This is a genomic window from Alishewanella longhuensis (genome assembly GCF_014653435.1).
Lineage (GTDB): Bacteria > Pseudomonadota > Gammaproteobacteria > Enterobacterales > Alteromonadaceae > Alishewanella > Alishewanella longhuensis.
Window position 1 is genome coordinate 70,402 of the sequence record NZ_BNAO01000004.1, and the last position, 57,671, is coordinate 128,072.

Annotated in this window: 50 protein-coding genes and 1 tRNA gene (1 of these 51 running past the window's edge); 29 read left to right on the forward strand and 22 right to left on the reverse strand. The window is 45.2% G+C overall.

The window, feature by feature from the left end; translation table 11 throughout:
- Positions 1-191: 191 nt before the first annotated feature.
- From IE163_RS09390 to IE163_RS09420, 7 genes are all read right to left on the reverse strand, one after another.
- Positions 192-1,574 (reverse strand): diguanylate cyclase domain-containing protein, encoded by a 1,383-nt coding sequence (locus IE163_RS09390; protein ID WP_189432541.1) that lies wholly within the window; start codon positions 1,572-1,574, stop codon positions 192-194.
- A gap of 59 nt (positions 1,575-1,633) precedes the next feature.
- Positions 1,634-2,842: a methyl-accepting chemotaxis protein gene (locus IE163_RS09395; RefSeq protein WP_189432543.1), complete on the reverse strand. Its 1,209-nt coding sequence runs from the start codon at positions 2,840-2,842 to the stop codon at positions 1,634-1,636.
- A 204-nt stretch (positions 2,843-3,046) separates the two neighbouring features.
- Positions 3,047-4,081: a porin gene (locus tag IE163_RS09400; RefSeq protein ID WP_189432544.1), complete on the reverse strand. Its 1,035-nt coding sequence runs from the start codon at positions 4,079-4,081 to the stop codon at positions 3,047-3,049.
- Positions 4,082-4,191: 110 nt separating this feature from the next.
- A complete protein-coding gene (locus IE163_RS09405) occupies positions 4,192-4,617 on the reverse strand; it encodes a DUF6691 family protein (RefSeq protein WP_189432546.1) in 426 nt (141 codons plus the stop codon).
- Between the two features lie 9 nt (positions 4,618-4,626).
- Positions 4,627-5,031: a YeeE/YedE family protein gene (locus tag IE163_RS09410; protein WP_189432549.1), complete on the reverse strand. Its 405-nt coding sequence runs from the start codon at positions 5,029-5,031 to the stop codon at positions 4,627-4,629.
- Between the two features lie 8 nt (positions 5,032-5,039).
- Positions 5,040-5,441: a rhodanese-like domain-containing protein gene (locus IE163_RS09415; protein ID WP_189432551.1), complete on the reverse strand. Its 402-nt coding sequence runs from the start codon at positions 5,439-5,441 to the stop codon at positions 5,040-5,042.
- A gap of 19 nt (positions 5,442-5,460) precedes the next feature.
- Positions 5,461-6,210: a sulfite exporter TauE/SafE family protein gene (locus tag IE163_RS09420; protein ID WP_189432553.1), complete on the reverse strand. Its 750-nt coding sequence runs from the start codon at positions 6,208-6,210 to the stop codon at positions 5,461-5,463.
- A 111-nt stretch (positions 6,211-6,321) separates the two neighbouring features.
- Here IE163_RS09420 and IE163_RS09425 point away from each other — a divergent pair, with 111 nt between their 5' ends.
- On the forward strand, positions 6,322-7,197 hold the full coding sequence (locus IE163_RS09425) for an MBL fold metallo-hydrolase (RefSeq protein ID WP_189432555.1): 876 nt from the start codon (positions 6,322-6,324) through the stop codon (positions 7,195-7,197).
- A 98-nt stretch (positions 7,198-7,295) separates the two neighbouring features.
- Here IE163_RS09425 and IE163_RS09430 read toward each other — a convergent pair whose 3' ends face one another.
- From IE163_RS09430 to tsaA, 3 genes are read right to left on the reverse strand one after another with little or no spacing between them, the layout of a single operon-like run.
- Positions 7,296-9,020, reverse strand: a complete 1,725-nt coding sequence (locus IE163_RS09430) for a proline--tRNA ligase (protein WP_189432557.1) — start codon at positions 9,018-9,020, stop codon at positions 7,296-7,298.
- A 53-nt stretch (positions 9,021-9,073) separates the two neighbouring features.
- Positions 9,074-10,132 carry a Kelch repeat-containing protein gene (locus IE163_RS09435; RefSeq protein WP_189432559.1) on the reverse strand — a complete coding sequence of 353 codons (1,059 nt, stop codon included), beginning with the start codon at positions 10,130-10,132 and terminating at the stop codon, positions 9,074-9,076.
- Positions 10,104-10,811: a tRNA (N6-threonylcarbamoyladenosine(37)-N6)-methyltransferase TrmO gene (tsaA, locus tag IE163_RS09440; RefSeq protein WP_189432560.1), complete on the reverse strand. Its 708-nt coding sequence runs from the start codon at positions 10,809-10,811 to the stop codon at positions 10,104-10,106. The genes IE163_RS09435 and tsaA overlap by 29 nt, the downstream gene beginning before the upstream one ends.
- 208 nt (positions 10,812-11,019) lie before the next feature.
- On the opposite strand from tsaA, the gene purU reads away from it, so the two are divergent.
- A complete protein-coding gene (purU, locus tag IE163_RS09445) occupies positions 11,020-11,853 on the forward strand; it encodes a formyltetrahydrofolate deformylase (protein ID WP_189432562.1) in 834 nt (277 codons plus the stop codon).
- Between the two features lie 87 nt (positions 11,854-11,940).
- Here purU and can read toward each other — a convergent pair whose 3' ends face one another.
- Positions 11,941-12,597, reverse strand: coding sequence for a carbonate dehydratase (gene can / locus IE163_RS09450; RefSeq protein WP_189432564.1), 657 nt, complete (start codon positions 12,595-12,597; stop codon positions 11,941-11,943).
- Positions 12,598-12,915: 318 nt separating this feature from the next.
- Between can and IE163_RS09455 the strand changes: the two genes are divergently transcribed.
- Complete coding sequence (locus IE163_RS09455; RefSeq protein ID WP_189432566.1) at positions 12,916-13,443, forward strand: H-NS family histone-like protein; 528 nt, start codon at positions 12,916-12,918, stop codon at positions 13,441-13,443.
- A 46-nt stretch (positions 13,444-13,489) separates the two neighbouring features.
- Here IE163_RS09455 and IE163_RS09460 read toward each other — a convergent pair whose 3' ends face one another.
- A complete protein-coding gene (locus tag IE163_RS09460; protein WP_189432568.1) occupies positions 13,490-14,242 on the reverse strand; it encodes a YciK family oxidoreductase in 753 nt (250 codons plus the stop codon).
- A 223-nt stretch (positions 14,243-14,465) separates the two neighbouring features.
- On the opposite strand from IE163_RS09460, the gene IE163_RS09465 reads away from it, so the two are divergent.
- Together IE163_RS09465 and sohB are read left to right on the forward strand one after the other, a co-directional pair.
- Positions 14,466-16,844, forward strand: a complete 2,379-nt coding sequence (locus IE163_RS09465; RefSeq protein ID WP_189432570.1) for a VolA/Pla-1 family phospholipase — start codon at positions 14,466-14,468, stop codon at positions 16,842-16,844.
- A 115-nt stretch (positions 16,845-16,959) separates the two neighbouring features.
- A complete protein-coding gene (gene sohB / locus IE163_RS09470; RefSeq protein ID WP_189432572.1) occupies positions 16,960-17,952 on the forward strand; it encodes a protease SohB in 993 nt (330 codons plus the stop codon).
- 92 nt (positions 17,953-18,044) lie between these two features.
- On the opposite strand, the gene IE163_RS09475 is transcribed toward sohB, so the two are convergent.
- Positions 18,045-19,391, reverse strand: coding sequence for a dicarboxylate/amino acid:cation symporter (locus IE163_RS09475; RefSeq protein ID WP_189432574.1), 1,347 nt, complete (start codon positions 19,389-19,391; stop codon positions 18,045-18,047).
- Between the two features lie 167 nt (positions 19,392-19,558).
- Here IE163_RS09475 and IE163_RS09485 point away from each other — a divergent pair, with 167 nt between their 5' ends.
- Complete coding sequence (locus IE163_RS09485; protein ID WP_229833509.1) at positions 19,559-24,832, forward strand: Ig domain-containing protein; 5,274 nt, start codon at positions 19,559-19,561, stop codon at positions 24,830-24,832.
- A 106-nt stretch (positions 24,833-24,938) separates the two neighbouring features.
- Here the strand turns inward: IE163_RS09485 and astB are convergent, their stop codons facing one another.
- Entirely contained in the window at positions 24,939-26,279 is a 1,341-nt protein-coding gene (astB, locus tag IE163_RS09490; protein ID WP_189432580.1) for an N-succinylarginine dihydrolase, read from the reverse strand.
- A 221-nt stretch (positions 26,280-26,500) separates the two neighbouring features.
- Here astB and topA point away from each other — a divergent pair, with 221 nt between their 5' ends.
- Positions 26,501-29,086, forward strand: coding sequence for a type I DNA topoisomerase (topA, locus tag IE163_RS09495; RefSeq protein WP_189432582.1), 2,586 nt, complete (start codon positions 26,501-26,503; stop codon positions 29,084-29,086).
- Between the two features lie 68 nt (positions 29,087-29,154).
- Here the strand turns inward: topA and IE163_RS09500 are convergent, their stop codons facing one another.
- Positions 29,155-29,919 (reverse strand): hypothetical protein, encoded by a 765-nt coding sequence (locus tag IE163_RS09500; protein WP_189432584.1) that lies wholly within the window; start codon positions 29,917-29,919, stop codon positions 29,155-29,157.
- Between the two features lie 267 nt (positions 29,920-30,186).
- Between IE163_RS09500 and cysB the strand changes: the two genes are divergently transcribed.
- Positions 30,187-31,164, forward strand: a complete 978-nt coding sequence (cysB, locus tag IE163_RS09505) for an HTH-type transcriptional regulator CysB (RefSeq protein ID WP_189432586.1) — start codon at positions 30,187-30,189, stop codon at positions 31,162-31,164.
- Here cysB and mutH read toward each other — a convergent pair.
- On the reverse strand, positions 31,150-31,827 hold the full coding sequence (gene mutH, locus IE163_RS09510; protein WP_189432588.1) for a DNA mismatch repair endonuclease MutH: 678 nt from the start codon (positions 31,825-31,827) through the stop codon (positions 31,150-31,152). The genes cysB and mutH overlap by 15 nt on opposite strands.
- Before the next feature lie 380 nt (positions 31,828-32,207).
- Between mutH and rppH the strand changes: the two genes are divergently transcribed.
- From rppH to IE163_RS09545, 7 genes are all read left to right on the forward strand, one after another.
- Positions 32,208-32,717 (forward strand): RNA pyrophosphohydrolase, encoded by a 510-nt coding sequence (gene rppH / locus IE163_RS09515; RefSeq protein ID WP_189432995.1) that lies wholly within the window; start codon positions 32,208-32,210, stop codon positions 32,715-32,717.
- 88 nt (positions 32,718-32,805) lie between these two features.
- On the forward strand, positions 32,806-35,064 hold the full coding sequence (ptsP, locus tag IE163_RS09520) for a phosphoenolpyruvate--protein phosphotransferase (protein ID WP_189432590.1): 2,259 nt from the start codon (positions 32,806-32,808) through the stop codon (positions 35,062-35,064).
- Positions 35,065-35,186: 122 nt separating this feature from the next.
- Positions 35,187-35,993: a prolipoprotein diacylglyceryl transferase gene (gene lgt, locus IE163_RS09525; protein WP_189432592.1), complete on the forward strand. Its 807-nt coding sequence runs from the start codon at positions 35,187-35,189 to the stop codon at positions 35,991-35,993.
- On the forward strand, positions 35,993-36,841 hold the full coding sequence (locus IE163_RS09530; RefSeq protein ID WP_189432594.1) for a thymidylate synthase: 849 nt from the start codon (positions 35,993-35,995) through the stop codon (positions 36,839-36,841). Before lgt ends, IE163_RS09530 begins: the two co-directional genes overlap by 1 nt.
- 126 nt (positions 36,842-36,967) lie before the next feature.
- Positions 36,968-37,594 carry a FlgO family outer membrane protein gene (locus tag IE163_RS09535; RefSeq protein ID WP_189432596.1) on the forward strand — a complete coding sequence of 209 codons (627 nt, stop codon included), beginning with the start codon at positions 36,968-36,970 and terminating at the stop codon, positions 37,592-37,594.
- A complete protein-coding gene (locus IE163_RS09540; RefSeq protein WP_189432598.1) occupies positions 37,591-38,253 on the forward strand; it encodes a FlgO family outer membrane protein in 663 nt (220 codons plus the stop codon). The genes IE163_RS09535 and IE163_RS09540 overlap by 4 nt, the downstream gene beginning before the upstream one ends.
- Before the next feature lie 78 nt (positions 38,254-38,331).
- Complete coding sequence (locus IE163_RS09545; protein ID WP_189432600.1) at positions 38,332-39,027, forward strand: FlgO family outer membrane protein; 696 nt, start codon at positions 38,332-38,334, stop codon at positions 39,025-39,027.
- Between the two features lie 78 nt (positions 39,028-39,105).
- Here IE163_RS09545 and IE163_RS09550 read toward each other — a convergent pair whose 3' ends face one another.
- The 3 genes from IE163_RS09550 to IE163_RS09560 form a co-directional block, all read right to left on the reverse strand.
- Positions 39,106-40,980: a hypothetical protein gene (locus IE163_RS09550; protein WP_189432602.1), complete on the reverse strand. Its 1,875-nt coding sequence runs from the start codon at positions 40,978-40,980 to the stop codon at positions 39,106-39,108.
- Between the two features lie 249 nt (positions 40,981-41,229).
- Positions 41,230-41,304: transfer RNA gene (locus IE163_RS09555), tRNA-Arg, on the reverse strand.
- A 101-nt stretch (positions 41,305-41,405) separates the two neighbouring features.
- Positions 41,406-42,560: a flagellar assembly protein T N-terminal domain-containing protein gene (locus IE163_RS09560; protein WP_189432604.1), complete on the reverse strand. Its 1,155-nt coding sequence runs from the start codon at positions 42,558-42,560 to the stop codon at positions 41,406-41,408.
- A gap of 202 nt (positions 42,561-42,762) precedes the next feature.
- On the opposite strand from IE163_RS09560, the gene IE163_RS09565 reads away from it, so the two are divergent.
- Positions 42,763-43,221 (forward strand): LPP20 family lipoprotein, encoded by a 459-nt coding sequence (locus IE163_RS09565; protein WP_189432606.1) that lies wholly within the window; start codon positions 42,763-42,765, stop codon positions 43,219-43,221.
- 10 nt (positions 43,222-43,231) lie between these two features.
- Here the strand turns inward: IE163_RS09565 and flgN are convergent, their stop codons facing one another.
- The 3 genes from flgN to flgA all read right to left on the reverse strand — a co-directional run bounded on the left by flgN (position 43,232) and on the right by flgA (position 44,771).
- Positions 43,232-43,666, reverse strand: coding sequence for a flagellar export chaperone FlgN (flgN, locus tag IE163_RS09570; RefSeq protein ID WP_189432608.1), 435 nt, complete (start codon positions 43,664-43,666; stop codon positions 43,232-43,234).
- Positions 43,663-43,983: a flagellar biosynthesis anti-sigma factor FlgM gene (gene flgM, locus IE163_RS09575; protein ID WP_189432611.1), complete on the reverse strand. Its 321-nt coding sequence runs from the start codon at positions 43,981-43,983 to the stop codon at positions 43,663-43,665. The genes flgN and flgM overlap by 4 nt, the downstream gene beginning before the upstream one ends.
- A 77-nt stretch (positions 43,984-44,060) precedes the next feature.
- Positions 44,061-44,771 (reverse strand): flagellar basal body P-ring formation chaperone FlgA, encoded by a 711-nt coding sequence (flgA, locus tag IE163_RS09580; RefSeq protein WP_189432613.1) that lies wholly within the window; start codon positions 44,769-44,771, stop codon positions 44,061-44,063.
- A 126-nt stretch (positions 44,772-44,897) separates the two neighbouring features.
- Between flgA and IE163_RS09585 the strand changes: the two genes are divergently transcribed.
- The 13 genes from IE163_RS09585 to flgL all read left to right on the forward strand — a co-directional run.
- On the forward strand, positions 44,898-45,827 hold the full coding sequence (locus IE163_RS09585; protein WP_189432615.1) for a chemotaxis protein CheV: 930 nt from the start codon (positions 44,898-44,900) through the stop codon (positions 45,825-45,827).
- A 16-nt stretch (positions 45,828-45,843) separates the two neighbouring features.
- Positions 45,844-46,677, forward strand: a complete 834-nt coding sequence (locus tag IE163_RS09590) for a CheR family methyltransferase (protein WP_189432617.1) — start codon at positions 45,844-45,846, stop codon at positions 46,675-46,677.
- A 64-nt stretch (positions 46,678-46,741) separates the two neighbouring features.
- A complete protein-coding gene (gene flgB / locus IE163_RS09595; RefSeq protein ID WP_189432619.1) occupies positions 46,742-47,143 on the forward strand; it encodes a flagellar basal body rod protein FlgB in 402 nt (133 codons plus the stop codon).
- 2 nt (positions 47,144-47,145) lie between these two features.
- Positions 47,146-47,568, forward strand: a complete 423-nt coding sequence (gene flgC / locus IE163_RS09600) for a flagellar basal body rod protein FlgC (RefSeq protein WP_189432622.1) — start codon at positions 47,146-47,148, stop codon at positions 47,566-47,568.
- Positions 47,569-47,575: 7 nt separating this feature from the next.
- On the forward strand, positions 47,576-48,304 hold the full coding sequence (locus tag IE163_RS09605) for a flagellar hook assembly protein FlgD (protein ID WP_229833510.1): 729 nt from the start codon (positions 47,576-47,578) through the stop codon (positions 48,302-48,304).
- A 16-nt stretch (positions 48,305-48,320) separates the two neighbouring features.
- On the forward strand, positions 48,321-49,724 hold the full coding sequence (gene flgE, locus IE163_RS09610) for a flagellar hook protein FlgE (protein WP_189432624.1): 1,404 nt from the start codon (positions 48,321-48,323) through the stop codon (positions 49,722-49,724).
- A gap of 156 nt (positions 49,725-49,880) precedes the next feature.
- Positions 49,881-50,627, forward strand: coding sequence for a flagellar basal body rod protein FlgF (locus tag IE163_RS09615; protein WP_189432626.1), 747 nt, complete (start codon positions 49,881-49,883; stop codon positions 50,625-50,627).
- 99 nt (positions 50,628-50,726) lie between these two features.
- Complete coding sequence (gene flgG, locus IE163_RS09620; RefSeq protein WP_189432628.1) at positions 50,727-51,515, forward strand: flagellar basal-body rod protein FlgG; 789 nt, start codon at positions 50,727-50,729, stop codon at positions 51,513-51,515.
- 14 nt (positions 51,516-51,529) lie between these two features.
- Positions 51,530-52,213, forward strand: a complete 684-nt coding sequence (flgH, locus tag IE163_RS09625; protein WP_189432630.1) for a flagellar basal body L-ring protein FlgH — start codon at positions 51,530-51,532, stop codon at positions 52,211-52,213.
- 9 nt (positions 52,214-52,222) lie between these two features.
- Complete coding sequence (locus tag IE163_RS09630; RefSeq protein WP_189432632.1) at positions 52,223-53,317, forward strand: flagellar basal body P-ring protein FlgI; 1,095 nt, start codon at positions 52,223-52,225, stop codon at positions 53,315-53,317.
- A 1-nt stretch (position 53,318) separates the two neighbouring features.
- A complete protein-coding gene (gene flgJ, locus IE163_RS09635; RefSeq protein WP_189432634.1) occupies positions 53,319-54,464 on the forward strand; it encodes a flagellar assembly peptidoglycan hydrolase FlgJ in 1,146 nt (381 codons plus the stop codon).
- Positions 54,465-54,490: 26 nt separating this feature from the next.
- Positions 54,491-56,536, forward strand: a complete 2,046-nt coding sequence (flgK, locus tag IE163_RS09640) for a flagellar hook-associated protein FlgK (protein ID WP_189432636.1) — start codon at positions 54,491-54,493, stop codon at positions 56,534-56,536.
- 4 nt (positions 56,537-56,540) lie between these two features.
- Positions 56,541-57,671, forward strand: partial view of a flagellar hook-associated protein FlgL gene (flgL, locus tag IE163_RS09645; protein ID WP_189432638.1) — the 5' portion only. Its footprint extends 93 nt past the window's final position; the window shows 1,131 of its 1,224 coding nt (coding positions 1-1,131); the start codon lies at positions 56,541-56,543; its stop codon lies off the right edge, out of view.

The following is a 57,671-nucleotide window of genomic DNA, read 5'->3' on the forward strand; positions in this document are numbered from 1 at the left end:
TAAGCCAGCCTAGTGCTGGTTTTTTGCTTTTTAGTCTAGGCAGTAGTTCAGTCGGTTACTTTCTGTTAAGAGCTTAGCCGGCCTGTCACGCCGGGGGTCGCGGGTTCGAGTCCCGTCCGCTCCGTCACTTTAAGCCAGCCTAGTACTGGTTTTTTGTTTTTTAGCTTAGGCAGTAGTTCAGTCGGTTTAATTTAACTCTGAGTATGATCTTTAGTTTTTGCCATTTTATGTTGTTCTTTTTGTTTGTACATGGCCAAGTCAGCATGGTGTAATAGTGACTCAAGGTCCTGGGCATCCTCAGGGTAGCTGGCAAAGCCTATACTAAGTGCTATTTTCAAATTAATTCCTTTCGTTTGGAAATCAGTTTCCTGAAATTTGCCTTTTAGTTTATTCAGAATACTTTCAATATCTCGCTCTCGGGTTACTCTGGGGAGTACAATTAGAAACTCGTCACCTGACAGGCGGCAAACGGTATCGTAGCTGCGTAATGGCTCTCGCAGTCGTTTGGCAACTTCTTGCAGCAAACTGTCGCCGACGGCATGGCCATAACTATCGTTAACCTGCTTAAAATTATCTACATCTAAGTTTAGAATACTAAACTTAGAGCCTGATTTCACAAGCTTTTCCAATAGCTGCATAGTAAAGCGGCGATTTGGCAGCAGGGTTAACGGATCTTGTAAAGCATTTAGTTGAGCGAGCTGGAATCCATAAAATAAGCTAACAAACACCAATAACAACAAACTGCCAATGGTATAGCCAATTAAGCGCACGATAATGGTAAACCATTGGTTTTCCGGTAATATACTGCCCGGAGCTTCTGCTAATGCTAAAACCCAACTGCCGCTGAGTAAACGAATGGTTTCGGTGGCAAAAGCCTGTTCAAAAATCTCCTGTTCACCATAAAATACGTCGCCTTGATCACCAGCGCCATTCTTACCCCTAATCGCAAGTTTACCTTGACTAGCCAGAGCTGTAACACCGGCTAGAGTAAACAGCTTATCGATGTCAACCACAACGCTACAGGTCCCCCAATACTGAGTGTTGAGTGGGGGGTTAGTAAAAACCGGCATTCGGGCAATTACGGCATTACCACCTTGTATCAGAGCAAGGGGGCCAGCGATAAATATTTCCTGGCGTTGCCGTGCCAGCTCTACCGTTAGAAATTGTTCAGGTAGCGTTCGGTAATCAAGACCGATAACGGCTTCATTTCCAGCTAAAGGGTAGACGAAATTCACGATATTATTTGGCGCTATGGCAATATTACGAATACTGCTGGCTTTTAGAAAGAGGGTTTCTGCCAGTTTCTCCCATTCTTGGGGGCCTGATTGTGGGTTAACCGTAATAATGGTTGCTAAGCTATCAGCTAAAAAAATGTTGGCATTTAGCTCAGACTCCAGATTAGCTCGTACTAATGATAATTGCTGGCTAAGCTGTTGTTGCCTGTGAAGTTTAATACTATTTTGAAAATTGTGATTAAGATACTCCACCAGCACTGTTGTGCTGGTGATGATAAGGAGTACGGCTACTGACAGTAGCAACTTATTTTTAGTGTTGAGCAATCGAAAATATTTCATTATTAGCTCAATAAATTTGATTCGGGTCTAGCCCAGCAATAAATAATCTATCAATAAGATTATAACATCGCTTTTTTGGCAAAGCGTCCCAGCTGCTTTTGAGTGGCAGCCGTGCCTTCTAGTAGATTACGTGCCGCGTCATCAATAGCCGTCATTTGCTGATAGGCTTGATTAGTCATCTGCTCAATAGCGGATAAGTGCGTTTGCGTTTGTCGATACTTTTGCTCTAGGTTAGACACGCTGCTATTAATATTTTGCATGCCGCCACGCGCGGTCAGCAGCTCTTGCTGCAACTGCGAGAACTCACCATTAGTTTGACTAACCTGAGTACGGGCGTCTTGCGCTTGCAAGTTTAAACTATCAGACTCTTGTTTGGTTTCTTTAACCAAGCGCTCCATATCATTTAAGAAACCGGATATTTGTTTTGTTGCCTCGTTGACTTTCGCGGCTAGGGTACGCACCTCATCTGCTACTACCGCAAAACCGCGGCCAGCATCACCTGCTCTGGCAGCCTCAATCGCAGCATTTAATGCCAGTAGGTTAGTTTGATCAGAGAAACCTTCAACCATCACTAAAATCTGTCTAACATTTTCTGAGTTCTTTTGTAGGCCATTAATGGTTGCACCGAACGAATCAAGTAGGCTGGCAATCGCGGCCAATTGTTTGTTAAGTCGCTGCATCTGCTCACTGGCCACTTTGGCTTTATCTACTGCGACATGGGTTACATTACCCATCTGATCGCTACTTTGAACGATCTGCGCCAGATACTCGATAACTTCGTCACTGTCGCGGCGAATTTGTTTATTGCGCTGTTCAGTGTCTTGTAAATTTAAGCGCGTGCTTTTTACGGCACCCGAGACTTGTTCATTAATTTCATGGGTATTACTGGCCTGCTGATGAACCTTACCTAGCACATCACTTAGCTGGGCAACAAAGTGGTTAAATTCTTCCGATAGAGTCCGGAACTCATCAAAAGTAAAAGCCGGCAAACGTTGGCTTAAATCTGCACCTGATCTGTTACTTTCATGCAAGGTTCCAACCAGGGCTTGTACTGGGCGGACAATCAGATGGCTTAAGTAAAATCCGGTAAATAAAAATGCGGCAGAGCCGGTAATTAACAGCAGCCACCAGAGTGTAGTAGGCCCCTCTGCCGGATATGCCATATAGAGGGCAGCCGCAAAAAATAGACCGATAAAAAGCATATTGCCAGCGATTTTTCGGTTTAGGGTATAGAAAAAGCTTTGTTCAACAAAGCGATAAAGGGCCATAAATCTCTCCATTACGACTAAGACCTCTTATTCAGTTAGCAGCAGTTATCTGTTTATGCAGATGTTAGTAACGAGCCGCGTTCAGACTGAGTATAGAATAGTTTACTAATGAGTAGACAATACCCCAGTTTACCACTGCTGCCAATATGTTAGAGAGAGTAATAACTGAAGTTCTTCTGGATGTATGACCAGAAGAACCCTAGATCAGAACTTATAAATAGTTCCGAATGAGATAGCCATAGGATCTGCTCCTGGACTAATGCTTAAGCGTTTACCATGGCCACCAGCTGAAACATTAAAATTGGCCTGTTCAGCATTATCTGTTACTGCAAACGCAAGATAGCAATTAAAGGATTGACTAAAAGAGCGGTCTATACCCAAAGCTAGCATAGTGGCATTGCTTTGCGCGTTATCAGCTTTGCCAGCCTGGTAATATTGCGCTGCTAAATTGTATTGACCGAATTTATAGCCAACACCTAAACCCCAGGCGTCCCGGTCACCACCATTAAAATTCGAGCTTTGCTGGTAGAATGCAGCAAGTTGCCATTGCTCATTCAGCTTGTAGCGGGTGCCAAGACGCATGCCGCTTCGCGCCGCTACCGCTTGTCCTTGGGCATCATCTAATTGATTTTGCCGCTCATAAGCTAGCATCACGGTTAAACCACTTGCTTGGTAAGTAACAGAACTACTGACCGCGTCATTTTCATTTTCTGTGGTGCTGCCGGTGGCGTCGTTGCTGGAATAATGTAAGTCAAAAGTAAGATTATTTAAAACGGGGCTTTGATAGTGGATACCATTACGAAAACGCTTATCTAAATTAACGCCGCCACCGGCAACAATGTTGCGGGCATCACCTACTTTGTCACCAAAAAAATCGGTGCGTGAACGCACTTTTTTCATAGGAGTATCAAAAAAGCCAACACGGGCAGTACCAAAACTGCCTTGTAAACCAACAAAGGTATCACGGGCATCAAAATAATCGCTATTAGTATCACCTTCTTCAATGCGAACTAAGGCTTCGATTTGGCCAATAACGTTCAAACCTTGCTGTACTTCATGAGTGGCTTTAACGCCTATTCGACTTGAATTACTCGACACATTAAAGGCGTTATTAGCATCATTATCAAGCTGATCTAAAGATACATGGATCTGGCCGTAAAAGGCGATGTCGGCCGCTTTGGCATAACTCACCGGCGATATAACGAATAAGACGCAGGCAGCAGCATAAGACAATTTCATAATAGCCTCTCTAATATGACATTTTTATTTCATTTTTATTTATGCACATATTATGGCACTAAAAAAATACTGCGTAGCCTGAGCAGGCGTTTTTATTTATCAGTGGCTAATCAAGGCTTATTGCGTTGTGGCAGTTTTACTGACTTAGCGATAAACCAGCCGATAATCATGGTGGCAATAAAACCCAGGGTGCCACTACTAAGAGAGCTAATAGCACTTATGGCCGGGCCAGGACAATAACCTACCATACCCCAGCCAATACCGAATAACGCTGCACCTACAAGTAGCGGTCTGTCTATTTGCTGATGAGTGGGGAGATAGAAAGTTTTTTCAAATAAAGGGGCAGGTTTTTTCATAACGAAATAAAAGCCAATAGAATAAACGGCCAAAGCGCTGGCCATCACCAACGCCAGACTAGGATCCCAATTTCCTGTAATATCCAAAAAGCTGAGTACTTTTTGGGGATCGATCATTTTTGATATTGCCATACCTAATGACATCAATAAGCCAGCAACAAATGCGATAAGTAATTTCATAATCACCCCTTAATTAAACAAACTGGCCACCAGCACACCCGCTAACATAAAAGCTAGCGTGGCAATAATAGAGCGAGCGGAAAAACGGCCGATACCGCAAATACCATGACCTGAGGTGCAACCTGAGCCCCAGGCTGTGCCTAAGCCAACTAATAAGCCGGCAATCAAAGTATGCAAGTTTAATGATGGCGTGCTGTAACTAAAATCAGCAATCAAGGCGCCTGCTAGTAAGGGGCCGGCAATAATGCCAAGCACAAAGGCCAGCCGCCAGCCTTTATCGCCAGCTTGAAACAGCAGGGCACTGCTAATACCAGAAATACCGGCAATACGGCCAATACCCGCCATCAATAACAGGGTACCAAGGCCAATTAAACCACCACCAATTAAGGCTGAGATAGGGGTAAAGTTTTCCATATAAACCTCTATTGTTGAATCGTTAAACCAGCCTCTAGCCAGGCTTGCATGCCGCCCGCCACAGAGTAAACCTGGCTAAAGCCCATACGTTGCAAAGATTCCGCTGCCAGGGCTGAGCGTGCACCAGAGCGACAAATCAAATATAGCGGTTTAGCAGCAAGCGCTGCTAAAGCGACTTCGGGGGTGCAGCCGCTAGCAGCTACCAAAGGGTGATTGGCAAGCTGCATCTCTAAGACGCCTCTAGGATAGTTGACTGCATTCTTGATATGGTTTTGGCTAAATTCTGCCGGTTCTCTTACATCGATTAAGAGCGGCTCTGCAGTTTCTTGCAAATAGCCAGCCAATTGCTCAACGCTTACTTCCTGAATAGCTGCTTTGGCGTCTGCCACTAATTGTTGTGCTGTTTTCATTGTCTATTTCACCTTAGATTTAAAGAACCGACTGCGTAATAACAACTATTGACATGATAGCCAGAAAGATGGCAAAACCACGTTGTAACTGTTGCTTGGGCAGTTTTTGGCCCAGCCAGTTACCGGCAAAGGTACCTAATAGGCCGGCAACAATCATGATGGCAATCACTTGCCAGTTAAAGCTTAAGCCTGCAGCACTAAAGCTGATAAAGTATTTAGTAAAACCGGCAAAAGATTTCAGTGCAATAATGCTTAAGCTGGTGGCAATAGCGATATTCATGGGAAGTCCACCCATTAGCACCAGGGCAGGTACAATCAAAAAGCCGCCACCCACCCCGACAAAGCCGGTGATCGCACCTACTACTAAACCATCGGCAATCACCTTGGTATGATTAAAAGGGTATTGATTAGCGGTATTGGTTTGCCGGTTGCGCCACATCATAACGGCAGCCACCAACATCAGCAGCGCAAAACAAAGTAACTGCCAACGGCTGTCCACCAGCGTACCTAGCCAGGCACCGCCGTAGGTTCCTATCATGCCTGGAATACCAAACCATAAGACATGTCGCCAGCTAATACGTTTTTGCCAGGCGTTTTGCACAGAACCAAGTAAGCTAATACCTGCCACGATCAACAATGATGAGGCGATAGCTATCTCTGCTGGCATCTTTAGTAAATAAAGCAGTACCGGTACGGTAAGAATAGAACCGCCAGAGCCAAATAATCCCAAGCTTAAGCCAATAATGAGGGCACCTAACAAAGCTAACATTGTTGCTCCAATATTCTTTTATGGAATAAGCTTATAACTTGTTTGCATTCTAGGCGCCTTTTCGCTAAGCTGCAACTAAAATTTAGTATTCACTAATTTTAGGTGCTAAGCATGACGCGACCATCATTACATATTGAAATGTTTTTTGACCAAGACAGTGCCACCTTTAGCTATGTTGTGGCGGATTTAGAGAGCAAACAGGCAGCTATTATCGATCCGGTACTAAATTATGATGCCGCGGCGGGGCTGGTCAGCACCGAAGACGCCGATAAACTGTTGAGTTATTTGCAGGTTAACGGTTGGCAACTGCAGTGGATTTTGGAAACCCATGCCCATGCCGATCATTTGTCTGCGGCGCATTATTTAAAACAAAAAACCGGAGCAAGCATTGCTATCGGTGAAGGGATCCGCAAAGTACAGCAAACTTTTAAGGTGGTCTTCAATATTGCCGATACCGAGTTACAAGCTAAAGGTGATTACTTTGATAAACTATTTGCCGATAATGAGCAATTTACTATTGGCTCGCTGCAGGCTACGGTGGTCAATACGCCTGGCCATACCAATGACAGTGTCAGTTATTTAATTGCTGGGCATTTGTTTGTGGGTGATTCGCTGTTTATGCCAGATGCAGGCACTGCCCGTTGCGACTTCCCGGGGGGCGATGCACATATTCTGTTTCGCTCAATTCAGCGTATTTATCAATTGCCGGAAGATACCGTGATTTATATGTGTCACGATTACCAACCAAACGGGCGTGAGCTAAAATACAAAACCACGGTGCTGGAGCAAAAAAACAGCAATATTCATGTGAAAGCCGATACGGCAGAAGCGGATTTTGTCGCTAAACGGGAAGCTCGTGATAAAACCTTAGCGGTCCCCCGGTTGATTTACCCCTCGGTCCAAGTGAATATTCGTGGCGGGCAATTACCGAAAGCGGAGGATAACGGTCAACGTTATATTAAAATCCCGCTTAAGGGCTATTCGTAAAAGGTTTGCTGTTAGCAAAAAACGCCGTTAGCAAAAACAACAAAGGCAGCTGGAGCTGCCTTTGTTGGGATAAACCGAAGTTTATTTAGTTTAGCGTGTTATTTAGCTAGGAAGCTTTGCAGTGTTGCTATTACGTTATCAAGGTTGAGCAACTGCTTTTCACCGGTACGGCGGTTCTTATATTCCACTTCCCGGTTATCCAGATTACGTTCACCAATCACAATGCTATGCGGAATACCAATCAGCTCCATATCGGCAAACATCACGCCTGGGCGTTCTTTGCGATCATCAAACAACACTTCGATACCTGCTGCTGTAAGCTCTGCATATAACTGTTCTGTCGCTTCGGCAATCCTTACAGATTTGTGCATATTCATGGGGATTAGCACGACCTGAAAGGGGGCTATCGCATCCGGCCAAATAATCCCAAATTCATCGTGATTTTGTTCAATAGCTGCCGCCACGATGCGCGATACGCCAACGCCGTAACAGCCCATGGTCATAATCTGATGTTTGCCTTCTTCATTCAGCACACCGGCTTTTAAGGCTTGTGAATACTTGTCACCTAACTGGAAAATATGACCCACTTCAATACCGCGTTTAATCACCAGCTTGCCAAAGCCGCAAGGGCTAGCATCACCTTCGACGATATTACGGATATCGGCGACCTTGTAGTTGCTGATATCCCGATCCCAGTTAACACCTGTCAGGTGATAGCCATCTTTATTAGCACCGACCACAAAGTCGGCCAGATGAGCAGCACTGCGATCCACAATCACTGGCACGTTAACGCCTACCGGGCCGACGGAGCCAGCACCGGCGCCTAATAAAGCACGGATTTGCTCATCACTGGCAAATTGCAGTGGGCTGGCCACTTCAGGCAGCTTTTCCGCTTTAATTTCATTTAATTCATGATCGCCACGTAATACTAAGGCAACCAGCGAAGCGGCTTTACCTTCCTCGGCAGTTGCTACGACAAACAGCGTCTTGGCAATTCTACTCGCCTCTACCTGCAGTAGTGCAGCAACCTCGGCAACCGAGCCAGCATTCGGGGTGGCGATTTCAGCTAAGCTTTGTATGGCGGCCGGGCGGTCGCCCGCTGGGGCTTTGGCTTCGGCCATTTCAATGTTCGCGGCATAATCGCTAGTGTCTGAGAAGGCAATCGCATCTTCACCCGATGACGCCAAAACATGGAATTCGTGTGACACGCTACCGCCAATGGCACCGGTATCGGCCAGTACTGGCCGATAGTCAAGGCCTAAGCGGTTAAAGATATTACAGTAAGCGCTATACATGGCATCATAGGTTTGCTGCAAGGATTCTTGACTTAAATGGAAAGAGTAGGCGTCTTTCATCAAAAATTCGCGGGCACGCATGACGCCAAAGCGTGGACGACGCTCATCGCGGAATTTGGTCTGGATCTGATAGAGATTAAGCGGCAGTTGCTTATAACTGGTAATTTCGCGGCGCACCACATCGGTAATGACTTCTTCATGTGTTGGCCCCAACACGAAATCACGAGTATGGCGGTCGGCAAAGCGCAGTAACTCAGCATCCATCTGCTCCCAGCGGCCTGACTCCTGCCATAACTCTGCCGGTTGCACCATGGGCATCAATACTTCAATGGCGCCGGCTTTATTCATTTCTTCGCGCACGATTTGTTCAACCTTGCGTAGCACCCGCACACCCGTTGGCAGATAGGTATACAAGCCTGATGACAGGCGACGGATCATGCCGGCGCGCAGCATTAATTTATGGCTGATCACTTCGGCATCGGCCGGTGTTTCTTTTAACGTAGATAGTAAGTACTGACTCGTGCGCATGCTGCTCTCTGCATATAAAGACAAAAAAGTTTGCCGCTATTCTAACAACGGAATTACTCGGGCAGAAGTTTAATCTGGTGTTTTATTGGCTTATTTGTTACCTGCTGTTGGTTTAGCATGCCGCCCAGGCTGTAAAAGCTACCATCGAGCTCTACTACACCCCGTAGATCCATTACCGCGGTTGTTGCAGCTGCTCTGTGCCAACGCTGCTGTAAAGGCGCATAAACCCAAATGTCGGTGAGCGGTTCGGCGGCCTGGCCGTTATAACCCTTACCATCCAGTGTATAGGGCGTGTGGCTACCGCCGATAAAAGCCACCATTTCTTCGCCATTAATCTGCACCGTGGTTGCGGCCATACGATAACGGGCTTCACCAGTAGGATGGGTAATTGGCTGCCAGGCGATACTGTTCGGGTTGCTGCCTAACTGACCCTCCCAGCAGCTAGCTGAGCGTGTTAGCTGAGGAGGTGCACCCTTTGGATACTCCACAGTCACACCATCACAGACCACCAAATGGTTAGCGGCTATGGCACCGGCCAGACCAAACACGGGTTTACCCGGAAAGGGTGTTGCTTGTGACCAGCGCTGAGTAAAATTATCAAACAGCTGCACCAGGTTAACAGTACCGTGATCACTCCAACCGCTAACTAAATAGATATAACGATTTTGATGGGCGATGGCAGCGGCATTATCGACTGGCACTGGCATATCATTTAAACGGGTGTAACGGCGGGTAACCGGATCTAACCTATAACTATCGCTGGCCGTTACAGCTGTACCATCGGCATTAACAAAGCTGCCACCGAAAATAAAAAAATTATTGTTAAGTGCCACTGCGCTGGCACCAATGCGACCGGCTAAACGTTGCTGGCTGGGCACAGGTGGCAGGCTTACCCAGCCAAACTCGCCTAGAGTATGTAGCCAAACTTTATTGTGGATATCGGTACTGTTTTTGCCTGGTCCTATGCCGGTGGCCGATAACACATAGGTTTTGTCTCTGATACTGGCGCTGGCTACCGCATTGTTACTGACCGGCTCCGGTAGATCAGGCAAGGCCATGGCTGCAGAGCTGGCTGCCAGTACGCTAAGGTAGCTTAATGATTTCAGTAACATGATTGTGTTCTCCGTCAACTGTCCATTTAATATTATATTCGTAAAGGGTCATACCATATTGCTGCACACCATCACGCTGTTTTTTATAAGGTGGCCGCGGATCCTGTTTTAACACCTTTTCTATCAAGATACGAAGTTGTGGGTACTGTTGTTGTTGCTCGCAAAATGCTGCTGCCTGCTCTGATATTGACACTGTCATGGCTGTCTGTGGTGCTGCATCGGCAAAACCACCGCTGGCAGCGGGTAAGGCGTCAGAGTAGGGCAAATAAGGCTTAATGTCCAAAATTGGTGTGTCATCTAATAAATCTAAACCACTAATTTGTAAGATAAGCTGACCATTTTTTCGCGCCACGCCATCAAGTTTTACGACTGACAAGCCAATTGGATTAGGTCTAAAGGTGGCGCGGGTGGCAAAAACACCTTTACGGGTATTGCCGCCGAGCCTCGGAGGACGCACCATCGGCGACCACCCCTTGTCGGCAGTTTCGTGAAACACAAAAACCAGCCACAAGTGGCTAAAAGCTTCAATACCCCGCACTATGGCATCATCAGCATAGGGTGTTTCTAAAATTAACTGGCCACTTGCCTCAGGGATCAATCCGGGCTGGCGCGGAATAGCAAACTTTTGTTTGTAGGGCGATTTTATATAGCCTATTACATTAAATTGATACTGATTCATTATGCCAAATTCGTTAGTCCGCGACTCAACGCAAAATGTTAAAAGGCGGTTTAATTAAAGTAGTATTATGCAAGGTGGCTTTCTAAACGACAAGTAAAGTTGGTTTTTCGCTGGTCACGCTTTATTAAAAATAGCCATCTAAATGCCTTTGACGCCAGATGGATAAGTTGTAACAATAAGGTATTTTTAGCAGACAGAAGAGTTGCAGATGGAACACCGCATTTTGTTAACCGAGTGCCCGGATTCAAAAGGGCTGATCGCCCAGATCACCAACATTTGTTATAAACATCAGTTAAATATTATTCGTAATACCGAGTATGTCGATCCCGGTACTGGTCAATTTTATATGCGCACAGAGCTAGAGGGCATTTTTAATGACAATACTTTGCTACTTGATCTAGACCGTGCTTTACCTCCTGGCAGTCGCCGCAGCTTACTCAGCCGCAGTGCGAAAAAGGTAGTCATTTTGGTTACCAAAGAAGCGCATTGTTTAGGCGACATTTTAATGAAAGTCTATGACGGCTCCTTAACCCTAGATATAGCCGCCATAGTGGGTAACCATCCAGAGTTAGCTGAGCTGGCGCAGCGTTTTGGCATTCCTTATCATTATGTGAGTCATCAAGGGCTGGGTCGTAGTGAGCATGAGCAGGCTTTACTAAAGGTGATAGCACCTTATCAGCCTGAGTATTTGATCTTGGCGAAATTTATGCGGATTTTAACGCCAGATTTTGTTGCCCAATACCCTAACCGTATTATCAATATTCATCACAGTTTTTTACCGGCCTTTATCGGTGCCAAACCTTATCAGCAAGCTTTTGAGCGCGGTGTCAAAATTATTGGTGCTACCGCACACTTTGTAAACGATCAGTTGGACGAAGGCCCTATTATTCAGCAAAAAGTGGCAGCGGTGGATCACAATTACAGTGCTGAGGATATGGAGAAAGCCGGGCGTGATGTTGAAAAGGCGGCGCTTAGCGAAGCACTGCAGTTTATTACCGAGGATAGGGTGTTTGTACATGGTAACAAAACGGTGATTCTATAAAGTGGGTTGTTATTGAGCGTTAGTGCGATGTTGGTCTGGTTGGCCACTGCTTGTCAAAAGCAGCTAGCCAAGTAGATGCAGCGAATTTTAGTGAGAGGTTTCCTCAAGATCCTGTGGGTCCATGGCGTAGATATCATCAATTTGCGCCAGGGACGAGTGGCTCACCCGCAAATCTTTTACCCGACCATTACGCAAACTGTACACCCAGCCATGCACTGTTAGTGGCTGGCCGCGCTCCCAGGCTTCTTGCACAAAGCTGGTATGACATAAGTTGCGAACCTGTTCGATAACATTAAGTTCAATTAGCCGGTTAACACGTTGATCTTCATCTTCAAACCGGTCTATTTCGTCACGGTACATGGCATAAACGTCTTTTACGTTACGTAGCCAATTATCAACAAAACCCACCCGCTGTTTTAGCAAAGCCGCTTTAACCCCGCCACAACCATAATGGCCCACAACTAAAATATGTTTCACTTTTAATATATCTATGGCGTATTGCAGCACCGACAGGCAATTCATATCAGAATGCACCACCAAATTGGCAACATTACGATGTACGAATAACTCACCCGGCATTAAACCAACAATTTCATTGGCGGGTACCCGGCTATCGGAGCAGCCTATCCATAAATACTCAGGAGCTTGCTGCTCTGATAGCTGTTTAAAAAAGCCCGGCTGCTCTTGTTCAATGCGGTCTGCCCAGTTTTTGTTATTAATAAAAAGATCTTTAAAATTTGGCATCTAACTATCCAACTTGAGAACATTCAGGCGACACGATAACGAGTTTTTCGTAACAGACAACGCCGACCAGCAAAAAACTGCGAAGCTCTATCGATACTACGCTATTGCCATCATAAGCTCCAGTTTCTTAGCCGAGGTTTATTATAGTTATAAAGACATAATGTAATCCTTAAGGGTTATATTGTTTGAGGCGTCTTCTAATGTTTTTACAGGCAATATAAAGTTAAAGTGGAATGATAGGCAGTGAATGAATTGCTATGCTTTAATTTATATATTAAATTCGTTATGATGCTAAATAAATTTGAATAGGAGCCAAAAATGTCCTTATTACTTGATAAACGTGAATTAAAAAAAGCGGCAAAGGAACTGACGCTAGCTAAGTTAAATGATGTATTACACACCCTGCAATCGGTATTAGCAGAGCGTCAGGGCGAACTTGAAGCCATTAATGAAATTGAACGTTTTGCTCGTGAAAAAGGCTTTACGCTGGAGCAGCTTGGCTATAAACAGGTTCAAGATATTATTCCGACTGAAGATAGTGCTGTAGTAAATGATGCTAAGCGGCCGGTAAAGCCCAAGTTTAAAACACTGAATAAAAGCAGCCAGTATTTTTATGTGGAAGACGGTAAATTACAATTATTGCGCACTCATACTATGAAGAAAGGCCTGCAAGCACGTGGTATTGAGGTTGTGCCAGCTAATAAAGTAGATAAAAAATTAGCGAAAGATATCGACGCTTTGTTAGCTGAAGCAACAGAGCAAGCTGTCTGCAACTATAATAGTAAAGTTGCAGTGTGGAATGCTTGGGCGGCGGTTAATGGTGGCGAAGTTCTAGAGCCACGCTAATTACTAAGATGTGAAATAATAAACCCGGCTCGGCCGGGTTTATTATTTATTTAGCTTGAGCATCTAAGGATTGGCCTGTAATACCAATACTGTCGTCACTCATCAAATACAGATAAAGCCACATTAAATCAGCGGGCGTTTTTAAGGTCTGTGGATCTTCGCCAGGATAAGCTTTAGCACGCATGCTGGTTCGGGTAGCGCCAGGGTTAATGCAATTTACCCGTACACCAGTATTATCATACTCATCGGCAATAATCTCCATTAAGCCCTCAGTGGCAAACTTTGATACCGCGTAAGGACCCCAAAAGGCTCGTCCCTTGCGGCCGACACCAGACGAAGTAAAGATCATAGCGGCATTTTTGTTCTGCTTTAATAGCGGTAACAGTGCCTGGCTAAGCAGCATTGGGCCGGTAACATTCACTTGCATAATATCTTGCCAGGTTGGCAAATCGATATGTTCAAAGGGCGTAAGTACCCCTAATAGCCCTGCGTTGTGCAGTACGCCATCTAAGCGGCCAAATTCAGCCTGAATAGTCGCCGCCATGTCCTGATAATGTTTTTTGGTCGCACCTTTTAAATCCAGCGGCACTATGGCAGGTTCCGGATGACCTGCAGCAACGATCTCATCGTATACCGCGGTCAGTTTGTTGGTTGTTTTACCCAGTAAAATAACAGTGGCGCCAAATTTAGCATAAGTTAGCGCTGCTACTTTGCCGATACCGTCGCCGGCACCTGTAACTAAGATAACTTTATTTTCCAGTGCGCCTGCTGGCGCAGTATAGTTTTGCGGTGCGTGCATTGGCGTAACCTCTATGAAAAAATCGGCGACAGCATACGCCGAAAAATGCCCTTTTGCACCTTTCTTCACGATATCTGTGTTTTTACTCTAGCGATTTATAAAACTTTGAGTTAAGTTTAACTGGTCGTAGCTGTTAAACAGAGCAGCCACTCAGTTTCTAAATAAGCAAAGCAACATTTTGCTTTGCAATAAAAAAATACCAGTGATGGACAGGGGAGAAGATATGAATAAGCTGGCAATCAGTATTGCTGTCGCCGTAGCCTTAGGTTTAACCGGCTGTGGTGATTCACTCGATGATATTAAACAAGACGCGGCGCAACCGGGTGGCACCGTTGTGCCTAGTGCACGGGTTATTTTTGATCCCACTGCTGGTGCAGTTTCAGTTCCTAACGATTTGTTGTTCCAAGGTACCACTGACGGCACCCTTACACTAGACAGCGGCGCCGCGCCAGATTATACCAATCCTCAGGTTGCTTTAGGTGCGTTAGATGGTTGGTCCACACAAAATCCATTTGCTATTGCTTTAAACTTCCCGGCGAATGTTAGTTTAAATATGGATTCAGCCCGGGCTCCGGGTTCTGTGCGCTTGTTTAAAGCCGTAATGGGCGATCCCGCATCACCTGCCACCGAATGTCGCTCAGTACCACGAGGCATGGCCTGTAAAATTGTGGCCGAATTACAATATGGCGTCGATTTTGTTTCCGCAGGCAGCGGCACAAGTGTTGCTGTTATCCCATTAAAACCGTTGGAAGCCGCAACAACCTATTTGCTGGCGTTAACGAACAATATAAAAGATAGCACTGGTGCGGCAATAAAGCCTTCTACGACTTATGAGCTGGTAAAACAGGATTTAGCGACTAAGCCGCTGGCAACTGATGCACAGCGCGGTTTACAGGCTGTAATTAACAGCTTTGAAAATACCTTGGTGCGTGACGGTGGTTTAGCCAAAGATAATATTATTTATACTGCTGCTATTACCACGCAGTCTACCGGTGCGGTTTTAGCAAACCTGAAGATGCTGATGGCTTCACCAACACCAACAGGTTATGCTCCCGGGCAATTAACGGTGCAGAACACTGGGCTTACCGTATCGCAGTTAAACCCTGCTTTTGCTAATTCTCCTGCATTTCAGATCACCCGTTTATATCAAGGCAGTTTACGTTTGCCCTATTTCCTGGGGACACCGTCTGCTGAAAATGTTGCTGCACCATTAAATACCCGTTGGATGGCGCGTTGTGATAGTGGCGCCATTATTGCGGCGTTGCCACCAAGCCTGAAACCAGAAACACCGGTATCAGAAAATGATGGTTTTTGTCAGGCCGTAAGTGGCGGAGCATTACGAGATCTGGGCTTTGATACTGCCAGACACCTCACTAAATTTAATACGATCCCGAAAATTAACAGCTATCAAACGGTGGTGGTGCAAATGACAGTGCCAGACGCTAATGTCATTCCAATGCCAGAGAGTGGTTGGCCGGTAGTTATATTACAGCATGGTATTACCTCATCTAAAGAGAGTATGTTAGCCATTAGCGGTACTTTGGCTTCACAAGGTTTTGCCACTATCGCCATTGATCATCCATTGCATGGTGCGCGCGGTTTTACCCAAGAAACGCCAGATCGTACTCTTACTTTTAATGCCTCAACAAACTCCGCAACTGACTATATGAACTTGGGCAATTTATTGGTCACGCGCGACAATTTACGGCAAAGCATCGCGGACATGTTGGCATTGCGTTTCGCTTTAAATAGCCTGACGGGCGTTACTATTGATCGTAGCCGTGTGCAGTTTTTAGGACACTCGCTGGGCGGTATTACGGGCACGAGCATGGTGGCATTGGCAAATAACCCGACAGGTAATGCCATGCTAGATGCGGCATTTAAAGTGGAAACGGCTGTACTGGCTATGCCAGGCGGGGCAGTGGCCAACTTCTTATTAGATTCGCCTTCATTCGGGCCGTTAATTAAAGCAAGCGTGATGCTAGGCGCAGGTGGAGAGCTAACCAGTCACTTTGTGACCTATATTGCCACCAATACCGGTTGTGGTGCGCCAACCGCTGCCACCGCCGCAACCTGGCCGGCTTGTGCCGCCCCAACAGTAAATCAGTATCTACAAAGCTTGGCGCAAACGGGTAATACGGCCCAACAAGCCAGAATCAACGCAACCTTAACGCAGTTTGCTTTTGCTGCTCAAACAGTAACAGACAGTGGTGATCCGAACAATTATGCACAGTTGTTAGTTGCCACCGGCACACCAACTTATATGATTGAAGTTGTAGGAAATGGCGCAGAAAACCTCCCCGACCAGGTTATTCCAAACGGGTTCTTTAACCCACTTGCTGCGCTGGCACAAGGTAGAATGGCCTTAGCAGGTACCGAGCCATTGGCTCGGTTATTAGGGGCCGAAGCTGTTCAGGCACCGGGCATGATGTTAGAAGGCAATGCGATTGCGCGCTTTAACGCTGGCGATCATGGTTCTATCTTAAGCCCACAAAGCAGTGCTGCGGCAACGGGGGAAATGCAATTTCAAACTGCAACTTTCTTCTTAAGTCGTGGCACTCAGATAGGCGTGCAGAACCCAGCGGTACTTGCTAGTAATTAATTACGCTTTGTTTATGTAACGTAACAAAATACACAGCCCGGTTGCTTCTGCGCCGGGCTGTTGCTTTTAGCGCAACCTGCCAGGAAAATACGTGCTTTCGTAGAGGAGAATACCTGTGGCTTTTTTGTATGAATATGGCTTGTTTTTAGCCAAAGTCGTTACCGTTGTTATCGCGTTAGCAATAATTATTACCCTAATAGCGGCCAGTGCGATGCGAGGCCGGCAACCAAAGGGGCAGCTAACCATCACTGATTTGACTGAAAATTATCAAGAGGCCCAGGCACTACTGCAGCAGCATTTGCTCGACAAAAAAAGTTATAAAAAATGGCATAAACAACAAAGCGCTGTTAAAGATGATGAGGTAGCCGGAAAGCTTTTTGTGCTTGAATTCACCGGCAGTATGGATGCCAGAGAAACCGAGGCGCTGCGAGAGGAGGTCAGTGCTATTCTTGCGGTCGCTAACCCAGAAGATGAAGTACTGTTAAAGTTAGAAAGTGGTGGTGGCGTAGTGCATGGTTATGGTCTGGCTGCATCGCAGTTAAACCGTTTTAAACAGCAAAAAATCCCGCTGACTATTGCGGTAGATAAAGTCGCTGCCAGTGGTGGCTATATGATGGCTTGCGTGGCGAATAAATTACTGGCTGCCCCTTTTGCTATTATTGGTTCTATTGGAGTGATCGCGCAGCTGCCGAATTTTCATAAATTACTGAAGAAAAACGATGTCGATTTTGAACAATTTACCGCTGGCGAGTTTAAACGTACAGTCACCTTGTTTGGTGAAAATACTGATAAAGGCCGGCAAAAATTCCAGCAGGAGTTGGAAGAGACCCATATTTTATTTAAAGACTTTGTGAGCCAGCAAAGACCACAATTAGATTTAACCCAGGTAGCAACCGGTGAGCATTGGTTTGGCTATCAGGCGTTAACCTTAAAATTGGTTGATGAGCTAACCACCAGCGATGATTATTTACAGTCTGCCGTTAAGGATAGAAAAGTACTATTTGTGCGTTATCAGCTTAAAAAAGGCTTAGCGGAGAAGCTTGGGCAAAGTAGTGCGAATATTGCTGCTACTCTATGGCAGCGGCTGCAAGATAAGCGCTGGTTCTAGATAAAGTTTTCTGCTTACTTAGCGTGATAAAACAGGCCTGCGTTTAGTGCAGGCCTGTTGATGTTCTTAGGTGTGCTCTACTGAACAACAGCTTAGGTTTGGTCTTTTAAATGATGAAAATCAATGGTTTCATCTTTCTCGCCGGCGCGTGGATTATTGTAGATATCAATATCTAACTCCCCTTCGCTTTTCGCCACAACACAGGAAACCATGGCATCGCCTGTAATATTGACAGCAGTTCTGGTCATATCCAGTAAGCGATCGACGCCAATAATCAGTGCGATGCCTTCTACTGGCAAACCAACTTGTTGTAATACCATGGCCAGCATAATTAAACCCACGCCCGGTACACCTGCTGTGCCAATAGAGGCAAGGGTTGCGGTAAGAATAACCATCAGAAAATCGGTTAAGGTCAGATCAACCCCAAATACCTGAGCAATAAACACGGTTGCAACACCCTGCATAATAGCAGTGCCATCCATATTAATGGTCGCACCTAACGGGACGGTGAACGAGCTAATGCTGTTATTGACACCGAGTTTTTTGTTAACGGTTTCCATAGTAACGGGTAAGGTGGCATTACTACTTGAGGTACTAAAACCAAATAGCGCGGCATCCCGCATTTTTTTCAGAAAGATAATGGGGTTTAAACCGCTGAGTGCTTTTAACAACACCGGGTAAACGACCAGGCCGTGTATTATCAATACCGTAAGCACAACTAAAAAGTACTTTAATAAGCTGGCAATAGTGGTAAAACCTAACGTAGTGAAGAGTTTTGCCATTAAAAAGAACACCCCATAAGGCGCCAGGTTCATTAATAAGGTCACTAACTTCATAATAACCTCATTAAAATCGCTAAACATCGCGGCGATGCGCTCACCGGTTTTACCGGATAAAGCAACAGCTAAACCAAATAATACGGCAAACACAATAATTTGCAGCATATTGCCTGATGCCATGGATTGGATAGGGTTATTTGGGAAGATATTAATAAACACCTGCGCTAAGGTCGGTGCAGAGCTCACGTCGTAAGTTGCATCGCTTTGCATATCAACACCGACGCCCGGCCCGATCAATAGGGCGGCGGCGATGGCAAAGCTAATAGCGATAGCGGTGGTAATTAGGTAGAGGCCAATCGATTTACCACCTAAGCGGCCCAGTTTAGAGGTATCAGACAGCGAGCAGGTACCACAAACTAGCGAAACAAAAACGAGCGGCACCACCAGCATTCGTAAGCTGGCAATAAAAATCTCACCACCGACATGGAAGATGCCATCAACAAAAAAGGCTTTTAGCGGAATGCTTAAACCCAGTAAGGATAAATGGCGCTCATCTGCGCCGGCCAGCAGCATTTGAAAGAAAAATCCCACCGCGATACCTGCGGTCATACCAATAACAATACGTAAGGTTAGGCTAAGTTTTTTATTCGATGTGGTCATAAATAATAGTATTCAGAGCTATTCCAAGGTCCCAAGAGTATCAGTTTGTTCGCTAAGAGGGCAGTATGATAATAATTTTTTTTAATTTAGCTGTGCCAGCTGGATAATTAATGGTTTAAGATACAGAATTAGTATAATTATATATAAAAACGCTAGGGAGAGTTTTCATGCGATTAATCCAGCACTTTCTGATTGGATTCTTCAGTTTAGCTTTGACTGCATGTGGTGGCGGGGGAACACTAGAGAGCGGTGGTAATAACGGGGGATCGACAACTCCAGATAATTACACCCTAAGTCTTACTCTATTAAACGCAAACGGGGAGGAAGTTCGCCAAATTACTACTGCAGAACCAGGCAAACTCAGAGCGACATTGCGTAGAAACGGTCAACCATATGCAAATCAGCTAATACGTTTCTCTTTAGACGGTAGCGTTGGTTTGTTTTCTCCTTCCGACGGGTCAGCAAGGACGAATCAAAACGGTATTGCCGAAATACAACTTCAAGCTGGTGGGCAGTCGGGTTCTGCTCAAGTTATTGCCAGGTTTGAAGTATCGAGTAGCCAAGTTATTACCTCAACCCCATTTGTGTTCGATGCAATCGTCTCTGGCGGTTTAGCAGCGGAGCTTTCTGTTCGGTTATTAAAGCATGATGGAACTGCAACACGAGAAGTTTCTCATTTCGCCCCTGCCATCGCAGAGGCGAGACTAATAATCGATGACGAGCCCGCTGCGTTTCAATTGATTAATTTTCAGCTGGGCTCGTTAGGTATACTGAACCCTCAAAATGGTACAGCCATGACCGATGTCAACGGTATTGCCCGGGTTGATTTGATCGCTGGCTCGGAAGCGGGGGCTGGCACCTTAACAGCAGTTTTTGCTCCAACATCAAATCAAACAGTAACCGCTGCGCCATATGTATTTACGACTGCTGGTGATACGCCTGTCCAGGGAGATCAAATGGCATTTACTATTTCTCTAAACATGAAGGATCAGGCTGGAAATACCATTAATCAGGTGTCTAATGCAACACCAGGCGTTATTACGGCACTCGTTAGAAATAGTGTTGGACAACCCGTTACGAATGGAGTTGTATCTTTTAATTCTACTCTCGGACGTATACAGCCTGCTTTTGGTACCGCTTTGACGAATGCCAATGGTGAAGCATCAATTACTATTACTGCAGGCACTATTGCTGGAGCCGGACGTGTTGAAGCCAGATATGAAGGCGTGACACAGGGGCTAGGCTTTGTGTCTGCAGGGGACGAGGTGATTAGCCCGTTTTTATTGACATTGGCGTTAAAGGATAACAGTGGTAGTGATATACGCTCGGTTTCTAGATTACAGCCTGGCGTTGTAACTGCAGTTCTTACCCGCAATGGAAATGTTGTTCCTAACCAATTGGTAACGTTTTCGTTGAGTTCTGAAATTGGACAGATTTCACCTGTCAGCGGCACTGCAAGGACTGACGAGCAAGGTGTAGCTGAGGTTAGTTTATTAGCTGGGCAAACGGCTGGTGCGGGTCAGATTAATGCTATTGCAGTTACTGCAAACGGGAATGTTTCTGCACTGCCTTTTGTGTTTGATTCTTTGGGAGACGATCGGGTCGTAGCAGGAATAAGCTTGAGTTTGTTAGATGCGTCAGGTCAGCTGGTACGGCATGTTTCCTATGCTTCTCCTGGGAGCTTGCAAGCTCTCGTGACCGAAAATGGCGTGCCAGCGCCGTTCCGTGTCGTAACGTTTACCGTATCCGGTGCTGGTGAAGTGAATCCGACCAGTGGCCGGGCAATGACAGATGCTGATGGTATTGCCCGGATAGATTTACGCGCAGGGTTTATAACCGGAGCCGGTGAAGCGGTTGCGCAGTTTACCAACAGTGAAGGTGCTGACATTGTTTCCAATGCGTTTGCCTTTACCTCTGCAGGTGATACACCCGTGCCGGGAACGGATCCAGACTTTACAATTAATCTGGTGCTCACAGATACCGCTGGGACGGTGATTAACGAGATCTCGCAAGCAACACCGGGTGTAGTTATGGCGACAGTGCTGGATAAAGCTGGTGCACCAATGGTAAATCAGGTGGTTAATTTCAGCAGCACCTTAGGACGCATTCAACCGGCGTTTGGTACTGCACTGACCAATTCTCAGGGTGAGGCGCGCATTCGTCTTACCGCCGGTACCATTGAAGGTGCTGGTACGGTGACCGCGCGTTATCAGGGAGTGGAGCAAAATATTAGTTTCAGAACGCAGGGTAATGAGATCATTAGTCAGTACCTTTTGACGTTGGAGATGCGCGATGGTAACGGTGGTCTGTCTAGAAGCGTAAGCAAAGATAATCAAGGCGAACTGAGAGCTGTATTAACCTTTGATGGTATTGTTCTTTCTAATCAGTTAATCACTTTTGAACTTGCAAATGAGGTGGGGGAACTCATTCCTTCAATTGGTACTGCTCGTACAGATGACAACGGTTTGGCGGTGATCAGATTGTTTGCTGGTGCTGTTCCAGGGGCAGGAATGGTTACTGCGACTTACGAGGCGGCTAACGAAACCGTAGTTTCACTACCCTATGTGTTTGAATCTACTGGCGATCAGTCGGCAGAAACTATTATTACAGCTCAAGTTGTCGACAATATTATTGACAACAATGAAGTACGCGATGTAGACAATGCTAATCCGCGCAAAGTCAAAGTGACACTAACCCAAGGTGGTGTAGCGGCGGCATATAAACTTGTGACTGTGCAGGCGCAATTTAGCGGTGTCATCAACCCAACCAGTGGCCGGGCGATGACGGATCAAACTGGTATTGCGTATGTAGATTTACGCACTGGCAGCGTTCCAGGGGCAGGGGAGGTTATTGCAACCTTTACTACCGATGCGGGTGTAGTTTTGTCTAGTGAACCTTTTGCTTTCCAAAATGCCGGTGATGCGCCACCACTTGGTACATCACCCGATTTCAGTATTGACCTTCGACTGATCTCCGCTGCTACAAACAATGACACCAGTGAGGTGAGTGCAAGTAGTCCTGGCCAGATTGTTGCGACAGTTAGTGATAAAGATGGGCAGCTTGTCGTTGGTAAAGTCGTTAGTTTCTCTACGACATTGGGTAATCTGCGTCCTGCTGTGGGGACTGCTCTCACTAATAATCTGGGTGAAGCACGTATCACCTTGGCTGCAGGCACTGCAGAAGGTGCCGGTAATATAACGGCGCAGTTTGAAGGTGTTTCTGAATTGATTGGCTTCTATACCCGTGGTGATGAAGTTGATCCGAATCAGATAAATGCTGCAGTTAACTTCAGATTATTAACTAACTGTCCTGCCGATTTTAGAACATTACGTAACCCGGCGTTATGTACTGAAACAACCAGCATTTCTGCAGAACAGCCAGGCATTCTGTTTATAGAGGTAACCCGCCAAGGATCCAATACACCAATTGAACAAACCTTGGTTTCTGCGGTTACGACTCTTGGCACGATCAGCCCTAGAACGGGGACAGCTATTACAGACAGTAATGGTGTTGCCTTGTTAGATCTGGTTGCCGGACGCGATGTCGGTGCCGGTGAAGTCACTGTTAGCGTCGTTAATGCTAGTAGAACTAAAGCCTTTGAAATCGGTGCCGTAGATGTTGAAATCGTTGTGAGTTCTAGTCTCGCTGCTAATCAAACGCTGGCAGCAGGATCCACCGCGCTTATTACGGTTGACATCTCTCGTAATGGTGCTCCATATATGCCGCCATTGGGTGTCGAGTTTACTTCTGGCTGTGTGCAGGCTGGGTTAGCTGTGATTGATGAGGCAGTTACCAGTATAGGTGGTATTGCACGTTCTACTTATCGGGCTGCTGGCTGCGTGGGTTCAGATTTGATAACTGCTACCGTGATCACCGGCGGTAATACTGTAAGTGGCTTCGTAACTGTTGCAGTCTCCGAAGCAGCCTTGGGTTCAATTGAATTCCTGGACGTTTCTGCACCGGTTATTGCGCTAAAAGGTACCGGTGGTGCAGATCGTACTGAGACCTCTGTTGTCAGATTCCGCCTAGTTGATGCAAACGGGAATCCGGTTGCCGGCAGAGAAGTCGAATTTAGTTTAAGTACTAGTGTCGGCGGTATCGAGTTGGCACAAGCAGCAGGCTTTACTAATATCGATGGTACTGTGCAAACTATAGTTCGTTCTGGATTTGTGCCAACGCCAATTCGGGTTATCGCTCGCAGCGAACAAACTATTTCAGGTGCAACGGTTTTGGTGACTGCACCTTCCGATGTGATGTCGGTCAGTACCGGCTTGGCAGATCAAAATAGCTTCTCTCTGTCACGTTCAGCCTTTAATGTGCATGCATTGGACTTTGATGGTAGTGAGGTTGATGTCACGGTATTCTTGGCTGACCACTTCAATAATCCAGTACCAGATGGCACTGCGGTGAATTTTATCGCTGAAGGTGGTTCTATTGAGCCAAGATGTATCACAGAAAACGGTCGTTGTGCTGTGAAATGGCGTAGCCAGAATCCACGGCCTTTTACTGCTGAGAATTATGCCAATAGTATTCTCGCCAAATGTGATGGCGGTCGTCCTTGTCCGTTTGGTATCGTGCAAAATGATCTGTCAATTGATAGACCATTGGGCGGCCGGGCAACGATCACTGCCTACGCTGTAGGTCAGGAATCATTCTCAGATCTAAATGGTAACGGGCGCTTTGATTTCGGTGAATTCTACGCTTCCTATGATTTAACCGAGGCTTTTACTGACCATAATGAAGATGGTATCTATGGCGGTAAGAGTTGTGCGGATCCTTCGGATCCTTGCAATCCAGCCAATTCAAAGGGTGATGAGTTTGAAGAGTTTATTGATTTTAATAGCAATGGCTCCTTTGATGTCGCCAACGGTTTATACAATGGTTTACTGTGTCGTGAAGAGGATGAAGCAGCAGGGCTTTGCTCACGCGAGTTACTGCATATCTTCCAGAACCAGGAAATCGTAATGTCAGGTGATGAGGCTTACTTCAGGCTCGTCACTTATGCAGCGGATTGCTCTGCAATTACGGGTATCACCGCAGTCCCGGTTCGAGTGAACAGCGATCCGACTAGCCCGGAGGCGCTCGAAGTTCAAACTGATGCCACTAGCCGGAAGATGTGTGAAGTGACATCTATCGACCTTGACTCTGCAACTGGTGCTGCCAATGCGTCACTAAGATTGTTCATATCGGATATCTATAACAACCCAATGCCAGTTGGAACTGAGGTTTTGGTAAGTTTAGACAACGGAGTGCTGGTTGGTACTAATAGCTTTGTATTCCCTAACACTACAAGCCGTGTACCTGTAAGCCTATTCTTTGCTGTTACACGTGAGCCAGCTGGTGAGGGCAATAATAGATCTGATGGTTTCCTGTTGATTAGCGTAACGAGTCCATCAGGCTTAGTGAGCTCGTTGTCAGTACCTGTCTCTGATGACCGTTAGTTAAGGTAGCGTGCTCTGAAACATATAAAAACCCCTGAGCCAGCTCAGGGGTTTTTCTTTTGCAGAGTTTAGAGCATTAAACAGCTGTTAACTCATCTTCTAAATACTAGCGTTGAAAACTATAAACAGACCCTAGCTGCATGATCTGTGTTAATTCGTCCAAGGCTGTGCGCGATTCAATCAACAGCTGCGGATCGGCTAAATCTGCTTCTGTTAATCTGTCACGATAATGCTTGTCTACCCAATTGTTAAGAGTGACAAATAACTGTTCGCTCATTAACACCGCAGGGTTAACCGCGGCACGCTCTTGCTCATTTAGTACTACCCGTAAACGTAAACAGGCTGGTCCGCCACCATTTTGCATACTTTGTTTTACATCGAAGTATTTCACTTCTTTTATAGGGGTGTTCTGCTGACATAACTCTGTTAGGTAGCGATAGACACCAGCATGTTCCTGACATTCGGTAGGTGCAATAATCACCATGTCGTCATTAGGTAAATTGATCAATTGAGTGTTAAATAAATAGGTGCTGATGGCATCCGCTACCGACACTTGTTTATCCGCAACTTCAATAAAATGTAGTGGCGAGGCGTCACCAAATTTGCGTTGAATTTCCTGCAAGCCTTGTTGCTTGTTTAAAAATGCGTGCTCATGAAAAAACAAGACATTTCTATTGCCTACGGCAATAACATCATTGTGAAAAACACCTTGATCAATCACCGCAGGGTTTTGTTGTAAGAACACGGTATTGCTCTCTGTTAAACCGTGTAACCTGGCAATAGCCTGACTCGCTTCCAGCGTTTGGCGCGCGGGAAAGCGCTGTGGTGCCGGCTTGCTGCTATCAAAGGCATAGCGACCATATACGAAGAGTTCTACGCCATTTTTCGCATAGTCGCTGCAAAGTCTCGTATGATTAGCAGCGCCCTCGTCACCAAAATGATCGTTATCAGGCAGGTGCTGATGGTGCGCAAAATACTGATTATTGGCAAACATGGCCTGTAGAATTCGCCCGGTGGTACTGGGTTCTAATGAGCGGTGATACTTATTGGTTAAGTTTGCCGGGGTGAAATGCACCCTACCATCTGCCGCATCAGCACTGGGTGATACCGTAGCCGCGTTTGCTGTCCACATACTGGACGCAGAGCAGACCGCTCGATAAATCTCTGGCGCTTTGCTGGCGGCACTTTGCATCACTTCTGCGTCTGAACCAGTAAAGCCCAGGCGGCGTAAAGCACTAATATCGGGTCTTTCTTGTGGTGCCAGCACGCCTTGTACCATACCAAGATCGTGCAGCGCTTTCATTTTCTGCAAACCTTGCTTAGCGGCTTGCTTTGGGCTTGAATGATTACGGGCATTGTTTAGCGAGGCAACGTTACCTAGCGACAAACCTGCATAGTTGTGTGTTGGGCCAACTAAGCCGTCGAAATTTGCTTCATAAGCTTTCATTTATATTATCCTTATCTGTTGCGACACTGTTTTTGTTATTTTTCCGGCCGCGAGATGTTATGCTTCATTTTTTTGAGTAGTGATTGGCCAAACTCAACGAAAAAGCAGGCCAAAAGGCATAATAATCAACTTATGCTCTTGTCACAACTGCGGTTTGCGGATATACGTTTAAAAAGGGCGCTAAACTGATAGCGTTGGATTAAGGGATCTTTGGGTTAAAAATGGCGAAATCACTGGTAATAGTCGAATCACCGGCAAAAGCAAAAACCATCAATAAATATCTGGGTAACGACTTTATCGTCAAATCCAGTGTTGGGCATATCCGGGATCTGCCAACGAGCAGTACCAAAGATAAAACCAAAACTGCAGATAAAACGCTCAGCAAAGAGCAAAAAGAATATCAAGCCTTGGTTGATCGCATGGGTATTGACCCTGCCAACGGTTGGAAAGCCCGATACGAAATTCTACCTGGCAAAGAAAAAGTCGTAAAAGAACTAAAGGCACTGGCAGAAAAAGCGGACACCGTTTATCTGGCAACGGACTTAGACCGTGAAGGAGAGGCCATTGCCTGGCACTTACGCGAAATTATTGGCGGCGATGACGCTAAGTTTAAGCGGGTAGTGTTTAACGAAATCACCAAAAATGCTATTACTCAGGCTTTCCATGAGCCAGGCCAATTAAATCTGGATCAAGTTGATGCCCAGCAAGCGCGCCGTTTTTTAGACCGGGTAGTGGGCTTTATGGTATCGCCCTTGCTTTGGAAAAAAGTTGCTCGTGGTTTGTCTGCTGGCCGGGTGCAGTCAGTTGCGGTAAGGCTGGTGGTAGAGCGTGAGCGCGAAATAAAAGCCTTTGTACCAGAAGAATACTGGACTATTGATGCCGATACGCTAACGCAGACGAAGCAGCCATTGCAGCTAGCGGTACAAAAATATTTAGGCAAAACCTTCAACCCGATAAACAAAGCTGAGGCAGATAACGCCCTGGCTGCGCTAAAAGCCGCTGAATACAAAGTCGTCGAGCGGGAAGATAAGCCTAGCAGTAGTAAGCCGCAAGCGCCTTTTATAACCTCTACCTTACAGCAAGCGGCCAGTACTCGTTTGGGCTATGGGGTAAAGAAAACCATGATGTTGGCACAACGCTTATACGAGGCTGGTCACATCACCTATATGCGTACCGACTCGACTAATTTAAGTGCTGAAGCCGTGGCAAATTGCCGCGATTATATTGCCACAAAATTTGGTCAGGCTTACTTGCCTGCTGAACCACTAAGCTATGGCAGTAAAGCGAATGCGCAAGAAGCGCACGAAGCGGTGCGCCCGTCAGATGTAACGGTATTAGCCTCAGACCTTGGCGATATGGAGCAAGACGCCCGTAAGCTGTACGAGCTTATTTGGCGCCAGTTTGTAGCCTGTCAAATGCCACCTGCGCTGTATGATGTGACGAATATCACTGTAGCCGCTGCCGATTATGAATTAAAAGCTAAAGGACGCGTATTGCGCTTTGATGGTTGGACTAAGGTGCAACCGGCCATTAAACGCAAAGGCGATGAGGAAAATGAATTACCTGACGTAAAAGCTGGTGAGCCGCTAAAACTGCAAGACTTAACAGCCGCTCAGCACTTCACTAAGCCGCCGGCGCGTTTTAGCGAAGCCAGTTTGGTGAAAGAGTTAGAAAAACGCGGTATAGGACGCCCCTCAACCTATGCGGCTATTATTTCGACCATTCAAGAGCGCGGCTATGTGCGGGTTGAAAACAAACGGTTCTATGCTGAGAAAATGGGCGAAATTGTTACCGACCGCCTGGTAGAGAATTTTGATGATTTGATGAACTATGACTTTACCGCCAATATGGAACTTAAGCTGGATGATATCGCCAAAGGGCAGCTAAGCTGGCGTAAAGAATTGGATCAATTCTATCAGGGCTTTAGTGGTAAGTTAAAAACCGCAGAATTGGAACCAGAACAAGGTGGTATGCGCGTTAACCAATTCGTTTTAACGGATATCGCCTGTCCTACCTGTGGCCGACAAATGGGTATTAGAACCGCATCTACCGGCGTATTCCTTGGCTGTTCCGGCTATAACCTGCCACCGAAAGAACGTTGTACTACAACCATGAATTTGGTGTCTGGCGAAGAGGCTGTTAATGTTGCCGATGAAGAGCTGGAAACTGAAGTTTTACGCCATAAAAAACGCTGTAGCAAGTGCGGTACCGCTATGGACAGCTATCTGATTGATGAGCATCGTAAGTTGCATGTTTGCGGCAATAACCCGCAGTGTGATGGTTACTCGGTGGAAGAGGGTAGCTTTAAGTTAAAAGGCTATGAAGGCCCGGAAATTGAATGCGATAAATGCGGTGCGCAGATGCAGTTAAAATCGGGGCGCTTTGGTAAGTACTTTGGCTGTACCAACAGTGATTGTAAAAATACCCGTAAGCTACTACGCAGCGGGGAAGCCGCACCACCAAAAGAAGACCCGGTACATTTACCTGAGCTGAAGTGCGAAAAATCAGATACCTATTTTGTGCTTCGTGATGGTGCTGCAGGCTTATTTTTGGCGGCGGCTACTTTCCCTAAATCGCGGGAAACCCGGGCACCGCTGGTCAGTGAGTTAAAACGTTATCGTGAACTATTATCACCGAAGTTTTATTATTTGGCGGATGCGCCTGTTGCTGATCCGGCGGGTAATCCTACTATTGTGCGCTGGAGCCGTAAAACCAAGCAGCAATACGTGATGACTGAAAAAGACGGTAAAGCTACCGGCTGGTCAGCCTGGTATGAACAAGGGCGCTGGGTGGTAACCGACAAGTAAATAACTGGTGTTTGATGCGGCGGATAGTGTGAGATAACTATCCGCTTTAATAGGTTAACCAGCTGGTACTACCATTTTCGTTTTGGTGCAAATAACTCATCAATATCTTTATTATCTTTTTCACCGCGTTTTTCGATATCTTTCGCATTGCCTTGTTTTAGCTCCAGCGTAATTTCTTCAAGTGCCATTCTGGCTTCAGAGATGCGGCTACTGACATAGTCATTTTGATGACTAGTACCATTTAGATAGGCAAGGGCTTTTTCAAAATATTGTCTGGCGGAACCCAGCATACCGTTTGAGCGAGCACTTTTGGCTCTTTTAATCTGGCTCTCTACGCTGATTCTTAGCTGTAACAAATCTAACCTACGATCTTCATCAATCACCAGCTGAGTATCAACATTACCTCTGGCATGTTCTGCTCTTAGCATGTTACGGAGCTTTTTGATGCCTTTCATCATCGCTAACAGTTGCTGATCGTTATCTGGCAAACCTACATTATCTGCAATAGCTTCAGTCGATTTATTGAGTTCTGAGATCCGAGCTTCAGTCTCTTCAAGCCGGTGTTTTAAGTCGCGTTGGCCAGGTTCTAACTCAACCATCGCTTTTAGAAGGTAAGAGATACGTTTTAGCAGCATTATGGAAAGACCTGCTGATAAAGGTACATTTGCTGCATTAAAAAGAATTTCCTCCGATTCTTCCAGAGCATGGCGCAGCTTGGTAAATTCAGCACGTTTTAGTGCTTGCATACGCTCACGATGTTGTTGCACTACATTCACTGTAATTGCAATAATCACCAGTGCTATGATAAGCGCGATGATTAGGGGTAAGACCATTTATACCTCTTTTTTTCTTTTTCTATTGTTTATATCTTAATCTTAAAAACGGCTTGTTACCAACTTAACTGCGTTCAACATTATATAGTTTTTGGTAAAATCATTAATCAGACTAGCAAAATTCACACCATAATCCACGTGTTATTTGTAAATGTGACGCGACTTTTTGCTAAAACATTTTGTTATAAATAACGCTGGCACAAAAAGTTATTGGAATATTTAGGAACTACGGTATATTTGCAGGTAAAGCATGAAGGACGCCGAATAATGAAATTACAGCAGCTGCGCTATATTGTAGAAGTGATGAATCATAACCTGAATGTGTCATCTACCGCTGAGAGTTTATATACCTCCCAGCCAGGTATTAGTAAGCAAGTGCGGATGCTGGAAGATGAGTTAGGTATTCAGGTGTTTGGTCGTAGCGGCAAACATTTGACACATGTTACGCCCGCCGGGCGTGAAGTGATAGAAATAGCTCAGCAAATTTTGGCGAAAGTCGAAAATATTAAAGCCATTGCCAAAGAGCATACTTTGCCAGATCAAGGCAAACTGAATATCGCCACCACTCACACCCAGGCGCGTTATGCATTGCCGCCAGTCATAAGCAGCTTTATGCAAAAGTTCCCGAAAGTCTCATTGCATATGCATCAAGGCACGCCGCAGCAGATCTCTGAGGCCGCGTCTCGCGGAGATGCTGACTTTGCTATTGCTACAGAGGCGTTGCATTTATATAGCGATTTAGTCATGTTGCCCTGTTATCACTGGAACCGCAGTATTATTGTGCGTAAGGATCATCCCTTGGCACAACTGCAACATCAGGTGATGGTAGAAGATATCGCTCGTTTTCCAATAGTAACCTATGTATTTGGTTTTACAGGGCGTTCAGAGCTTGACCGGGCATTTTCAGCCAAGAACTTAGAGCCGCACATTGTTTTTACGGCCACTGACGCGGATGTCATTAAAACCTACGTCAGATTGGGGCTTGGCGTTGGCGTTATCGCCTCTATGGCGATTGATCCGGTGTTAGATCAGGACTTGATGATGATTGATGCAGGTCATTTGTTTGAGGCCTCTACTACCAAAATTGGTTACCGGAAAGGGGCGTTTTTACGCACTTATATGTATGAGTTTATTGAACGTTTTGCACCGCATTTAACCCGTGACGTGGTTGAGAAAGCTAATGCGCTACGCAGCCAGGAAGAAGTTGATCGGATGTTTAGTAAATTTGAGTTACCCGTGCGTTAACGAGAATTGCTGCTGCAAGATAGCTTGGGTAAAATGACTTTTTAAATAAAACCCCCGGGGCAAGGTTTGGATAGGCTCTCCCTCCGCCCCTACTGCCTTAGTTAAAGCTTTGCTGTCAGCCCCTTTTGGGCGCAACTGCAATACTTTACCGTGAGCCCCTCGAATATTTGCGATGCCACCTAAACTAATCAGCTCCATTAACTCTTCCCAATCTTGTTGCAATAACGCATGTTGTGTTGGATTTGGCCGCCATAAAAATCCCTGACCGATAATCCGATCTTTAAGCGGTATTTGTCGTTCAGCCAAAATAGGTAGCCACAACACATGGCTTAGCTTGCGGCATACCCAAGAATCCTGCCAAAGCTGCCCGGTGACACCGGTTAATGGCGCTATACAAACGTAAGTACTTTCCAGTGGTTTACCTAGCTGGTCAATTGGCAAGGTTTTTAGTTCGATACCTAGCTGTGGAAAATCAGGTAACGCCTGCGAACCAGCACTGGCGCCCAATGCTTGCTCCATCAGTTGCCCAACCCACCCTTTGTCCCGTTGTAAGTTAACAGGGACCTCAAGTTGCAAACTGGCCGCTAATTGGCCGAGTGTTAAGCCAGCTATTTGTTGACAAGTGTTGAGTAATTCGGCAGTGGAGCGTGGGGCAGCGGACATAATGCTAACCTTTAACCAAGATTAAGATTACCCTAGCATTTTTTCGCTCCGCTGGCTGCTTAAAAACGCAGCAAACTAACTTATGCACATGCGGCTTAATAGTTTCTCACTGGTTTATTTTAGGCAATGCTATGAAATATAAAGAAAAAACGTCACGAACTTAGAAGGAGTTATTCTGAGTGAGAGAGTTATTAAGTGATTAACTTATGCTTAATAACAGCTTTATACACAGGAGCTGTGAAGAAGTGCACATTAACTTGCTGCTTTGTCGTTCATCTGTGGATAAGTTGTGTGGCTTATCTGAAAAATACCGTTTGCTGAGAGCACGACTTTGTGAAAGAATCCTTAATATAGCAGAGTTTAAGTCGCTTGAGGTTTGTGTGATCGATGCCGAGGGTTTCCGGCCCAATGTCGGCATAGTGATTTGTAACACCCATGGACAGGTGTTTTGGGCGAAAAGATATGGCCAACATTCCTGGCAATATCCACAGGGCGGCATTGATGACGGTGAAACACCCGAAGAAGCGATGTTTCGGGAACTACATGAAGAAGTCGGCTTAAGACCAGAGGATGTAGAGATTATAGCGACGACCAAGCATTGGTTACGTTATAAACTGCCGAAACGGTTGATCCGCAAAGACAGTAACCCTGTGTGTATCGGGCAGAAGCAGAAATGGTTTTTACTGCGTCTGACCTGCCGGGAAGAGGATGTTAATCTGGCGAAAACCAGTCATCCGGAATTTGATAACTGGCGTTGGGTCAGTTATTGGTATCCGGTTCGACAGGTGGTTTCTTTTAAACGAGAGGTCTATCGCAAGGTCATGAAAGAATTCGCTCCGGTCGCTTTGCCGTTTGTCCGTCGGGACATTACGAATAAACGTAAAACGTAAGAGAAATATCCAGACTACTTAAAACCAGGTCATTGATTCCTTGGCAATAAGTAGTGAGGACAATGCCATTAAGATCAATGGAGTTACTATGCTAGGCCAGTTAAGGCGTATTGTTCAGGATGTGGCGCAAGAGCCGATACTTAACAAAGCTCTTTCTGGCTTAGTTAGTAGCGTTAAGCATGCGCTGGCGACAGAGTGTTGTTCTGTTTATTTAGCCGATTACCAGCAACAGCATTTTATGCTAATGGCAACTGACGGTTTAAATGAAGAAGCTGTAGGGCAGGTTGCTATTGGTTTCTCTGAAGGACTGATTGGTTGGGTTGGGCAAAGGGAAGAGCCTATTAACCTGGCGCAAGCGCATCTTCATCCCCGCTTTAAAGTCACCCCTGAAGTAAGCGAAGATAATTTTTCTGCTTTTTTGGGCTGTCCTATTATTCATCATCGTAAAGTGTTGGGTGTATTAACCATTCAGCAGTCCGCTGAGCGGGTATTTAGTGAAGACGAAGAATCTTTTTTAGTGACATTAGGGGTGCAATTAGCCTCGGTGCTGGCAAATGCGGAAATGCGTGATGCTGCCAGCCGCAGTTCCACCGCAGTGCAGCAAGCCACCCAATTGCAGGGCTTACCCGGTTCGCCAGGCATGGCGATTGGTGAAGCCTATGTAACAGAGCCCGCCAGTGATTTTGATGCCATTTCGTTAAAGCGCTCGGATGATCCGGAAAAGGAACTCGCGCTGTTTTATCGTGCAGTAAAAATCACAAAAGCTGAATTTAATCGTTTGGCTGAGCGTATGTCTAGCCACTTGCCTGCAGATGCCTTGGCCATTTTTGACGTCTATCATCAGTTATTAGACGCCGCTAGCCTGGGCCGGGAGATAGAAGAGCAGATAGCAGACGGCTGGTGCGCTAAAAGTGCTTTGAAACGCGTAGTAGAGCGTTTTGCCCGGCAATTTGACGATATGGATGATCCTTACCTGCGCGAACGCGGTTTAGATATTCGTGATCTGGGGCAGCGAGTATTAAACCATTTATTGGATACCGAGCAACGTCGCGCCAAGTTACCAGAAAAAGTGGTACTAGTTGCTGATGAGGTGACGGCAACGATGTTGGCCGAAGTACCGCGCGAGCAATTAATTGCAGTAGTGTCATTGCGGGGTTCTGTGAACTCGCACGCGGCTATCATGGCCAGGGCGCTGGGCATCCCAGCGGTGATGGGGGTCAGTGAGCTACCACTACTGCATTGGCACGAGCAGCGAGTAATTGTTGATGGCTATCAAGGTCATATCTTACTGTCACCGTCGGAGGCAATTTGCGCTGAATACCAGCGGCTGATTAGTGAAGATGTGGCGCTTAACGCCCGCTATCAGCAGGAAATTGGTTTACCGTCACAATCACAATGTGGCGAGCGCTTTAAATTTATGGTTAATTCTGGTCTGGCAATAGAGTTAGAATATACTAATGCGCAGTTTACAGATGGTGTCGGTTTATATCGGACCGAATTCCCTTTTATTATCCGCAACCAGTTTCCTACCGAGCAAGAACAAGTAGAATTGTACGAAAAAGTGTTAGCTGGCTACCCGGAGAAGACCGTTGTCATGCGCACTCTGGATGTTGGTGGCGATAAAGCTTTACCTTATTTTAGTATCATTGAAGAGAATCCGTTTCTAGGTTGGCGTGGTATTCGTTTAACATTAGATCACCCGGAAATTTTTCTGGTACAAATTCGTGCTATGGTGCGGGCGAATATCGAACATCAGAATTTACATATTCTGCTGCCTATGGTGTCTGATCTGGCAGAAGTTGATGAAGCTATTCGTTTGATTAGACAAGCTTGTTTTGAAGTGAGTGATGAACTTGGTGTGAGTTTACCGAAACCTAAAATCGGTGTAATGATTGAAGTCCCCTCGGTGTTATATTTATTGCCCGAGTTAGCCGCCAAAGTCGATTTTTGTTCGGTAGGTACTAATGATTTAACTCAATACTTACTGGCCGTTGATCGTAACAATGCCAGGGTAGCGAATTTATACGATGCGCTACATCCAGCTGTGCTAAGAGCTTTATATCAGCTGGGTCAGCAAGCCAAGGCGTTGCAGTTTCCTATTAGTATTTGTGGTGAGCTCGGCGGGGAGCCTGCCGGTGTGCTATTACTTGCAGCTATGGGCTTTCGCCGCTTTAGTATGAACAGCAGCAACCTAGCAAAGATAAAATGGTTATTGCGCCGGGTTGAGTTAGCAGATTTAGAGTTATTGTTACCTGAGGTTCTCTGTTGCCATTCTCCGAAGCAAGTGCGATTGCAGGTGCAGCGCTTTTTAGAACAGAAACACCTGCTAACACAGTTACGTGCTTAGTGATTACTGTGCTTTAGCACCCTGTTGGTATTAGGCTGCACGTTACAAAGCACTCATCCCCAATAACATTTTGAGCAAATAGCCACAGCGCTATTGCAGTATTAAATTGAGTAAGGATTTATATGAGCAGTTCGCCCATTCCTTTTCCCAACATAGATCCGGTGATGTTGGACCTGGGGTTTGTAAAAGTCCACTGGTACGGTGTGATGTACATGGTCGCTTTCGGTTTGGCCTATTGGTTGGCAAACCGAGCCGCAGCAAAGCCCGGATCAGGCTGGACTAGCGAGCAGGTGAGTGATCTGCTGTTCTATGGTTTTCTGGGAGTTATTTTAGGTGGGCGTTTAGGCTATATCTTGTTTTACAACTTTGGGCAGGTACAGCAAGACCCGCTTTATCTATTTAGAGTTTGGGAAGGAGGGATGTCTTTCCACGGTGGTTTAATTGGCGTTTTACTGGCAATGGCCTTGTTCGCCCGTAAATATCACAAAACCTATCTGGCTCTGGGCGATTTTGTCGCCCCACTGGTGCCGCTGGGTTTAGCTGCTGGGCGTATTGGTAACTTTATTAACGGTGAACTGTGGGGCCGGCCGACCGATGTTCCTTGGGCTATGGTTTTTCCAACCGGTGGAGCTATTGGACGGCATCCGTCGCAGCTTTATCATGTAGCGTTAGAAGGTTTGTTGCTCTTTATTGTTATTCTTGTGGTAAGGCGCATGCAGCCGGCTACTGGCGTTATAGGTGGAGTGTTTCTAACAGGTTATGGTATAGCACGTTTTACCGTGGAGTTTTTCCGTGAGCCAGATGCTCATCTTGGCGTATTATCGCTTGGCATGACGATGGGACAATGGCTTTGCTTACCGATGATACTCTCTGGTTTAGCCATTATTTTGTTTGCCAAAAAATGGGCAGTAAAAATTGGAGTTAAGTAATGAAGCAATACTTACAACTTTGCCAACGTATCATTGATGAAGGTATTTGGGTAAATAATGCCCGCACCGGCACCCGTTGTCTTACCGTGATCAATGCGGATTTGGAGTATAATGTTGCGGCTAATCAGTTTCCTCTGCTCACAACTCGTAAAAGCTTTTATAAAGCCGCTATTGCTGAGCTATTAGGTTATTTACGTGGTTACGATAGTGCTGCTCAGTTCCGAGCTATTGGTTGCAATACCTGGAACGCTAATGCTAATGAAAACGCGGCCTGGTTAACTAATTCGCATCGTAAAGGTGAGGACGATCTTGGCCGTGTTTACGGCGTGCAGGGCCGGGGCTGGCAAAAACCTGATGGTACTAAGCTTGATCAATTACAAAAGCTGGTGACCAATTTAAGCCAGGGTATTGATGATCGTGGCGAGATTTTGACGTTTTATAACCCTGGCGAATTCGAGCTGGGTTGTCTGCGCCCTTGTATGCACACCCATACTTTTAGCTTATTGGGCGATACCTTGTATCTTACCTCTTACCAGCGTAGTTGCGACGTGCCGTTGGGGTTGAATTTTAATCAGGTACAGTGCTTTGTGTTATTGGCATTAATAGCACAAATCACTGGGCATAAAGCAGGCAAGGTGTACCATAAAATTGTGAATGCACATATTTATGAAAACCAGTTAGCGCTGATGAAGCAGCAACTTGAACGTGAACCTTACTCTTCACCCAAATTACATATTAATCCAAACATTAAAACTCTTGCCGATGTCGAAAGTTGGGTGAGCACAGACGATTTTACCCTAGAGGGTTATCAAAGCCACCCAGCAATTAAGTATCCTTTCAGCGTTTAGTCAATAAACCAACCAAACTTCTGGCGCACTTTTTGCTTGGTGCACTGTATACCCTAGATCATAGAGGTGCCGTCCATACCGCTGGCGCCTTTACAAAGCAGGTATAACAACCAGAATGAGGTGGTTATGAGATATCTATTGGGCAGTGTGCTACTGGCACTGCTTGGCGGCTGTGCCCATTTTTCAAAACCGGATGAGACGGTTAACTTACCCATGCGGCAAGTATCTGCCGTGGGACTAAGCCCGGAACCATTGGGGTTTTATACTGAACGTTTAGCGCAACAGTTGTTTGCTGAACTGGCGAAAAATACCACTATTCGGCAACAGCAGTTAGCGGTTAGTAGTTTTCTACCGGTACGGCCATTAAGTTTGGCGCAACATAGTGCACAAGAGGTTGAGCTGGCAAACCAGCTAGCCGAAAGCATGTTAACCGAAGCGGTGCAGCGCGGCTATGATGCGGTTGATATTCGGCTTCGCCGCGAAATCTTACTGCAGACTGACCATGAACAGGGATTTTCCAGGCAACTGGTTGAGCTTAAGCAGCAACACCGGGCCAGAGTGCTGCTCAGTGGCACCTACAGCGTGCAGGAAGACGGCTTTGTCGTGAATGTTAGGTTGATAGATGTGGAAAGCCAAAAGGTGCTGGCGGCGGCCACAGACTATGTTCCTGATAACGTAATGTGGAGTGCAGAAAAAATGCGGACCCGCGGTAATTATTTATATCGCAGTGACAGGATCGGAGAGCGACCATGAGAATTTATATAACCAGTTCTTTTTTACTTCTAGCCTTAACAGCATGCGTACAGCCGGTGAATAATACTGCTAAGGTAGTCCCGGAAAATGCAGTTAGCATGCGCGGCGAACTTGCCAGAGAGGCGCGAATTAATAATCAACAAGCGTTTTCTCCAGCATCTGTTACTGAGCACTATCGCCACACTCCCGTGATAACTTTAGATCAATATGCACGTAATTTAGTGCATGAGTTGATGGCAAATCACCACAGGGTAGAAGAGCAGGCCATGGTAGCAGTAACGGATTTAGCCTTTATTGATACTGATTTACAGCAAGGCTCGGTGTTCACCAATCATTTGAGTGAAGCCATTATTTATGATTTACATTTATTTGGCGTGCCGGTGCTGGATTTTAAAGTAACAGATTACATTCGTGTTACTGAAAAAGGCGACTTTGTGCTAAGTCGCGACTTTAGCGAATTATCGGCAGAGCTACCGATAAAATACGTCGTGACAGGCACGGCTACTCACCACCGAGCGGGGATCATGTTAAACGCCCGTCTAATTCAGATTGATAGCAAAAGAGTGATCTCTGCTGCCAGAACTTTTGTGCCTGCAGCGGTTTACAACGCTATCTTGCAACAGCATAGCGATGCTACCCTGAAACTGAAACAAGGTTAATATTATTAAAGAAAGTCACAGCGAGGTCGAAATAGAGCTAACATAGAAAATAGCTATGTGAGTTTTAAGGAGATCTCCATGATAAAAAGAAATTTGGTATGGTTTAGTGCACTGACACTCTTGGCGGGATGCCAAAGCCATCATAGAGTTGAAGATGGTTATAGCCGCTGTGATAGTAATGGGCAGTGTAGCAGTGAAATACGACGTCACTATCATGATCATGGCCGCAAAGATGTCGTTACGCCTTTACCGACAACTCAGCCAAACGTTGTAAACCGTCAACATGGCTGGGCTGTGCCTTATCAATATGTAACGAGTTTACAGTCTAATAAACAGCTAAATGATTACGTGGCACAAATGGCCATGCAGTTAGTGGAAACCTTTCACTATTTTCCTACGGAATCTCGGGTTGCTGTTGCCTCTTTTGTGGATTTAGACAGCGAGTTGAACCGTACCAATATCGTTGGCAACCAACTTGCAGAAGCCTTTATTCATCAGTTACAGCAGTTTGGCGTGAGTGTGGTTGATTTTAAAACTACCCGAGATATTCAGGTAACCGCTAATGGTGATTTCGTGTTTAGCCGTAATCATAGCCAATTAGATGCGTTACAACAAATTGATTATGTCCTCTCAGGTACTATGGTGTTTGGACCAAGGGGTATTATGGTTAATGCCAGAGTTATTAATTTCCGTAGCAAAGTGGTGGCTGCCAGTTCGCAACAACTTATCCCACACTTTGTAATTAGCTCACTTTATCCGGGCATTGCTCGCTAAAATATGTATAAAACGCCAGCTTGTGCTGAGCACGAGCTGGCAGATTGCTAAGGTCTGCTATTGCAGCGTAAAAAGCTGCTAGTTTTGCGGCTTATCTAACGAGAAACTCGCATCTGCATCTTGTTGTGGGCTTGCTAATGTTCCCTGATCTGCATTGACTGGCATAGCACGAGATTGCTGATTGATTTGAAAAATACGCTCGGTATTGGATAAATCCTGGGAGTTTCTGATACTGGCAATAGTTTCACGGTCTGATAGGAAGCTTTGAATATCATCTAAAATTGCCTGCATTTCTTCTGGATTATCGACCATCTCTAGAATATGCCGCGGGTGCTCCACATTTTTGCTGCCACTATCAGCAAAGGTACTGGTCATAATCCGTGAAGTGATAATCCAGGGGGTTAAGGAGGAGCGCATTACATAATTCTCTGACGAGGTTGAATCGTAAATACCCTTACCGGTCGTCAGCTTGCTTTCCGTGTATGTTCCTTCACATTTTAAATAGACCAATAACGAGTCGAAATTCAGTTCTGCCCAGAAGGTGTGACTGAAATTTTCCAGTAAGCGTCCGAAACTACTGCAGATTAACCAACTAAATAGTAAAGCAATAACAAATTGTCCTTCGTTAAATAAAGAGACCGTAAATTGCTGTACCGCCGCGCTGCTTGGCCGCTGTAATGCCATAAATTCGCGAATGAGTTTTAATATTAGCTCTGATTCACTTAATAAATAAAACAGTATTAACGGCCCAATCACCAAGAATATTTGCCCAAGAATGGTTGACCACAGCCGAAGCTGTTTGAAGAATTTAGTATGCTCAATCGGCGTATAAGCTGGTTGGGTCTCAATGATCACTTCGCCGCTAAAATCACCTTTGCTTGCCGATTGTTCATTTAATTTTGGAGCGAGCTCCCGGTAAACTCTATTAGGGATTTCTTTGTAGCGCCGATTAGCCATTACGATGTTGTCAATATTTACAAAGAGTTCGCGTGGATGAATATTTTCTTGCCAGTTAGCGCGATATTCAGAGACTTTGGTTTGCGCTTTTACTATAGCTGTACGCTGCTTCAATAATAAAAAGGTAAGGGTACCGCTAATTGCCGCAAACAGCATGACCAAAAGCAACTGTGGTAAAATGGCCAAGCTCTCCAGCTCAGCACCTTGCAGCTCCGCAACAAACAGCGCTACATCGCGCTGCTGTAATAACTGATTTATAGCTACACCCAACAGTACGGGAGCTAAAATGGCAAAAGCAATAATTTTCACTAGCTTGAAATTGCCTTGGCTCTCTATTTGTCGTTCTGCTTGGCGAGAAACAGTACTTGCCGTGCGCCAGGTCATAATCAGATATACTATTAAAAAAAATGAGAAAAATGGTAACAAAATATCGCCTGTGTTGCCTGCTAAACCAGTTATACAAACAAAGGCAGTAAGCGCATACGCAACTAAGGCTACGGCAGTCGCAATAATGGCGCCGGCAAAACGTTGTGCCAAATTACGAAGCGGATAAGGTAAAAATATCAGTTTAGGAACAAGTGTATGTACCAAGCGGGAAATAAAACCTTCTGGTTCTACAAAGGTTTTATTTTTACGGCCCATTAGCATTTCTTCTAAATCATTACTTTTGTAATGTGGCTGTTCCAGCTTGGCGGTTTCCCGCTCTGATTTACTGTAGTTCGTTGCCAAAGAGGTGGGGACACTGCGGCCAACAAAAAAACGTAGCATTTGAAAAATACCACTACCCAGTGCGCGTAGGCCTGCTGCCAGCAAGACAAAACCAATAGCGGCGTAGATCCAAGCTAGTACTTGATCTTGTTTAATAATACTTGCCACCTGTAGCAGTGGGTAAATCCCCAGCATGCTTACTAAGAAACCGCGTATTGCGCGTAGTAATCCTTCCGTTTTAAATGGATTACGGATCCCTAAGGACTCACTGCCATAATCGTACGCCATAATATTTCCTTATTTTTAATTTCGTAAAACTGAGCACATGGCTACATTTTATTAGACAGTGCTATAGTCATCTCGTAATTGCCGCACACTGTAGAGTCGCATAAGTAAATTACTGCTATTTATCTTGGCTTACTGTGAGAAATTTGCAAAGCTTTCTTATTGCACAATCGTCGTGTTTTATATTTAGGCAGCCCGTTTCCAATGGATAATACAGCGGTAATAAAGACAGGAATAGCGTAGCTATCGAAATGGCTGCCCCAACAGGAATCGAACCTGTAACTGCCCCTTAGGAGGGGGCCGTTATATCCATTTAACTATGGGGCAACAGGGCAAGAAGTCTAACAGAATAAAGCGCTTATGTGAACTGTTCACACAAGCGCTTTAACACAACTGTGTAACTTTCAAAGGCTAGTAGGGCTATTTTGTTAGCGCTCGATAATACTGACGATATCACCTACCTGAATATGGTTTAACAATTGCTGCGAGGCAGAAGCCGCCCAGGCACTATCCGCAGTAACCTCTGTAATGGTTAATTGCAATGGGCTATCTACTAAGCGACGTATTTCGGCATGCTGTGGATCGCGTTGCACTTGAATAAGCCTGACATGATCACCAGCCCGTAGACCGTGCACTGTACCTAATCCCAGTTGTATTTGTTGCTGCCGGACTTGTTTAATTGGCACCAACAACGGCTGGCACTGGGTTTCCTGCTGGATGTCCAGCGCCACAGCTCGCAACAATTGGTCAATTTTTTGGCCATAAGGCATGCGCCAGAAGGCCATGCTATGGCTAGATGGCGTTTGCTTATCTTGATCTGGCCAATGGCTGCTAGTGCGATACTCGCGTTGAAAGCGGACTCGGCGTTCAAAAGTATCGTATAGCTGTACGTCCAAAGCGAAAAAACGCTCCCTTACACTGCTTTGCCAGAATTTACTGGTTTTATCACCGAGCGATAAATCATAGATGTTTGCTAACAGAATAAATTGTTGGCCTTGTTCAAAGAACTGCTCCGCCGCAGCAAAGTTTAGCTGTTCTGGGAAGAGTGGTTGAGTTTGGTTTTGTATCAGCAGCGAAGGTCCAAAATCTTTTAAATGTGCGGCTAACTGACGGCTGCTATGTTCACCTAGTTGGAAAAGCTGTCCATAGATAGCATCTTGCCGGGCTTGTAGGTGTATTGGACTCAACAGCAGTGCGTTACGATATTGTTGGTTACAGCTGCTTGCCGTTGGCAGGATATGAGCTTTTAAAGTTATAAAAACTTGTTGATTACTATGAGTTTCAGATAGGAGTTGCACTTGCTTCAGCTCTGCTGAGCTACTCAAAGTAACCTGATGGTGCTGCAAAATGCCCTGAATCACTTGTTGATGGCTTTCTAGTTTAGCCCCAGCAAATAAGGTTGCCCGCTGCAATGCATCTTCTATCGCTGCGCGTCGTGCACTGTCTAAATCACCACGCTCAATAGTTGCCTGACCTGTAGCTTCATACCAGTTAGCATAAAGTACTGGGCTATGGACTAACGTAGTTAAACTTAGTACCAAACCTGCTATCAGAGTTTGTTTGTTCTTTTGCCAAAACGTCATTATTAAAGTACCTGCTAATGATTATTGAGCATCACAGCGAAATGCTTGCTGATTTACAGGTCAAGCAAGCAAATACTATGCCGAAACAAGCTAAGCCTAACAAATGGCGTAGTTTTTGCTAGATTACTCACTAGTAACGGGAGGCACGGCATAAATGCTGCCTGAACACGCTATATTTTTTTGAATTTGGAAGGTAAGTTATATGAAAAATTTGGGCGCAGTATTACTAATGAGTACCTTTATCAGCGCTTGCAGTCAAGTCGCAGATCGACATATCGAATATCAACAAGAGCCACCCGTTACATTTCCAGTGATTACGGCGCTAGGGGTTGCGCCCATATCTGCACAACAGGGCGGTAGTGATACTCAGCGCATGCTAATGGCGATGCGAGCCTCAAAGCTAGAAGCTTATCGAGAATTAGCGGAAAGAGTATACGGTCAAAGAATTGACAGCAAAAATACGCTCAGTGCAATGGTCGCGCAAAATGATGTACTAGAGGCGTCTGTTCAGGGGGTGATAAGAGGTGCCAGAGTGGTAAAAACTTATGCTGTGGCAGATACTTATATTACTGAACTTGAGTTGGATTTTGCAGAAGTTTATGCGACTTTGCAAAATGTTCAGCCAAAACAAAGTGTACGAAGTGTACGTTACTTTTGGTAGGGGAAATATTTTAAGCCTTGATACCACCGCCTTTATTTTCTATAGCGGGTTTGCCTTTGTTAGTATAGGTTAACCCCGATTTACCCTGACTAGCTAATATTTCGTTTTTTAATCGGTCTAATGTTAATTGGCTTTGCTCTAAAACTTGTTGGTTAACCTGAGTTTGCGATTTACACTGTGCCAGACGCTGTTCGAGCTCACTGACCTGCTCTACAAACCAAGGTTCGCGCAATGAATCCTGCAAAGTACTTTGTTGACCAATTTGCTGATCAATTTCTTGCACCTGTGACAGCAGCTCTATTTTTTGTGCGGTGAGTTCATCAAGTGCAGCAATGTCGCGCGAGGCGAGCACAACCAGCTCTTTTTCCAGCAACAACAAGAGCGCATCCAGCTGCGCTTGTTGTTTTGTCAATAAGGTGATGATGTTTTGTTCAGCTGAGATCATTTCCGTTCGAATAAATCGCCTTCAAATTGCATAATGCGCTTCGCTAGCATCTCAACATTAATCTTATATTTACCATCAGCGATTGCTTGCTTGATTTTATCCACTTTTTCTTGATCAATACCGCTGCTATTAGCCGCTTTCTCTTGCAGTTTAGTGAACTGCTGAGCTTGTGGTGTAATAGACACTGAATCTTGCTTTTGCGAAGCCTGACTGGTAGCGTTTTGCTGCACAACAGATTGTTGGCGCTGTACCGCCTGATCTGTCTTGTCTGCTTTTACCTGCGTTGAATTCTGCAGGTTGTTGATATTTATAGCCATAATAGAACCTCATCACCTAAACCTTAGTCCTTATGTTTAGGTTAACGGCTGCAACATAAAAAACTTTAGCATTTTCGCTAAAATTTCACCTTAACCTGATTGACGCCCACAACCTCGGTTTGTATATTGCGCCCGGATTGTTGATTCCTCACCGTTATGGCATCGCCAAGCGTACCATCCTGCTGAGCAATACCCGTAGCAGTTACTGACAAACCATTATTACTGACTTGTATTGTAACAATATCGCCACGGCATACAAGACAAAGATCTTGCAAGCTAATAATTTGTCCAACACTAAAGCTACGTTTGTTTCTGCTGCCAAGAACCATCGTCGGATCTTGAATGATGGTTCCCCTAACTAAGCGACGCTCTCTACGTTGTAACTCTAGCATATCGGCAGTAATGACAGTACCTGGAGTAATATTTTGCTTGATAACAACTAATTCTAACCATTCTGTTAACCGCACCGGCAAAAATAACTGCCAAGGGGTTGGGCCGCTACAACTTATTTGCACAGTTGTTTGTCTTGGGTTATAGCCTGCTGGTAGAGTAAAGTTTAATGCTGCGGTACATTCTTTACTTCCTAATCTGTTATCTAAAGCGGTGACATGAAGTTCGGCATCAGTATTCAGTGCCAGTAACTCCTCTGTTAGCCAATCCCTAGCCATTTCAGTTAATTGCTCTGGACTATACCATTGGCTAGTTTGAGGTACCGCAAACAGAGGGTAACTCAACCATAAATAAACAGTTAAGATAAGATATAAAATAAAATTTTCGTACTTTTTCATATGGTTTGGCTATGCTTTATAAGTAAAGGGTTATAACATGCCAGCAGAGATTTATAACGCCGGTTTTCTGACACTTGCATGCTGTTATGCAATTACCACGCCTAACGGCAATTAAAGGAGCTGCTGATGTCTAGTATTCTAGATTCCGTCAATCAACGAACCCAATTGGTCGGGCAAAATAGGCTTGAACTATTACTGTTCAAGCTGAACGGACGGCAGCGCTATGGTATTAATGTTTTTAAAGTAAGAGAGGTTTTGCAGTGTCCTCGTCTTACTGCTATGCCCAAACGCAACCAGTTTGTGCGGGGTATTGCGCACATTAGAGGGCAAACTATTTCAGTTATTGATTTAAGTCTGGCAACAGGCGGTAAAGCTATTGCTGATCTGTCTACCGCTTTTATTATCATTGCCGAGTATAATCGCTCTGTCCAAGGTTTTTTAGTGAGCTCAGTGGAGCGCATCATTAACATGAACTGGGAAGCGATAATGCCGCCGCCAAAAGGCACTAGCGGTAAGCAAAGCTATCTGACTGCCGTGACGGAAATTGATAAAGAGCTTGTTGAAATTCTGGATGTTGAAAAAATACTGGAAGAAATTTCTCCGTCTCCTACCATGATTCATGATGAATCGGTAACCAAGAGTATTACTGCTGATTTGGGCGGACGCATTATCCTGATTGCGGACGATTCAGCTGTCGCAAGGAATCAAGTCAAACGATCACTCGAGCCTTTAGGTGTGCAGATGCACCTGGTGAATAACGGCCGCGAGGCATTGACGTATCTACAGCAACTTAGTAAAGAGTGTAAAGAATCTATAACGGAGCGGGTTGGCTTACTGATTTCTGATATTGAGATGCCAGATATGGATGGCTATACCTTAACTGCTGAAGTGAAAGCTGACCCCAAATTACGCAGACTGCATGTTATTTTGCATACCTCGTTAAGTGGTGTTTTTAATCAGCAGATGGTACAGAAGGTTGGCGCTGAGGATTTTATTGCTAAATTTAATCCAGATGAATTAGCACAATCAGTGCAGAAATGGTTGCATGTAGACTAATTGCTAAGGAAATTTCGTGGAGAGTAAGCAATTACAGGAGTCTGAATATAAACAGTTCCGAGATTTTCTGGAGCTACAATGCGGTATCGTACTTGGCGAAAATAAGCAATATCTCGTTAAGAGCCGTCTGGCACCTTTGATGCAACGTTTTGGGATAGCGACGCTATCTGAATTAGTTAACAAAACGATGAGTCCTTTTGAACGCCAATTACGGTCTGCGGTTATTGACGCTATGACCACCAACGAAACCTTGTGGTTTCGTGATACTTATCCTTATGAGTTGTTGAAAAACCAATTGTTGCCGGATCTGGAAAAAACTTGCCGCAGTGTCAAAATTTGGTCGGCCGCCAGTTCATCAGGGCAAGAGCCTTATTCTATATCAATGACCATTATGGAATATCAACAAGGGCGGCCATCTGCTTTTGGTGGCGGCGTCAGTATTCTGGGTACGGATATCTCTAATACTATGCTGGAGCACTGTCAAAGGGCGGAGTATGATGGTTTAGCTTTAGCACGTGGTTTATCGCCAGAGCGGCGTGCTCGCTTCTTTGAAGAAAGTGGCAAAGGTATGATGCGGGTAAAGGAGGTTGTTCGCAAAAGAGTCAGTTTTCGTCACCTTAACTTATTAGATAGTTACACCTTGCTAGGTAAGTTTGATATTATTTTCTGCCGTAACGTATTGATTTATTTCTCACCAGAAGTCAAAGCAAAAATTATTCGCCAGTTCGCGCAATCTTTGAATAGTCGCGGTTATCTGATCCTTGGCGCATCTGAATCACTATCTAGCTTAAACGAAGACTTTGAGATGTTACGCTGTAACCCCGGCATAATTTACCGCAAAAAAATCTAGTTACTAAATTTTGGCCTGCTCTTTGCATGCTTTTGTTGAAAGTTCAACATAAGGTGGCAAAAAAATGGCAATCAGTTTTGACAAAGCATTTGGCTTGCACCAACAGGCGCTGCTGGTTCGGGATCGCCGCGCCCAGGTGTTGTCAGAAAATATCGCTAATGCCGATACCCCCGGCTATAAAGCAAAAGATCTTGATTTTCAACAAGCATTAACTAACGCCCAATCTCGGCAATCGCAGCCTGTTAGTCGCACGCACAACGGGCACTTTGCTATTTCTACGGCTGTGCGCCAGGAAGTTAAGTATCGAAATCCAGACCAACCTGATACCGGTGATGGTAACAGTGTGGATATGCATCGCGAGCGCAATGCCATGATGCAAAACGCCATTGAGTACCAAACCAGCTTACAGTTCTTAAACAGTCGCATCAGTGGCTTGAAAAAAGCCATTACAGGTACAGGACAATAATTATGAGCTTATTTAAAGTTTTTGATATTGCAGGCTCTGGCATGACCGCGCAATCGGTACGGATGAACACTACTGCTAGTAATATTGCTAATGCCAATACGGTAAGCAGCAGTATTGATCAGGTTTATCGTGGCCGCCATCCAGTATTTGCAGCAGAGCTGGCAGAGGCAAGGCGGCAACAAGATGCCGGTAGTGGCGTAAAGGTGTTGGGTATCGTTGAATCGGATGCGCCACCAACGGTGGAGTATGCACCTAATCATCCATTAGCTGATGAAAATGGCTATGTCTATAAGCCTAATGTCAACATTATGGAAGAGATGGCAAATATGATCTCTGCTTCCCGCTCTTATGAAACCAATGTGCAAACTGCGGATGCCGCTAAGCAGATGTTGATGCGCACCTTGCGTATGGGACAGGCCAGCTAAGGATTAAATGATGACTACGGTAAACAAAAACCCTGCACTAGATGGCATGTATTGGGATAACACTAACAAAGTACCTGATAAAAATAACGGTGCTTTGACTCAAGCTGACTTTTTTGCATTACTCACTCAGCAATTAGCTTTTCAAGATCCGACTAAACCGGTTGAGAATGATCAGATGATTGCACAAATGACTAATTTTACTATGGCTGACGGTATTTCCCAGCTGAATAAGAACTTTAGTGGTTTAGCAGAAAGTATGACGTCTAATCAGGCACTGCAAGCATCGTCTTTGGTCGGACGCAGTGTGTTAACCAAATCCGATCAAATAGTGTTTACCGGCGATACCTTAGCCCGTGGCACCATTGAGTTAGACAAACCTGCCACCATGCTTCGAGTAATGATAGAAAACGAAAAAGGTGAGCTTATACAAAGTTTCAGTGTTGAAAATCCTAATGTTGGGCGTAACACCTTTATTTGGGACGGTTCTTATTTGCCGTCTGGTGAAAGTAGTGCCGATGAAATAGACGGCGAGCTGGCAGAGCGAGTGCGAGCAGGCACTTACAAGCTCAAAGTGGAAGCAAGTTATAGTGATGGAACTACTGCCAGTTTACCGGCAAATGTTTATACGCCAGTAGGTAGTGTCAGTATGAATAGTAATGGTAAAGGCATCTTATTGAATTTACTTGGCTTAGGTCCGGTTAAGTTAGGTGATGTTTTAGAAGTTTCTTACAGTTAAGTAAGCGAGGTTAGTTATGAGTTTTAATATAGCTTTAAGCGGCCTTGCCGCTGCACAAAAAGATTTAGACGTGACAGCAAATAATATTGCTAACGTAAATACTACTGGTTTTAAAGAGTCGCGGGCAGAATTTGCTGATGTGTATGCCACTTCAATCTTTTCTTCCGGCAGAACGAAAGTAGGGGATGGCGTTACTACTTCCAGAGTGGCGCAGCAGTTTAACCAAGGATCGTTGCAATTTACTAATAACTCGCTGGATCTGGCGATCACCGGTGAAGGTTTCTTTGCGTTAACACCGGATCGGTTCTCGCAAGATATGACCTACACCCGGGCGGGGGCTTTTAAGCTAGACAAAGACAACTTTATTGTTGATAACAACGGTAACTATTTACAAGGGTATTCGGTTGATCCTGTTACTGGTGAAAATCAGTCAGTAAGTTTAAGTACCACTCAGCCAATTACGATTCCGACCTCTGCAGGTGCGCCACGCGCAACTAACCAGATATACCTGAGTATGAATGTCGATTCACGTACACCCGGACAAGACCGCTCAATTGATTTTATCGCATCAGATCGATCTACCTATACGCATTCCACTTCAGTGACGGTTTATGATAGTTTGGGCGAGGCACACATAGTAACTACCTTTTTCCGGAAAATGGAAAAAGTAGATGCGACGGATCCCAATGAAACATGGACAGAGTGGGAAACCTACGTGATGTTTAATAGTGTAGGTCGAGACAGTCAAGCCTCTTCAACGCCTGCACCAGGTGATAATGTAGTGTTTCAAGGTGAATCTATTTTTTTCAACGCTAATGGTAATTTTATGGTACCAACTGGTGCACCAAATGAGCCACCATTTGCAAATACCACTATTGGCACGCCTCCAAGAATCACCTTACCAAGGAATGTTCTAAATGATGTGGGCGGTGATTACTTAACTAACGGAGCACAGTTTCCCACCGACTTATTGATCAATTTTAGAGATGCTGCCGGGGTTCGGGTACCGACTCAATTTGCTTCTTCGTTTGATGTTAATAACTTAAGCCAAGACGGTGCAACTGTTGGTAACTTAACCGGCGTAGATATTGATGCCTTTGGTAAGGTACTGGCCAGTTACAGTAATGGTGACTCTGCCTACTTAGCTCAGGTTGCTATGGTCCGCTTTGCCAATACGCAAGGGTTAAAACAAGTAGGTAATACCTCGTGGAAGCAGTCAATTACCTCAGGTGAGCCGATCTCAGGGCAGGGAAATACCGGTACTTTTGGTGCGGTAAACTCGTCCGCGCTGGAGCAATCAAACGTCAACTTAACCACTGAGTTAGTTGATCTTATTAGCGCACAGCGTAATTTCCAGGCAAACTCCAGAGCATTGGAAGTGAATAGCTCCTTGCAACAAACGATACTGCAGATCCGGTAATTTGTTACCATTTTAATAAAGCCACCTGCGGGTGGCTTTATCTTTTCTGGATGCACTCCAAAATACAGCTTAAAAACCACGAACTATTATTCTGGCACTGTTATTGCTTGCATACTAACCATTAGTGTTATTAAGCATTCTCCAATGAGGTGAATCATGGATCGTCTGTTATATATCGCGATGAGCGGTGCCAAAGAAAACATGAATGGCATCAGTGTTCGCGCTAATAATCTGGCCAATACCGGTACGGTAGGTTTTAAAGCTGACTTTGAACAAGCCCGCAGTATGCAAGCTTTTGGTGCCGGTTTACCGACCAGAGTATTTGCGATGACGGAAAGTCCAGGTCAAAACTTTGACAGCGGCGCCATGATTATTACCGAACGAGAATTGGACATCGCTATTCAAGGTGGTGGTTGGTTTGCGGTGCAAGATAAAAATGGCAATGAGGCTTATACCCGAGCCGGTAATTTGCAGCTTACACCAGATGGAATGCTGATAACTGCAAGTGGCTTACCCGTAATTGGTGATGATGGCCCAGTACAGTTGCCAGTGCCACTGGCGAAAATGGAAATTGGCATTGACGGTACCGTTAGTGCTAGGGCCCAGGGTGCGCCTGCCAATGTGCTAGAAGAAGTTGGCAGAATAAAGTTGGTTAAACCAGATTATGTGGATCTGGTTAAGGGCAACGACGGATTGTTCCGGCGTAAAGATGGCCAACTGGCTGAAGCTAGCGCTGAGGTGTCGTTGCTCAATGGCGCCTACGAGGGCAGTAATGTAAATGCCGTAGGTGAGATGACATCTATGATTAGCTTGCAGCGGCAGTTCGAATTACAAGTGAAAATGATGAAGCAAGCCGAAAAAATGGACCAACAACAGAATCAACTGTTACGGATCATGGGCTAAGTTTGCAACTAGTAGAGTAATGCAGCAAGACAGAGTATTGCAGGTAAGCCATCAAGTGTTTACCACTCAGTTAACAGGGCGCGAGCCCAGGAGGTACAAATGCATCCGGCATTGTGGATAAGCAAAACAGGGCTTGACGCTAAACAGCGTGATATCTCTGTTATTTCCAATAACCTTGCTAACGCCAGCACCGTTGGCTTTAAGAAAAGTAGAGCGGTCTTTGAAGATTTGCTTTATCAGAACATTAATCAACCTGGCGGGCGCTCTTCACAAAACTCAGAGTTACCTAATGGTTTAATGATCGGTGCAGGTACCAAAGTTGTGGCTACCCAAAAAAGTTTTACTCAGGGAAACCTTATCGCCACTGAAAATAGCTTGGATATTATGATTCAAGGACATGGCTTCTTTGAAGTATTAATGCCCGATGGCAATATTTCTTACACCCGCAACGGTCAGTTTACTGTAGACGGTGAAGGGAATGTGGTGACCTCTGGGGCGGGCTATCAGGTTCAGCCAAATATCGTGGTGCCGCCTGATGCAACGGGTATTGTTATTTCTCAGGATGGGGAGGTTTCAGTGCGTTTAGCCGGTCAGGTAGAAAGTGCAGTATTGGGGCAGCTTACGGTAACAAACTTTATTAATCCGGCAGGCTTAGAGCCGATAGGACAGAATTTGTTTAGCCAAACGCCAGCCAGTGGTGAGCCTGTGCAGGGTATTCCCGGGCTGGAAGGTCTTGGCATTATAGTACAAGGCGCTCTGGAGACATCCAATGTGAATGTGACTGAGGAACTGGTCAGCTTAATAGAGAGTCAGCGTGTCTATGAAATGAATTCAAAAGTCATTTCAACGGTTGATCAGATGCTTGGTTTTGTGATTCAGCAGTTATAAGGTAGGTAAATCCGATGCGTAATCTACTCATGCTATTGGCGTTAGGTTGTTTAACCAGTTTGCTCACCGGTTGTGCTGCAACGCAGGAAGCTCGGCCAGACGATCCTTACTTTGCTCCGCTGCCGCCAGAGCCTGCACCGCGGCCTGTTGTGCGTAATGGCTCTTTATTTACGCAAAGTCATTCCAACAGTTTGTATTCGGATAATAAAGCACGGCATGAAGGCGATATTATTACGGTCGTCCTGCGCGAAAAAACACAAGCCTCGAAGAATGCAAAAACGGAGTCTAAGAAAGACAGTAATGTCGCCTTCGATCCGTTAAATGTTGGTGGCCGCAACGCCTCCATTGGTGGCAATGTGTTACAGCTCGGTTCAAGCAGCAGCCAGGACTTTAAAGGTGATGCCAAAGCTAACCAAAGTAATAGCTTAGTAGGTGATATCTCGGTCAATGTTTTACAGGTGATGTCAAACGGAAACCTGGTTATTCGGGGAGAAAAGTGGTTAACCCTGAACACCGGTAAAGAGTACATTCGTTTAACGGGTGTGATTCGTCCGCAGGACGTGGATGTCAATAATACAGTAGAGTCGACCAAAATCGCTAATGCACGCATCGAGTATAGTGGTACAGGCGCACATCACGGTGGCCAGTCGCCTGGTTGGTTAACCCGGTTTTTTAATGGCCCATTGTGGCCGTTCTAGGAGTGCAGTATGCGTAATGTTATTAAGTTGGTACTGCTAGGTCTTATAGCGGTAACTTTACCGCTAAGCGCTGCCAGAATTAAAGATGTTGCCGATATCGAAGGCGTGCGCAGTAACCAGTTGATTGGTTATGGTCTGGTGGTTGGTCTGCCTGGTACTGGTGAGCAGAGTCCTTTTACTGAGCAAAGCTTTCGGACGATGCTAGCCAGTTTTGGTATTAATTTGCCTGCTGGTGCTCGTACCCAAATTAAAAATGTGGCGGCCGTAGCCATTCATGCCGAGCTTCCGGCTTTTGCTAAGCCAGGGCAAACTATTGACATTACCGTGTCATCGGTTGGTAGCGCCAAGAGCTTGCGGGGTGGCACCTTGTTACAAACCTTTTTAACTGGTTTGGATGGGAATGTTTATGCGGTTGCTCAAGGAAGTCTTATTGTCAGCGGGCTCGGCGCGGAGGGGTTAGACGGCTCACGTATTTTGGTGAACACGCCTACTGTAGGTCGTATTCCTAACGGTGCAGTAGTGGAGCGTGAAGTTGAATCACCTTTTGCTAAAGGCGATTTTATTACTTTTAATCTGAAGCGTCCGGACTTTACTACAGCAAAACGCTTAGCAGAAGCCATTAATGGCTTTATGGGGCCTGAAACCGCACACTCGCTAGATGCGTCATCTGTACAGGTCAGAGCGCCGCGCGATGTTAGCCAACGTGTATCTTATTTATCGGTGCTCGAGAACTTAACCTTTCAACCCGCGGATCAATCAGCCAAAATCATTATCAACTCACGCACAGGTACTATCGTTATTGGCAAAGATGTAAGGCTATTTCCTGCAGCGGTAAGTCATGGTGGTTTAACGGTCAGTATTGAAGAAAACCCTATCGTCGTGCAACCCAATCCTTTAGCCGGCGGCGACACAGCCATCATCGAAGACAGTATTATTAATGTTAACCCAGAAAACTCCAGAATGTTTAAATTTGATCCTGGTGTCACCCTGGATGAGTTAGTGCGCACAGTCAATGCCGTTGGTGCGGCACCGGGTGATTTAATGGCTATTTTAGAAGCTTTAAAAGAAGCCGGCGCTATCCATGGCGAGTTAGTGGTGATTTAATATGAACAGTGGCAAATTGCAGCATTCTTACCATGATTTAAGTAGCTTACAGCAAATCCGTACTGCTGCTAAAAATGATGAAAAGGGAGGCTTGCGCCAAGCCGCTGAACAGTTTGAAGCAATATTCTTTAATATGCTGTTAAAGAGTATGCGTCAGGCCAATGCCGCCTTTGAAAGCGAAGGCATGATGAACAGCCAGACCACGGAGTTTTATCGTGATATGCATGATAGCCAAATGGCGTCCGATTTAGCACAAAAAGGTTCTTTAGGCTTAGCGGATTTATTGGTGAAGCAGCTGGATCCACAAGCGGTTGCTGCACAGCGCAATAAAGCCCAGACACTAGTGTTACCCGGAGAAAATAACAAAACATTAGCCTTACCTGAAGCGCAACAATTTACCCAGCAATCCGATTTAGCCTTGCTTAGAGCCAAGGCGATGCAGCAGTTGGTGCAAGCTGATGTGATACAACCGGGACGGCGAGATATTTCGCAGCTAAGCCCCTTGCTTGATAAACTGCAACAGCAGCGGGAGCGCGTGCAAGCGGAAAAAGCTGCCGCAGAAAAAAATAAAGAAGTACAGCCTATTGCTGCAGCAAATGCCACCCAGGGTACGGAATTTCGGGCTGATTCACCCGTTGAGTTTATTCGAAGCTTGTTGCCTGCGGCGAAACAAGCTGCCAGTGCGCTGGGTTTAGATCCTCTGGCCCTCATCGCCCAAGCAGCGTTAGAAACCGGTTGGGGGAAACGCATGATAAAGACCGCCGGTGGGGATAATAGTTTTAATTTATTTGGTATTAAAGCTAGCCGCAATTGGCAGGGAGATACTGCCGTAGTCGATACCCTGGAGTACCGTCAAGGTGTGGCTAGAAAAGAGCAGGCAAAGTTCCGTGCTTACAGTTCGCCGGAGCAAAGCTTACAGGACTATACTCAGTTTATTGGTAATAGCGTGCGTTACCAGCAAGCGGTAGCAGCGGCAAAAGAACCCGCGGCCTATTTTAGTGAGTTACAAGCCGCCGGTTACGCTACTGATCCTAATTATGCACAGAAAATCATGTCGGTATTTAATAGTTCTGCTTTTGAGCAGGTGCGCAGTGAGTTAAACAGTGTTAAAGATTTTGCAGATGCAGCCGATGAACAAAGCGAATAGGCAACATAGGTGCCTCGGAGTAAGCGATGTCAGATAATTTATTAAAAATTGGTACCTCAGCCGTAAGAGCGAGTAGCTTGTTACTGGGTACAACGAGTAATAACATCGCTAATATTAATACTCTGGGCTATGTTCGGCAAAGAACTGAATTTGTGGCCGACCCTTTAGGATTTGGAGTTGGTAAGGGGACAACAGAGCGACTGATTAATGAATTCACGGTAAAGCAAATGCGCCGTGATACCTCTAAGTATGCTTTTTCGGAACAATTTGTTTCAGAAGCAAATCGGGTCGATGCATTGTTTTCCAATCCGGCAAATAGCATTGCGACAGGTATGAATGATTTGTTTCGCCAGATCCAAACAGCAAACAATGATCCTGTACAGCCTGCTAACAGACAGTTAGTCATTGGCAGTGCACAGTCTTTACTTAATCGCTTTGAGGGCATGTCAAACCTGCTAAAAGATCAAGAGTTGTTTATCAATGATCAATTTGATATTTATGTCAATGAAGCCAATGACATGATTAAGCAAATTGCCATTTACAATAAAGATATTGCAGCTTATGGCAAAGGTGCAACCCGACCCATTCCGCTGGATTTGGTTGATAAGCGCGACTTGGCTATCCTTAAATTATCAGAGATGATGGAAATCAATGTTCTTGATGCTGCTAATGGCGAGAAACTGGTTTTTATGAATGATGGCCAATCGTTGGTCGTAGAACAAGGTGAGTTTAGATTATTGTCATTGCAGGGCAATCCAGATCCGAGTCGCAAAGAACTACAATTACAGCTCAGCTCCAACTCTTCGATAGTACGAGATGTTAATTCTAAATCTATTGGTGGAAAATTAGGCGCACTGATTGCGTTTCGTGAAGAAATCTTAGATCCAACACAAGTCCAACTTGGACAATTAGCACTCTCTTTTGCAGATTCGTTAAATCGGCAAAACAGCTTAGGTATGACGCTTGATGGAGTTATTGGTAAAGATTTAATTCGTTTGCCGTCTTTTACCGGCTTAAACTATCGTGAAAACACGGGGACTGCTGCTTTAAACGTGCGTCTGGAGCCTGGTAAAGGTCAGCAACTTCCTCCAAATGACTTTTTAGTTTCAGTCACGGGCGCTAACCAGGTAACGGTGCAAGCGCTTGATAGCAAAGGACAGGCTATACCAGGTTCAGATAGAGTCATTAATGGCGTGGACTTTAGCAATCCGGTTACGCTTAATTCTACTGATCATGCTAGTGGTGACTTATATGGTTTGGAAATTACGCTTAGTCCCGGCTCTGTCGTCGGAGATCGTTTTTTATTAAAACCTCTGCAGCAAGCTGCCAGGGAATTGCAGATGGCTACAAATCGAGGAGAGGATATCGCTTTAGCTAGTCCAATTCGTGCTGCATTTGATCCATCGAATCTGGGGAATGCACAAGTTAATGCGATTACTGTAACCAATACTAATACCACGCCTAATTTCTTAGACAACGCGCCACTTACAGTCATCTATCAGGGCGTTGATACAATTACTGGTTTGGAAAACTTTGAAGTTTTTGATAATACGTTAACTTCACTCGGTACCGCTTCTTTTTCTACAAATAATTATAATAATGTGCTATCACAGATACCCACTACCCCTCCAGCAACACTGGCATCTGATTTAGGTTATGATTTCAGCCTCAATGGCGTACCTAAACCTGGTGATAGTTTCACGATTGAATTTAACTTAAATGGTTATAACGATAACCGGAATGGCTTAGAATTAGCGTCATTACAAAATGCCGAGACGACACGACGCAACGCGGTGACTGTACCCAATGCTTTAAATCAATATAGTTTTAATCAATCTTATGCCACTACAGTGGGTAATATTGGTGAGCGTACCAGGCAAGCACGAACTTCCGAGGAAGCTAACGCTGCTATACTTGAACAAACTACTATTTGGTTCGAATCGTTATCAGGAGTAAGCTTAGATGAGGAGGCTGCAAACTTGGTTAGGTTTCAACAAACCTATGCTGCGGCTGCGCGCATCTTGTCTACATCCCAAACAATATTTGATACCCTGCTACAGGCTGTGAGGTAGTGCTATGCGTTTAACATTTAATATGCAATTTAATCAAAGTCTTAGCGGTATTTTAAATGCTCAGCAAAAGATGAATAAAGCGGAAACGCAACTAAGCAAGCAAACCCGTATTTTGTCTCCGGCAGATGATCCGGCGGGTGCGGCAAAAGTGTTAAGCCTGGATCAGACTAAAGAGCAGGTTAACCAATTTCAGACCAACAGTGTTCTACTTAAAAACAATCTGGCGCTGCAAGAAACTGTATTAACCAGTATGCGTGGCAGCTATGACAGGGTTTCAGCCTTGGCGATAGCATCTGGTAATGGTACTTATACGATTGAGCAACGAAAAGCAGTCGCCTTTGAATTACAAAATATTCAAACTGAGCTACTCGATCTTATGAATACCAGTAATGCTGAAGGCAGTTATATTTTTGCTGGTTTCCAAGATAAAAGCCCTGCTTACGTAAAGGATCCTATTACTGGTGAATATCAATTTAGAGGTGATTCAGGTAACAAGGCATTGCAAATTTCACCTTCAATTAAATTAGCCGGTAACGATAGTGGTAAGTCAATTTTTGAAAACGTATTTAAACGTTTTGAGTTTGCCGTGACCTCAGCGCCAGCTAACGCTAATGTTAAGGTGCAAAATCAAACGGAGTTTAGTAATTTCTACTTAAATAACTTTGATAAACTCACACCTGCAAACAACCAATATAGCCTCGAAATTGATGCCTTAGGTAACTATGAGTTTTTACAAAATGGCACTAGTTTGACACCAGCAGCAACAGGCAGTTATGTCGCCGGCCAAGGTATCACTTTTAATGGTATAAGTTTTGGTTTAGATGTTGGCACTGCATTACCCACTCAGGTCGATTTCGAGCTACCACCACCAGAGCAAACGAATATTCTTAATACCTTGGAAAGTTTTATCGCGGCACTTAATAATCCTGCCATTAGTAATGATCAATTATCAACTGTATTAGCGGATACCTTACAAGAGGTTACTAAAACGGCCAATAATGTCGATAGTGCACTAGCTAATCTGGGGGGACGGTTAAATGTACTGGATAGTGTTTTTAACACTAATGAAGATCTGCTAATTGCAAACCAACAGTACAAAGCCGATATATCTGAAGTTGATTTAGCTGCCGCCTTG

Bases quoted from the DNA above. Each gene is read 5' to 3' on its own strand.
- IE163_RS09390 (WP_189432541.1), bottom strand. From the start codon at position 1,574: ATGAAATATTTTCGATTGCTCAACACTAAAAATAAGTTGCTACTGTCA.
- IE163_RS09395 (WP_189432543.1), bottom strand. From the start codon at position 2,842: ATGGCCCTTTATCGCTTTGTTGAACAAAGCTTTTTCTATACCCTAAAC.
- IE163_RS09400 (WP_189432544.1), bottom strand. From the start codon at position 4,081: ATGAAATTGTCTTATGCTGCTGCCTGCGTCTTATTCGTTATATCGCCG.
- IE163_RS09405 (WP_189432546.1), bottom strand. From the start codon at position 4,617: ATGAAATTACTTATCGCATTTGTTGCTGGCTTATTGATGTCATTAGGT.
- IE163_RS09410 (WP_189432549.1), bottom strand. From the start codon at position 5,031: ATGGAAAACTTTACCCCTATCTCAGCCTTAATTGGTGGTGGTTTAATT.
- IE163_RS09415 (WP_189432551.1), bottom strand. From the start codon at position 5,441: ATGAAAACAGCACAACAATTAGTGGCAGACGCCAAAGCAGCTATTCAG.
- IE163_RS09420 (WP_189432553.1), bottom strand. From the start codon at position 6,210: ATGTTAGCTTTGTTAGGTGCCCTCATTATTGGCTTAAGCTTGGGATTA.
- IE163_RS09425 (WP_189432555.1), top strand. From the start codon at position 6,322: ATGACGCGACCATCATTACATATTGAAATGTTTTTTGACCAAGACAGT.
- IE163_RS09430 (WP_189432557.1), bottom strand. From the start codon at position 9,020: ATGCGCACGAGTCAGTACTTACTATCTACGTTAAAAGAAACACCGGCC.
- IE163_RS09435 (WP_189432559.1), bottom strand. From the start codon at position 10,132: ATGTTACTGAAATCATTAAGCTACCTTAGCGTACTGGCAGCCAGCTCT.
- tsaA (WP_189432560.1), bottom strand. From the start codon at position 10,811: ATGAATCAGTATCAATTTAATGTAATAGGCTATATAAAATCGCCCTAC.
- purU (WP_189432562.1), top strand. From the start codon at position 11,020: ATGGAACACCGCATTTTGTTAACCGAGTGCCCGGATTCAAAAGGGCTG.
- can (WP_189432564.1), bottom strand. From the start codon at position 12,597: ATGCCAAATTTTAAAGATCTTTTTATTAATAACAAAAACTGGGCAGAC.
- IE163_RS09455 (WP_189432566.1), top strand. From the start codon at position 12,916: ATGTCCTTATTACTTGATAAACGTGAATTAAAAAAAGCGGCAAAGGAA.
- IE163_RS09460 (WP_189432568.1), bottom strand. From the start codon at position 14,242: ATGCACGCACCGCAAAACTATACTGCGCCAGCAGGCGCACTGGAAAAT.
- IE163_RS09465 (WP_189432570.1), top strand. From the start codon at position 14,466: ATGAATAAGCTGGCAATCAGTATTGCTGTCGCCGTAGCCTTAGGTTTA.
- IE163_RS09475 (WP_189432574.1), bottom strand. From the start codon at position 19,391: ATGACCACATCGAATAAAAAACTTAGCCTAACCTTACGTATTGTTATT.
- IE163_RS09485 (WP_229833509.1), top strand. From the start codon at position 19,559: ATGCGATTAATCCAGCACTTTCTGATTGGATTCTTCAGTTTAGCTTTG.
- astB (WP_189432580.1), bottom strand. From the start codon at position 26,279: ATGAAAGCTTATGAAGCAAATTTCGACGGCTTAGTTGGCCCAACACAC.
- topA (WP_189432582.1), top strand. From the start codon at position 26,501: ATGGCGAAATCACTGGTAATAGTCGAATCACCGGCAAAAGCAAAAACC.
- IE163_RS09500 (WP_189432584.1), bottom strand. From the start codon at position 29,919: ATGGTCTTACCCCTAATCATCGCGCTTATCATAGCACTGGTGATTATT.
- cysB (WP_189432586.1), top strand. From the start codon at position 30,187: ATGAAATTACAGCAGCTGCGCTATATTGTAGAAGTGATGAATCATAAC.
- mutH (WP_189432588.1), bottom strand. From the start codon at position 31,827: ATGTCCGCTGCCCCACGCTCCACTGCCGAATTACTCAACACTTGTCAA.
- ptsP (WP_189432590.1), top strand. From the start codon at position 32,806: ATGCTAGGCCAGTTAAGGCGTATTGTTCAGGATGTGGCGCAAGAGCCG.
- lgt (WP_189432592.1), top strand. From the start codon at position 35,187: ATGAGCAGTTCGCCCATTCCTTTTCCCAACATAGATCCGGTGATGTTG.
- IE163_RS09530 (WP_189432594.1), top strand. From the start codon at position 35,993: ATGAAGCAATACTTACAACTTTGCCAACGTATCATTGATGAAGGTATT.
- IE163_RS09535 (WP_189432596.1), top strand. From the start codon at position 36,968: ATGAGATATCTATTGGGCAGTGTGCTACTGGCACTGCTTGGCGGCTGT.
- IE163_RS09540 (WP_189432598.1), top strand. From the start codon at position 37,591: ATGAGAATTTATATAACCAGTTCTTTTTTACTTCTAGCCTTAACAGCA.
- IE163_RS09545 (WP_189432600.1), top strand. From the start codon at position 38,332: ATGATAAAAAGAAATTTGGTATGGTTTAGTGCACTGACACTCTTGGCG.
- IE163_RS09550 (WP_189432602.1), bottom strand. From the start codon at position 40,980: ATGGCGTACGATTATGGCAGTGAGTCCTTAGGGATCCGTAATCCATTT.
- IE163_RS09560 (WP_189432604.1), bottom strand. From the start codon at position 42,560: ATGACGTTTTGGCAAAAGAACAAACAAACTCTGATAGCAGGTTTGGTA.
- IE163_RS09565 (WP_189432606.1), top strand. From the start codon at position 42,763: ATGAAAAATTTGGGCGCAGTATTACTAATGAGTACCTTTATCAGCGCT.
- flgN (WP_189432608.1), bottom strand. From the start codon at position 43,666: ATGATCTCAGCTGAACAAAACATCATCACCTTATTGACAAAACAACAA.
- flgM (WP_189432611.1), bottom strand. From the start codon at position 43,983: ATGGCTATAAATATCAACAACCTGCAGAATTCAACGCAGGTAAAAGCA.
- flgA (WP_189432613.1), bottom strand. From the start codon at position 44,771: ATGAAAAAGTACGAAAATTTTATTTTATATCTTATCTTAACTGTTTAT.
- IE163_RS09585 (WP_189432615.1), top strand. From the start codon at position 44,898: ATGTCTAGTATTCTAGATTCCGTCAATCAACGAACCCAATTGGTCGGG.
- flgB (WP_189432619.1), top strand. From the start codon at position 46,742: ATGGCAATCAGTTTTGACAAAGCATTTGGCTTGCACCAACAGGCGCTG.
- flgC (WP_189432622.1), top strand. From the start codon at position 47,146: ATGAGCTTATTTAAAGTTTTTGATATTGCAGGCTCTGGCATGACCGCG.
- IE163_RS09605 (WP_229833510.1), top strand. From the start codon at position 47,576: ATGATGACTACGGTAAACAAAAACCCTGCACTAGATGGCATGTATTGG.
- flgE (WP_189432624.1), top strand. From the start codon at position 48,321: ATGAGTTTTAATATAGCTTTAAGCGGCCTTGCCGCTGCACAAAAAGAT.
- IE163_RS09615 (WP_189432626.1), top strand. From the start codon at position 49,881: ATGGATCGTCTGTTATATATCGCGATGAGCGGTGCCAAAGAAAACATG.
- flgG (WP_189432628.1), top strand. From the start codon at position 50,727: ATGCATCCGGCATTGTGGATAAGCAAAACAGGGCTTGACGCTAAACAG.
- flgH (WP_189432630.1), top strand. From the start codon at position 51,530: ATGCGTAATCTACTCATGCTATTGGCGTTAGGTTGTTTAACCAGTTTG.
- IE163_RS09630 (WP_189432632.1), top strand. From the start codon at position 52,223: ATGCGTAATGTTATTAAGTTGGTACTGCTAGGTCTTATAGCGGTAACT.
- flgJ (WP_189432634.1), top strand. From the start codon at position 53,319: ATGAACAGTGGCAAATTGCAGCATTCTTACCATGATTTAAGTAGCTTA.
- flgK (WP_189432636.1), top strand. From the start codon at position 54,491: ATGTCAGATAATTTATTAAAAATTGGTACCTCAGCCGTAAGAGCGAGT.